The organism is Candidatus Accumulibacter contiguus (genome assembly GCF_036625285.1).
GTDB lineage: Bacteria > Pseudomonadota > Gammaproteobacteria > Burkholderiales > Rhodocyclaceae > Accumulibacter > Accumulibacter contiguus.
Genome location: NZ_JAZKUC010000003.1, coordinates 172,119 through 219,227, shown reverse-complemented (window position 1 = coordinate 219,227; position 47,109 = coordinate 172,119). Strand labels below are relative to the sequence as shown.

At 61.4% G+C, this 47,109-nt stretch carries 41 protein-coding genes and 5 pseudogenes (1 of these 46 cut by a window edge); 25 read left to right on the top strand and 21 right to left on the bottom strand.

From position 1 onward, the window contains the following. The 3 genes and pseudogenes from V5B59_RS26015 to V5B59_RS26005 all read right to left on the bottom strand — a co-directional run. Window positions 1-1,001, bottom strand: a pseudogene (locus V5B59_RS26015) (lyase family protein); the annotation flags it as partial. A 627-nt stretch (window positions 1,002-1,628) separates the two neighbouring features. Further along, on the bottom strand, window positions 1,629-2,567 hold the full coding sequence (locus V5B59_RS26010; RefSeq protein ID WP_332352536.1) for an AEC family transporter: 939 nt from the start codon (window positions 2,565-2,567) through the stop codon (window positions 1,629-1,631). Window positions 2,568-2,584: 17 nt separating this feature from the next. Then, complete coding sequence (locus tag V5B59_RS26005) at window positions 2,585-3,400, bottom strand: crotonase/enoyl-CoA hydratase family protein (RefSeq protein ID WP_372703541.1); 816 nt, start codon at window positions 3,398-3,400, stop codon at window positions 2,585-2,587. 295 nt (window positions 3,401-3,695) lie between these two features. Here V5B59_RS26005 and V5B59_RS26000 point away from each other — a divergent pair, with 295 nt between their 5' ends. The 6 genes from V5B59_RS26000 (at window position 3,696) to V5B59_RS25975 (ending at window position 10,259) form a co-directional block, all read left to right on the top strand. After that, window positions 3,696-3,893 (top strand): type II toxin-antitoxin system VapB family antitoxin, encoded by a 198-nt coding sequence (locus tag V5B59_RS26000; RefSeq protein ID WP_034911136.1) that lies wholly within the window; start codon window positions 3,696-3,698, stop codon window positions 3,891-3,893. After that, window positions 3,890-4,261, top strand: coding sequence for a type II toxin-antitoxin system VapC family toxin (locus V5B59_RS25995; RefSeq protein ID WP_169069751.1), 372 nt, complete (start codon window positions 3,890-3,892; stop codon window positions 4,259-4,261). Before V5B59_RS26000 ends, V5B59_RS25995 begins: the two co-directional genes overlap by 4 nt. 279 nt (window positions 4,262-4,540) lie before the next feature. After that, window positions 4,541-5,233 carry an RluA family pseudouridine synthase gene (locus V5B59_RS25990; RefSeq protein ID WP_169069750.1) on the top strand — a complete coding sequence of 231 codons (693 nt, stop codon included), beginning with the start codon at window positions 4,541-4,543 and terminating at the stop codon, window positions 5,231-5,233. Window positions 5,234-5,636: 403 nt separating this feature from the next. Continuing rightward, window positions 5,637-7,016: a toll/interleukin-1 receptor domain-containing protein gene (locus V5B59_RS25985; protein WP_169069749.1), complete on the top strand. Its 1,380-nt coding sequence runs from the start codon at window positions 5,637-5,639 to the stop codon at window positions 7,014-7,016. Window positions 7,017-7,060: 44 nt separating this feature from the next. Continuing rightward, window positions 7,061-9,238 (top strand): ATP-binding protein, encoded by a 2,178-nt coding sequence (locus V5B59_RS25980; RefSeq protein ID WP_332352535.1) that lies wholly within the window; start codon window positions 7,061-7,063, stop codon window positions 9,236-9,238. Window positions 9,239-9,605: 367 nt separating this feature from the next. After that, window positions 9,606-10,259, top strand: coding sequence for a TMEM165/GDT1 family protein (locus tag V5B59_RS25975; protein WP_034911471.1), 654 nt, complete (start codon window positions 9,606-9,608; stop codon window positions 10,257-10,259). 41 nt (window positions 10,260-10,300) lie between these two features. Here V5B59_RS25975 and V5B59_RS25970 read toward each other — a convergent pair whose 3' ends face one another. Further along, a complete protein-coding gene (locus tag V5B59_RS25970) occupies window positions 10,301-11,515 on the bottom strand; it encodes an ISAzo13 family transposase (RefSeq protein WP_332351424.1) in 1,215 nt (404 codons plus the stop codon). Between the two features lie 234 nt (window positions 11,516-11,749). On the opposite strand from V5B59_RS25970, the gene V5B59_RS25965 reads away from it, so the two are divergent. From V5B59_RS25965 to V5B59_RS25945, 5 genes are all read left to right on the top strand, one after another. Continuing rightward, window positions 11,750-12,310: a carboxymuconolactone decarboxylase family protein gene (locus tag V5B59_RS25965; RefSeq protein WP_034911473.1), complete on the top strand. Its 561-nt coding sequence runs from the start codon at window positions 11,750-11,752 to the stop codon at window positions 12,308-12,310. Window positions 12,311-12,341: 31 nt separating this feature from the next. Beyond that, window positions 12,342-13,412: a GGDEF domain-containing protein gene (locus V5B59_RS25960; protein ID WP_169071499.1), complete on the top strand. Its 1,071-nt coding sequence runs from the start codon at window positions 12,342-12,344 to the stop codon at window positions 13,410-13,412. Further along, complete coding sequence (locus tag V5B59_RS25955; protein WP_169071498.1) at window positions 13,409-15,829, top strand: VIT domain-containing protein; 2,421 nt, start codon at window positions 13,409-13,411, stop codon at window positions 15,827-15,829. Before V5B59_RS25960 ends, V5B59_RS25955 begins: the two co-directional genes overlap by 4 nt. After that, window positions 15,745-17,169 (top strand): archaeosortase/exosortase family protein, encoded by a 1,425-nt coding sequence (locus tag V5B59_RS25950; protein WP_169071497.1) that lies wholly within the window; start codon window positions 15,745-15,747, stop codon window positions 17,167-17,169. Before V5B59_RS25955 ends, V5B59_RS25950 begins: the two co-directional genes overlap by 85 nt. Window positions 17,170-17,591: 422 nt before the next feature. After that, window positions 17,592-18,086, top strand: a complete 495-nt coding sequence (locus tag V5B59_RS25945) for a Uma2 family endonuclease (protein WP_034917250.1) — start codon at window positions 17,592-17,594, stop codon at window positions 18,084-18,086. Here V5B59_RS25945 and V5B59_RS25940 read toward each other — a convergent pair. Next, complete coding sequence (locus V5B59_RS25940) at window positions 18,049-18,375, bottom strand: hypothetical protein (RefSeq protein ID WP_169071496.1); 327 nt, start codon at window positions 18,373-18,375, stop codon at window positions 18,049-18,051. The two genes, V5B59_RS25945 and V5B59_RS25940, sit on opposite strands and share 38 nt — an antisense overlap. Window positions 18,376-18,555: 180 nt before the next feature. Here V5B59_RS25940 and V5B59_RS25935 point away from each other — a divergent pair, with 180 nt between their 5' ends. The 7 genes from V5B59_RS25935 to V5B59_RS25905 all read left to right on the top strand — a co-directional run bounded on the left by V5B59_RS25935 (window position 18,556) and on the right by V5B59_RS25905 (window position 25,407). After that, window positions 18,556-19,713 carry a methyl-accepting chemotaxis protein gene (locus V5B59_RS25935; RefSeq protein WP_332352534.1) on the top strand — a complete coding sequence of 386 codons (1,158 nt, stop codon included), beginning with the start codon at window positions 18,556-18,558 and terminating at the stop codon, window positions 19,711-19,713. Between the two features lie 64 nt (window positions 19,714-19,777). Beyond that, entirely contained in the window at window positions 19,778-20,782 is a 1,005-nt protein-coding gene (locus V5B59_RS25930; RefSeq protein ID WP_034917255.1) for a hypothetical protein, read from the top strand. Beyond that, the gene (locus V5B59_RS25925; RefSeq protein ID WP_169071495.1) at window positions 20,779-22,266 is read left to right on the top strand and encodes a Ni/Fe hydrogenase subunit alpha; all 1,488 of its coding nucleotides are present in this window, start codon (window positions 20,779-20,781) and stop codon (window positions 22,264-22,266) included. Before V5B59_RS25930 ends, V5B59_RS25925 begins: the two co-directional genes overlap by 4 nt. A gap of 6 nt (window positions 22,267-22,272) precedes the next feature. Continuing rightward, window positions 22,273-22,767: a hydrogenase maturation protease gene (locus V5B59_RS25920; protein WP_034917261.1), complete on the top strand. Its 495-nt coding sequence runs from the start codon at window positions 22,273-22,275 to the stop codon at window positions 22,765-22,767. Then, window positions 22,764-24,704: an FAD-dependent oxidoreductase gene (locus tag V5B59_RS25915; protein ID WP_169071494.1), complete on the top strand. Its 1,941-nt coding sequence runs from the start codon at window positions 22,764-22,766 to the stop codon at window positions 24,702-24,704. Before V5B59_RS25920 ends, V5B59_RS25915 begins: the two co-directional genes overlap by 4 nt. Beyond that, window positions 24,701-25,171 (top strand): hydrogenase iron-sulfur subunit, encoded by a 471-nt coding sequence (locus V5B59_RS25910; RefSeq protein WP_169071493.1) that lies wholly within the window; start codon window positions 24,701-24,703, stop codon window positions 25,169-25,171. The genes V5B59_RS25915 and V5B59_RS25910 overlap by 4 nt, the downstream gene beginning before the upstream one ends. 11 nt (window positions 25,172-25,182) lie before the next feature. After that, window positions 25,183-25,407: a sulfurtransferase TusA family protein gene (locus V5B59_RS25905; protein WP_034917267.1), complete on the top strand. Its 225-nt coding sequence runs from the start codon at window positions 25,183-25,185 to the stop codon at window positions 25,405-25,407. 86 nt (window positions 25,408-25,493) lie between these two features. Here the strand turns inward: V5B59_RS25905 and V5B59_RS25900 are convergent, their stop codons facing one another. Continuing rightward, window positions 25,494-26,843, bottom strand: coding sequence for an ABC1 kinase family protein (locus V5B59_RS25900; protein WP_169071492.1), 1,350 nt, complete (start codon window positions 26,841-26,843; stop codon window positions 25,494-25,496). 406 nt (window positions 26,844-27,249) lie between these two features. Here V5B59_RS25900 and V5B59_RS25895 point away from each other — a divergent pair, with 406 nt between their 5' ends. Then, window positions 27,250-28,659 (top strand): 3'-5' exonuclease family protein, encoded by a 1,410-nt coding sequence (locus tag V5B59_RS25895; RefSeq protein ID WP_332352533.1) that lies wholly within the window; start codon window positions 27,250-27,252, stop codon window positions 28,657-28,659. Between the two features lie 137 nt (window positions 28,660-28,796). Here the strand turns inward: V5B59_RS25895 and V5B59_RS25890 are convergent, their stop codons facing one another. The 8 genes and pseudogenes from V5B59_RS25890 to V5B59_RS25855 form a co-directional block, all read right to left on the bottom strand. After that, window positions 28,797-29,276, bottom strand: coding sequence for a DUF4124 domain-containing protein (locus V5B59_RS25890; protein ID WP_034916443.1), 480 nt, complete (start codon window positions 29,274-29,276; stop codon window positions 28,797-28,799). Between the two features lie 269 nt (window positions 29,277-29,545). Continuing rightward, entirely contained in the window at window positions 29,546-29,953 is a 408-nt protein-coding gene (locus V5B59_RS25885) for a DUF4332 domain-containing protein (RefSeq protein ID WP_169071490.1), read from the bottom strand. A 137-nt stretch (window positions 29,954-30,090) separates the two neighbouring features. Further along, window positions 30,091-30,675 (bottom strand): annotated as a pseudogene (locus tag V5B59_RS25880) (efflux RND transporter permease subunit); the annotation flags it as partial. Between the two features lie 9 nt (window positions 30,676-30,684). After that, window positions 30,685-31,209, bottom strand: coding sequence for a phasin family protein (locus tag V5B59_RS25875; protein ID WP_332352532.1), 525 nt, complete (start codon window positions 31,207-31,209; stop codon window positions 30,685-30,687). A gap of 40 nt (window positions 31,210-31,249) precedes the next feature. Further along, entirely contained in the window at window positions 31,250-32,488 is a 1,239-nt protein-coding gene (locus tag V5B59_RS25870) for an extracellular catalytic domain type 1 short-chain-length polyhydroxyalkanoate depolymerase (RefSeq protein ID WP_169071488.1), read from the bottom strand. Between the two features lie 944 nt (window positions 32,489-33,432). Further along, window positions 33,433-33,693 (bottom strand): hypothetical protein, encoded by a 261-nt coding sequence (locus V5B59_RS25865; RefSeq protein ID WP_332352531.1) that lies wholly within the window; start codon window positions 33,691-33,693, stop codon window positions 33,433-33,435. 106 nt (window positions 33,694-33,799) lie between these two features. Further along, window positions 33,800-34,351 (bottom strand): transposase, encoded by a 552-nt coding sequence (locus V5B59_RS25860; RefSeq protein WP_169071486.1) that lies wholly within the window; start codon window positions 34,349-34,351, stop codon window positions 33,800-33,802. After that, window positions 34,352-34,591, bottom strand: coding sequence for a hypothetical protein (locus tag V5B59_RS25855; RefSeq protein WP_169071485.1), 240 nt, complete (start codon window positions 34,589-34,591; stop codon window positions 34,352-34,354). Between V5B59_RS25855 and V5B59_RS25850 the strand changes: the two genes are divergently transcribed. Next, on the top strand, window positions 34,590-34,793 hold the full coding sequence (locus V5B59_RS25850) for a hypothetical protein (protein ID WP_169071484.1): 204 nt from the start codon (window positions 34,590-34,592) through the stop codon (window positions 34,791-34,793). The genes V5B59_RS25855 and V5B59_RS25850 overlap by 2 nt on opposite strands. A gap of 96 nt (window positions 34,794-34,889) precedes the next feature. Here V5B59_RS25850 and V5B59_RS25845 read toward each other — a convergent pair whose 3' ends face one another. Then, complete coding sequence (locus V5B59_RS25845; protein ID WP_332352530.1) at window positions 34,890-35,768, bottom strand: transposase; 879 nt, start codon at window positions 35,766-35,768, stop codon at window positions 34,890-34,892. A 186-nt stretch (window positions 35,769-35,954) separates the two neighbouring features. Between V5B59_RS25845 and tnpC (V5B59_RS25840) the strand changes: the two genes are divergently transcribed. Further along, window positions 35,955-37,550 carry an IS66 family transposase gene (tnpC, locus tag V5B59_RS25840; protein ID WP_332351632.1) on the top strand — a complete coding sequence of 532 codons (1,596 nt, stop codon included), beginning with the start codon at window positions 35,955-35,957 and terminating at the stop codon, window positions 37,548-37,550. 33 nt (window positions 37,551-37,583) lie between these two features. Here the strand turns inward: tnpC (V5B59_RS25840) and V5B59_RS25835 are convergent, their stop codons facing one another. The 6 genes and pseudogenes from V5B59_RS25835 to V5B59_RS25810 all read right to left on the bottom strand — a co-directional run. Further along, window positions 37,584-37,985: a hypothetical protein gene (locus V5B59_RS25835; RefSeq protein WP_332352529.1), complete on the bottom strand. Its 402-nt coding sequence runs from the start codon at window positions 37,983-37,985 to the stop codon at window positions 37,584-37,586. 460 nt (window positions 37,986-38,445) lie between these two features. Then, the gene (locus V5B59_RS25830; protein WP_332352528.1) at window positions 38,446-38,877 is read right to left on the bottom strand and encodes a surface-adhesin E family protein; all 432 of its coding nucleotides are present in this window, start codon (window positions 38,875-38,877) and stop codon (window positions 38,446-38,448) included. Window positions 38,878-39,009: 132 nt separating this feature from the next. Then, window positions 39,010-40,605 (bottom strand): IS66 family transposase, encoded by a 1,596-nt coding sequence (tnpC, locus tag V5B59_RS25825; protein ID WP_332351632.1) that lies wholly within the window; start codon window positions 40,603-40,605, stop codon window positions 39,010-39,012. A 509-nt stretch (window positions 40,606-41,114) separates the two neighbouring features. Then, window positions 41,115-41,786, bottom strand: a complete 672-nt coding sequence (locus V5B59_RS25820) for a hypothetical protein (RefSeq protein WP_332352527.1) — start codon at window positions 41,784-41,786, stop codon at window positions 41,115-41,117. Window positions 41,787-42,411: 625 nt separating this feature from the next. After that, a pseudogene (locus V5B59_RS25815) lies at window positions 42,412-43,886 on the bottom strand (transposase). Between the two features lie 176 nt (window positions 43,887-44,062). Then, window positions 44,063-44,641, bottom strand: a pseudogene (locus V5B59_RS25810) (efflux RND transporter permease subunit); the annotation flags it as partial. A 53-nt stretch (window positions 44,642-44,694) separates the two neighbouring features. Here V5B59_RS25810 and V5B59_RS25805 point away from each other — a divergent pair. The 4 genes and pseudogenes from V5B59_RS25805 to V5B59_RS25790 all read left to right on the top strand — a co-directional run. Continuing rightward, entirely contained in the window at window positions 44,695-44,817 is a 123-nt protein-coding gene (locus tag V5B59_RS25805; RefSeq protein ID WP_332352542.1) for a hypothetical protein, read from the top strand. 239 nt (window positions 44,818-45,056) lie between these two features. Further along, window positions 45,057-46,349, top strand: a complete 1,293-nt coding sequence (locus V5B59_RS25800; RefSeq protein WP_332352526.1) for an AAA family ATPase — start codon at window positions 45,057-45,059, stop codon at window positions 46,347-46,349. After that, window positions 46,336-47,016 carry an RloB family protein gene (locus tag V5B59_RS25795; protein ID WP_332352525.1) on the top strand — a complete coding sequence of 227 codons (681 nt, stop codon included), beginning with the start codon at window positions 46,336-46,338 and terminating at the stop codon, window positions 47,014-47,016. Before V5B59_RS25800 ends, V5B59_RS25795 begins: the two co-directional genes overlap by 14 nt. Further along, window positions 47,013-47,109 (top strand): annotated as a pseudogene (locus V5B59_RS25790) (DUF1156 domain-containing protein); its annotated part runs 115 nt beyond the window's last position; the annotation flags it as partial. The gene V5B59_RS25795 and the pseudogene V5B59_RS25790, both read left to right, overlap by 4 nt.

The window sequence follows — 47,109 nt, the reverse complement described above, 5'->3', positions numbered from 1 at the left end:
CAGCGCCTCGCATTGCGTCGGGTTGACCTTGCCGGGCATGATCGAACTGCCCGGTTCATTCTCCGGCAGACGCAACTCGCCGATGCCGCAGCGCGGACCGCTGCCCAGCCAGCGCAGGTCGTTGGCGATCTTGCTCAGCGCCGTAGCCAGCGTCTTCAGGGCGCCGTGCGCCATGACCAGCGGCTCGTGACCGGCCAGAGCCGCGAAATAGTTGCCGGCGGCAACGAAAGGCAAGCCGCTGTGACGCGCAATTTCGGCGATCGCGCGCGTGGCAAAATCCGGATGCGCATTGAGACCCGTGCCCACCGCCGTGCCGCCGAGCGCCAGGGCATACAGGCCGGGCAGGGTCATCGCCATGGCCGCGCGCGCGATGCGCAATTGCTCGACGTAACCGGAAAACTCCTGCCCGAGGGTGAGCGGCGTGGCATCCTGCAGATGCGTGCGGCCGATCTTGACGATGCCACTGAACGCTTCCGCCTTCACCCGCAGCGTCGCCGCCAGCATGTCGAGCGCCGGCAGCACGCGCTGTTCGACGAGCAGCACGCCGGCGATGTGCATGGCCGTCGGAAAGACGTCGTTGGAGGACTGCCCGCAATTGACGTGGTCGTTGGGATGCACCAGCCGGCCGATGCCGCGCGGCCCGCCGAGCAACTCCGAGGCACGGTTGGCCAGCACCTCATTGACGTTCATGTGGGTCTGCGTACCGGAGCCGGTCTGCCAGACCGACAGCGGAAATTCATCGGGCCACTGGCCGGCGAGGATTTCGTCGGCGGCCTGCAACGATGGCCACGGCGATCGCCGCATCGATCTCGCCAAGCGCGCTATTGGCCTGCGCCGCGGCGCGCTTGATCAGCAACAGCGCGTGGATGATCTCCGTCGGCATGCGCTCGCGGCCAATCGCGAAAAAACTTGAGGGAGCGTTGCGTCTGCGCTCCCCAGAGGTGCAGAGGTCCATGCACGTCCTGGGCGAAAACGACTCGCCGACCGTCCGATTCGACCACGTAGGCGACCGAGCCGGGCGAGTGCCCCGGCAGATGGAGTGCCTGAAGCGATCGCTGGCCAAGAAAAAAACGCTCGCCGTCGGCGAGCCGGACATCGACCGGGCAGGGTGCGAGATGCTCGCCGAAGTGGACGAGGTAGACCGCCGCATCGTTGCCGTGCGTCAGGCCCGGCCCGCCGACCTGGCTGATTTCCGGGGTAATCGCCAAAACCCGAGGTCCCATCCTTGATTCCTCCTGTTGCCGATGCGCTTGACTTGCCGGCACGCACGCCGCGGGGCAGCGGCGCTCGCGTCCGAGCGCATGCCGTCGGCGCAGGCGAATGACGAGCCGGCCTGGGGGTCGATGCGGTGCAAGCACCGGCGTTCCGCCGGCCCGCCACGAGCGAGCCATGGTGCCGCATTATTCCGCGCTGGTCCATCGTGCGCGGGCGCCAGGCGGGGCATAATCGGGGTCACACCACCAACCACACCACTTCTCGGCTATCCGGTGCGCTTGCCGACCGAATGGACGTGGCAGCAGGCGGCGAGCGGCGGGGATCCGGCGAACGACTACCCATGGGAATTGAGGACACACTCTAATGGGTGACCCCAGGCTTTCTCTCGGTCGCCGGCCCGCCCCCCCGGCAACTCAAGCACCGGTCAGCGCCAACGCCAACGGTGTCGTCAGTGCCGCCAGCGCGGTGGACAGCACCAGGCTACTCGCCACAGGCGCTTCCAGGGTGTTGAACTGGCGCGACATCAGATAGACGTTGACGCCGACCGCCAGCGACGCCAGCAGGACGACGACCCGCGTTTCCATCGGCGGCAGTCCGATCAGACGCGCCAGCAGCCAGACAACCAGCGGCTGGACGATCAGCTTCATGAGCGCAATGGCGACGCTGATCCGCCAACCATCACGCACCCCGTACTCGGCGAGTCCCATGCCGAGAGCGACCAGCGCCATCGGCGCCGCCGCCTGGCCGACCATGGCCAGCGGCTGGGCGACGAGAGCGGGCAGCGGCACGCCGGTCAGTCCGAAGAGCGTGCCCGCGAGGATGGCGGCAACGATCGGATTGGTCAGCACGCCGCGCGCCGTCTGGGCGAAACCGTGCAGCGAGAAGCTGCCATGCTGCGCCCACTCGATCGACACCGTCAGCAGCGTCCACAGGATCAGCGCGTTGAAGACCAGCACCAGCGCCACCGACGGAACCGCCGCATCGCCGAGGGCGATCTTCGCCAGCGGCAGGCCGAGCAGCACGTTGTTCGAGAACACCCCGCCCAGGGCAAAAACCGATTGCCCGACGCCGTCCAGCGCAAAGAGCTTCCAGGCGAGCAGACGGCCAAGCACGAAGACGATCAGGCAGCCGCCGAAGAAGGCGATCAGCAGCCGCGCATCGACCGGCGGCAGCTGCGAAAAGTCGCTCATCAGGCGAAACAGCATCGCCGGCAGAGCGACCGAAAAAACGAAGCGCGACAGGTGGTCGGACATCGCCTGCGGCCAGGCGAAACCGCGCATCAGCACATAGCCGACGAGCACCAGGACGAAGAGCGGTGCGGCCAGTTCAACGTGATGGACAAACGTCTGCATGCCGCCGGCAGCGCCGGTCAGTCGAGGAAGCGTGGCGGACGCTGCTCGCGCATCGCCGCCAGCGTTTCGTCGAGGTCGGCGGAGATCAGCATCGCCGCGTTCCAGGTGGCGACGTAGTTCAGCCCATCGGCCACCGAATGGTCGCGGCCGTAGTTGAGCATCTCCTTGGTGCCGCGGATGGCCAGCGGCGATTTCGCGGCGATGCGGCGGGCAATCGCGCGAACCCCGTCGAGCAGCGTCTCGGGGGTCGCGTAGACCTGATTGACGAGCCCGATCGCCTTCGCCTCGGCGCCATCGACACTGCGGCCGGTGTAGGCCAGCTCGCGCGCGACGCCATCCGGGATGAGCCGCGGCAGACGCTGCAGGGTGCCGACATCGGCGGTCATGCCGACATCGATCTCGCGCACCGAAAACTGCACCTCGGCCGCCGCGTAACGCATGTCACAGCAGGTCACCAGATCGATCGCGCCCCCGATGCAGGCGCCCTGAATCGCCGCCAGTACCGGTTTGCGGCAACGCTCGACCGTCGACAGGCAATCCTGGAGATCGAGGATCAGTCGGCGCAGCGCCTCGCGGCTGCGTGCCGGGTCGCGATGCGCGACCGCCTGGCCGACCCCCGCCAGCATCGCCAGATCGATACCGGCACAGAAGTTCCGCCCGGCGCCGCTCAGGATCGCGACGCGCACCTCGGCTGTCGCGTCCGCCCAGTCGAAGGCCGTGCGCAGTTCCTGCCACATCGCCTCGTTCATCGCGTTCGAACGTTCGGGACGATTCAGCCGGATCTCGGCGATCCCTTCCGCGAACTCGATGGCAATCGTCGTCAAGGGGGGAATGGCGATACTCACGTGCTTCTCCTGTAGAGATTCGTTGCTGGCAAGCCCGGCGCGGCCGGGCTGGCGCCTGCGGCGCCGACAAAATGCGCAAGTGTAATGGAATTGCCGGGTGTTGCGCCGGCCGACCGGTGGCGGGACCAGTCGGTCACTTCTCCCGATTTCCGCCACCGAGCCTTTCCAGCGCATCCTTCCCGCACGCCGTCGCCTATGCCCACGCCCACGCCCGACCGACGAAGCATGCACATCGACATCAAACGATGCTAAACTGCGCACAAACCACCCAGGAAGAAATCGCATGCGCACAACCCTCGCCCTCGATGACGTGTTGATCGCCAAGGCCCAGGCGCTGACCGGCATTGGCGAAAAGTCCGCCTTGGTCAAGGAAGCACTGAAAGCCCTGGTCGAGCGTGAAAGCGCCCGTCGCCTGGCGCTGCTCGGCGGTAGCGAACCCGCACTGTCCGATGTACCGAGGCGGCAAACGGAGCCGGCGTGATCCTGGTCGACACCTCGGTCTGGATCGATCACCTGCGCAGCGACGACGCCGGGTTGAAGGAACATCTGCAGGCCGGTCGCGTCCTCAGCCACCCGTTCGTCATCGGCGAGCTGGCGCTCGGCAACTTGCTGGGGCGGCAAGTCATCCTGGTGGCCCTGCAGGATCTGCCGCAGGCCAACACAGCCACCGACGCCGAGGTAATGCGCTTCATCGCAAGCCACCAACTGTACGGACTCGGCATTGGCTACGTCGACGCCCACCTGCTTGCTGCTGTGCGTCTGACGCCGGGCGCATCGCTGTGGACACGTGACAAGAGGCTGCGGGAGGTGGCGAGTCGCCTGGGAGTTGCCGGTAGTCGACCGCACTGATGACGGCTTCGTGCACCGAAGCATGGTGGAAGCCGTGCACCTCCGCGGGATCATCAGGAGTGACGGATCGTTTCCGCCGACTACCTGCGCTGGATCAGCTTTGCCGCCGCTTGAGGGTTTGCCTGCTTCGCCCTCGTTGCCGGTCATGATTCGGGCGAGAATCCCGGCCAGGGCATCCCGTAGCCGGCAATTCACGCGCTGGTGCCGGGCTGGGTCCGTCACCGTCTTCCGGCGGAGACGCGACAATTCGCTTGCCAATTCTGACCACCACCCGCCGACATGCGCCTCACCCGTACCCCCGCCCTTGCCGCCCTAACCTGCCCCGCGCCACGCGACGACGGACTCGCCATCGTCTACTTCGACGCGTCACTGCTGGTGGCAAACAAGCCAGCGGGCCTGCTCTCGGTTCCCGGCCGTGGCGAGGAAAAACAGGACTGCCTCGCCCGGCGCGTGCAGGCAGCCTACCCGGAAGCGCTGATCGTCCATCGCCTGGACATGGCCACCTCGGGCCTGCTGGTCCTGGCACGCGGCAAGACGATGCAGCGACGGCTGAGTACCCAGTTCGCCAACCGTCAGGTCGACAAGCGATATGTGGCGGTTGTCCGTGGCCTGCCGGCGCTGGCCAGCGGCGAAATCGACCTGCCGCTCGCTGCCGACTGGCCCAACCGCCCCCGCCAGAAGGTCGACCCGCTGGCCGGCAAGCCCTCCCGGACGCGTTACCAGGTGCTGAGCCATGATCCGGTCGCCAACACCACGCGCCTGGCGCTGTGGCCGGATACGGGTCGCACCCACCAGTTGCGCGTACATCTGCTGGCGATCGGTCATCCAATCGTCGGTGACGGACTCTACGCCCAGGCTGGCGGCGTCGCCTGCGGCGCCGGTCAACGCCTGCTGCTGCACGCCGAGTCCCTGGCCTTCGCGCACCCCGAGACGGTCCGGCCGATGGCGTTCTCCTGCCCGCCGCCGTTCTAGCGAATGCCGCGTCGCGCGGGTGCCGGTACGCGCGGCTCGCTCACCACAGGGTGCGCGTATCGAGCCAGCTCACCCGTCCGGTGCGGCGCTTCACTGTACATGTGCGCGGTGCCGCCCGGCCCGTCGCCGCCACCACCATTCCACAGGCGGACAAGGAATGTCGGTCCGGATATCGCCGGCGCGGGTGTCCTCGTCAGCCCGGAAGACCTCGAGGCCCGCCGCCTCCAGCGCCGGCCGGATGTACTCGGGATAGACGCGATTGAAGTCAGGCTGCCGCGCGACCTGTCGGGACCGGAGCTGATGCGACCAGGTTCTGCATTGACCCCGACGGGAAAACCCGCAGATACTTCGGGGTGTAGACAGATCGCCCGATCCCTTGCCATTTCCCGACGCCAACCGCCCGATGACCGCCACAGCCGATCAACCCGTCCACTTCGACGTTTTCCTGAGCCACAACAGCCGCGACAAGCCGGCGGTTCGCGAACTGAAAGCGGCGCTCGAACGCCACGGCCTGGCTGTCTGGCTCGACGACGACGAATTGCGGCCGGGAGAACACTGGCAACCGCGACTTGAGGCGGCGATCCGGGGTTGCCGGAGCATTGCCGCCATCATTGGCAAGAATGGTCTGGGGCCTTGGGAAGATGAGGAGATTCAGGCAGCGCTGAGGCTTGCCGTGCGCGACAAACGCCCGGTCATCCCGGTCCTCCTCGCTGACGCGCCGGGTGAACCGGACCTGCCGCTGTTTCTTGCGATCCGCAAGTGCGTAGACCTGCGCCCAGCGTTGAACGACGACAATCTCGGGGAGCTCGTCTGGGGAATCACCGGAACAAAGCCCGGTCGACCGGTTGCCGCCGACCGGCAAGGCGTGACCGACCCGTCGCCCGCGGAGAATCCATTCGACCCCTGGACGCCAGCCACTCCGCCACGCTTCTTCGGCCGGGACCGCTTGCTGCGCAAGCTGCAAAACGCGCTGGATCGCGGCGGCAGCGTTTCGCTGGTCGGCGACGCACGCATCGGCAAGTCGTCGATTCTGCAAACCTGGGCGCAACGCGCACGGCAGGGCGGGCGCATCGTCAGCGTGCTCAGCGGCGAGGGGCCGGAGGCCGGGTCGTGCGGCGCTCTCGTCGAGGCGGTCAGCGGGATGGCCTGCGCCGACCTTGCCGCCGACGAAGCCGCCGCTGCCTTGTCCGACTGGGTCGACCGGGCGCCCGGCCGGCTGGCGCCGCTGCTGTTGATCGACGAGGCCGAACGCGTACTCTCGCACCTGCCGCACCGCTTCTTCGAGCGCCTGCGCGGCATGCTCGGGCGAATCTGCCTGGTGTTGGCGACGCGCCACGAAATCGGCGACATCCCGCGCGAGGACCATCTCACTTCGCCGCTGCTCAACCGGCTCGAGGTGCAGCGTGTCGGACTGCTCGAAGCGGCGGGAGTCGACGCCCTGATCGGCCTCGGCGACGGCGTGCTGTCGGCCGCCGACGGCCGAACGATGCGCGAGTGGGCCGGGCGCCATCCCTTCTACCTCTGCCTGCTCGGCCATTACCTGTGGGACGCGCGGCGCCATGGCGAGAGCACGCAGGAAGCGCTCGACCAGTTCCAGGAGAACGCCTTTCAGCGTCTGGGCGAGTGCTGGCGCGCCTTGCCCAGGCGCGAGCAGCGGCTCCTGGCCGACGCCGGCCGAGGAGCGATGCGGGAAACGGATGGCGCGCTGACGCGCCGCGGTCTGCTCGACGACGGCCAGGTCTTCGGCCGGGTGCTCGGCGAATGGCTGGCTCGGCAGGAATGACCGACCGGACACCTGCCCTGCCGGGCTACTGGCACTTTGCATGGATGCTCTTCATGCAGCCGGTGCACTTGCATCATTGCCTAAAGGCGGTAGGCATTGACCGGATCGGCATTTCTGGTTGGACTTGGTGGCGCCGATATCGCCAGCTCAGCCCAGCCTACAGGGATTATTTCAAGAGACTCCTAGCACTCTCGCTACTCCCTTTCGTCGACTTCGTGCCGCTGGTGATGATTGACCAAATCTGGGCGCTGCAACTGCCGATTGTGCCCATAGCGCTGCACAAACTGGCGGCCGTAGCCTGCGGCGTAGTGGCAGTGATTGCCGTGCCGTCAGTGGGCGCCGCAGCGTTCTGTGTAGCGTACGGTATGCTCTTCGGGGTAGTGAGCTTGATAACCGGATCGGAAGCCGCTATCGGCGCGGTCCGCTTGATGTTACTGTTCGGCATACCGTACGGCGTAGGCGTAGGCGTAGCGGGCGGCGTAGGGTTCGGCGTCGCGTTTGGCGCTCGGGGCAGCTTAGCGGTAGCTGTGGGCGGCGTAGTGGTTCTCGGCGGGCCTGGCGTATTGGTTGGCGCAATGGGCGTCGCCACCTTGTTGGGCCTGCCGCTGTATCCCGTGGAATGTCTGGTGCAGTGCGCGCTCTATCTTGCCGGCGGCAGGACACCAGCCCGTGCGCTACGCTACTCACCGGTCCTTTTCCACGATCTGAGCTACTTGCCGCTCCCCTTCCTCGCCCGACACATCGTCGGGGCGGCCGACGCCGACACCGACCTGGTAAGCCGGGTCCTCGAAGCCTGCGCCATCGCTCCGGGCCAACGGAAAGTCGGCGGAACCGCGCTTGCCGAATTGCAGGCACGCGAAATCGGCAAGCTGATCGAGACCTTCAATTTCACCGCCGCGCTCTCGCTCAAAGGCCGCTGGCTGCCCGGCCGGGATACCGACAGCAACTTACTCCGCGCCTTGGCCGAAGCGGCGCGCTTTCTCGCAGCTGCCGACAGTACCTACCTGCCGCACCTCGCGCAGCAGCACCTGAACGAGGCAGAGCAGCAACTCGCCGCGACCGACATCCAGCGCCTGCAGTCGCGCGAGCCGTTGGCCCGTTTCGTTCCCGACACGCTCGCCACCTACCGCCGCGCGCTGGCCCTCCTGCGTGAACGAACCGCGCAAGCCGCAGCCGAGACGCTGCCCAATCCCTTCGTCACCACCAACCCGATCTCCGGCAGCATGCACTGGGGCCGACAGATCTTCCGCGGCCGCGAGGCGGTCGTGCGCCAGATCGAGGGTTTGCTCGGGCATCAGCAGAACAGCACCTCGCTGGCACTGATCGGCCCGCGCCGCTGCGGCAAGTCCTCGCTCCTGAACATGTTTCGACTGATGCTGCCGGATACGCAGATCGTTCTCTTCGACCTGCAGGACAATCCGGCGACGACGCCGCTCGCCTTCTACCGCGCGCTCGCCGAGCAGGCGCGCGTTCAGGCGGATCAGGACCGCCGCCTCCAACTGCCGGCGTTTCCCGAGGGCCCGCCGATCGAGGCGCTACGCGTCTGGCTCGACGCGCTCGAAAACTTCACCGCCGTGCCGCGGGTACTGATCTGCATCGACGAGTTCGAACGTCTCGCGAGCCTCTTCCCCGGCCAGGGGCAGGACCTGCTGCAGTTCATGGGGCTGCTGCGCGCGACGATCCAGCACCGCCGCCGCGTCCGCCTGCTCGTCGCCGGCGCGGCGCCTTTCGACGAACTCGACGCGCTGTGGAACGATCACTTCATCAACCTGCGCGAAATCCGCATCGGTCACCTCGACCGCCCGACCGCAGTCGGCCTGCTGACCCGCCCGATCGACGAATTCCCGCCGGAAACGATTCCGCTCGTCGTCGCCGAAGCCGCTGTCGACCGCACCGGCGGCCAGCCCTACCTGACGCAGCTCTACGGATCGCTGCTCGTCGACCGCCTCAACGACGACAAGCGCAGGTCGGCGACGCAAGCCGACCTCGCCGCCGTCGAAGACGACGTGCTCGATCAGGCCGGCTATTACTTCCGCAACGTCTGGGGCGACCTCGGCACGACGGCGCAGGCCGTCGTGCTGGACGCCGCCCAGGGGCAGGCCCTGCCACCCGCAGGCGTTTCGCTGCCCGCCCTGCGCCGCCGCCAGATCACCGGCGACAACGGCGAACTGCTCGTCCCGGTCTTCGGGCGCTGGCTGCGCGAGCGGCAAATCGACGCCTGAGCAAGTCAGGAGCGACACCCCCGCGCAGGTTGGGGTGAGCAATGCAATCGGCCGACCAACAGATGACGGAGCGCATTTGCTTGCAGAATGAAGCAGCAACAGCAATTCTCATTTTGGCCAACGAGGCCTTCTGCTTCCCCAGCGAGCGCATGGAAATCGGCAAAATTTATGGGCCAAACCCCTCTCATGGACGGCAGAAAGGCGCTTTCCGACCAGATCGCCCCCATTGCTTCGGTCATAATGAGAATTGCTGAAGCAGCAATCGACCCGGCACGTCTCCCAAGACATGCAGGCTATAATCATGGACTTTTCGCCGCATTGCTCAGCCACGTCGGCTCCTCTCAGCGACACTTCTCCGGAGAACAGAATGGATGATCCACAGGGCCTGCTGCCGCACATCTCATCCCTATTGGGCACTGGCAACATCGTCGAACTGTCGGCGATGGCAGCCACCAGCTTTGTCTTGATCGCCGCCGCCGAAATCGGCGACAAGAGTCAACTGGTATGCATGACCCTGGCCTCGCGGCATCGGCCGATGCCGGTGATGCTCGGCGCGCTGGCGGCATTTTCGCTGCTGAATACCCTGGCCGTCGTTTTCGGCGTCGCCATTGCCAGTTGGTTGCCGGAGTACGTGGTCAGCGCGACGGTGGCCATCCTCTTCGCCATTTTTGGTATCCATGCCCTGCATGCCGACGATGACGATGAAGAGGAGGAAATCGAGGAGAAGAGTGGCCATGGCATCTTCTTCACTACCTTCGTGTTGCTGACGGTGGCTGAATTCGGTGACAAGACGCAACTCGCCGTCGTTGCCCTGAGCAGTGTGCACGCACCGGCCGCCGTCTGGCTGGGCGCCACCCTGGCACTGGCAACGACCTCGGCACTGGGAATCCTGGCGGGCCGCACCATCCTGCAAAGGATTCCACTGGCCCTGCTGCACCGGCTGAGCGGCGCATTCTTTCTGGTCCTGGCGGTGTTCGCCGCTTACCAGGCCTACATGTCCTATAGTGGCGACTATTCGTGATGTAGTTATTTAGTATCTGTCCAGAAATAAGTTGTACAAGTTCAAACCGATGGCCGGATGGTGTAGTTCCATTCACCATGAAACTCGGAGCGTTCTATGTGAACTTTATCGAGTTCATCATCAGTCACGTGTATGCCTTTCGCGTAGGTGTTGGTATCCATCTCCGCCTCAATTTTTAGGCCTGCTTGTGTGGTGGTGGCAGCAATCAAATTGACGATGACCTCATGGCTGACCAGAGGCTTTCCTCGCCAATTCATACTGATGTAGCTGAACATCCGATGTTCGATCTTATTCCATTTGCTAGTTCCCGGTGGAAAATGGCAGATCGAGATGCATAGGCCGGTTTGGTCGGCCAGACGCTGTAAAGCGACCTTCCATAACCGTACTCTCGCCCCATTGCTGCCACCACCATCCGCAGTCACCAACAGTTCGGTAGCCCCGGGATAACGAATTCGTCCCATCTTTTCCCACCACCGTCGTAACGTTTCCACCGCAAACTCGGCGGTGTCATGATCGACCCCAACGCTAACCCAACCGGTGTTTGCCGTTGGATCATAGACGCCATAGGGATTCACTTTGCCTAGGGTCTTGTCGATAAAGTCATGAACGCGAACCGGTTCGGGGTTTCCTTTGGGGCGCCACTCTCGGCCTCCATTTTTGAAGTCCCCGACGAGTTCCTTTTTCTTGGTATCGACTGAAACCACAGGCTGTCCCCGTCGTTGGAAATCCTCGACTCGACCGTGAATGTAACGGAATTGAGCATCCCGGTCCGGATGGACGGTGCCTTCCTTGGTCTTTTGATTTCCCTGAAGGCTATAGCCCAACTTATCCAGCAAAACCGCTACGGTCTGACGACCAATCCGGTGGCCTTGTTGTTCAAGGGCCGCCGCCAGTTGACGGGTACTCAGACAGGTCCACCGTAAAGGATTCTCAGGGTCTCCCCGGGTGGTCGGTTCCACCAATCTTTCCAGCGCCGAGAGCAATGTCGGCTCGTGCTCGATCAGCTTCTTGCGTCCACCCCCTGCTTTTCGGACGTGTCTACGAGAACCCGCCGGGTCGTCCTGGGCATGACCGCATTTTTCCGAATACAGCGTCATTCGCGATAGCCCCGTGGCTTTAGCGACGATGCTTTGTCCGCCGTAACCGAGCGCCTCGGCTTCCGCCAACGCCCACACACGACGCCCCCGCTCATCCAAAACCGTGGACACGCGCTCGAACTTCTTACGGATCGTTTCAACTAGCTCGTCATTACTCATGACGAGATCGTCGCCTACTCGTATAAGTTGTACAAGTTATTTCTGGACAGATACTTAGTGGTTCCGGGTCATCGCCTTAGCATGCCATGCGCAGCCGGTGATGCGACTTGCAGCAAGCGCCCACAGCAACCGCCGGTGCTTGGCTGCGGGCACGCCTGCGTGGTCACTCGATCCTCATCGTGAAATGGCACCGGATCCTGGCCACACCCATGACCACTACGGAGAGACACACGAATGCAGCGCTATACCCTCACCGACTACGAAGACGCTTCCCCGGCGACCCGTTCGGTATATGATGATTTCATGCGAACTACCGGGGCGACCGAAGTGCCGATATGGCTCCAGAGCCTCGGCCACAGCGAGGCGCTGGCGCGCGCCTACTGGGAACGAGCCAAGGGAACCCTGTTCAGCGGCAACCTGCCGCTGCCGCTGAAGGAAATGATCGTTTTCATCGTTTCCGCCAGACACGGCGCGCGCTATTGTTCCGCCTGTCATGCGCAGAACGTACTCAGCCTGGACAAGGCATTGGCCTTTGCAGATCTGCAGTCCTTCCTGGCATCCGACAGCGCCTGCATGCTGCCGCGCTGCTACCAGAATGTCGTCCGCTTCGCGAGCAAGGTGGTCGCCGATGCCAACGGCCTGGAAGACGAAGATTTCGAGGAACTGATGGAGGAAGGGTTCACCAGGGAGGAGATTTGCGAGATCATCGCGGTGATCGATATGGCCACCATGTTCAATGTCTACACGAGTTCGCTGCGGCTCGACCTGGATCCGCAGTACCGCGCCATCCTGTGACCCGGATCTGCCGTCTTGCCAGCAATCGACCATGACTGCCGGATCGCCGAAGACTGAACATGCTTCCGAACAACTCGTTCGCTATGAGGCGCTGTTCAGACTGCTCGACGACCTGCATGCGCTCGACGATATTGCCGAGATTGCAAAACACGTCGTCAGGCAATGGAAGTACTTCGCCAACGTCGCCAACTGGCGACTCGTGGTGGCAGACGAGCAGGGGGTGCAGCTCATCGACGGATGCAATGGCCAGGTGTACGTCAGCAAGGAATCACTGCTGTCGCCCTGGGACGAGTATCACTGGCAGCAGCAACGTCCGCGTCTCGTCCGCCTGGGCGATCCACTCGCAGGACCGGAGCCGCCCCGGCATCTCACCGGCCGATCGCCAAGCGAGATCCTGATTCTGCCGTTCCTGCGTATGGGCCTTTGCATCGGCCTGCTGAGCGTATCCGCAGGCCGCGAGCCGTTCAATGAACTCGACCACAAGTTCATCCGCATCTTTGGCGCGTACTTCGCGGAACGTATCTGGGACATCCGGCTGCGAACGCAGGCGACCGAGGTCCTGATCAACAAGGCCACCCGCGACGCGCTGACCGGGCTCCTCAACCGCGGGACGATCATCGAGCGGCTCGGCAGCGCGCTGGCGCTCTCGAAGCGCACCGGGGAACCGCTGAGCGTGATTATTTGTGACATCGATTTCTTCAAGATCATCAACGACAGCCATGGACACATGGCAGGCGACGAGGTATTGCGCCAGGTTTCGCACCGCCTGCAGGCCGAGACACGCCTGGGTGACAGCCTCGGTCGTTATGGCGGGGAAGAATTTCTGATCGTGCTCTACCCCTGCAACGCCAGGGATGCGGTGCAATCGGCCGAGCGCTTCCGGCACGCCATTGCCGACACGCCGGTCAGCATCGAGGGTGATGGCGCGTGCGACCTCAAGGTGACGATCAGCCTGGGCACATCCAGCACCAGCGGAGACGAGAAGGTGCGCATCGAGGCGCTGCTCAAGCGCGCCGACGACGCGCTCTACCGCTCCAAGGCCGGCGGCCGCAACCGCGTCACGGCTGCAAAAGAACAAGCCATCGACGGGAGCGCAACATGAGCATACCGGATCAGGAACGGCACGGGGTGCCGGAAGCCATGCTTCCACCACCCGGGCGCGAACAGGACAAATCGTCCAGGTGGTTCATCCTGCTGGCGGGCGTCATCCTGCCGGCTTTCACCCTCGCTTACGAGGCCTATACCCAGGCCAGCGCACAGTCTTTTTTTGACCCCATTCCGAGTCTTTTGCATGGCTTGCTGATTGCTCTGGTGCCGCTGGCCAATGCCTGGGTACTGGTCGAGTTGGCACAGCCGTGCGTGCGCGCCAGCGCATCGCTGGCCTGGCTGCACTCGGTTGCGATGGGCATCGCCGCTTTCTACGCACTGCTCTATCTGCCGCTGACGCCCGCCGCACCCTTCATGGTGTTGTTCTACGGTATCGGCCTGCTGCCGCTCGCGCCGCTGTTGTCGCTGCTGGCGGCCTGGCGGGGACGCGTGCTGCTCAACCGTCGCCTGACCGATCAGGGCAGCGCCCGGCTTCCGGCGGCGTGGCGGGGATGGGTCCTGGCCATGCTGGCCCTGATCGTCATCGACCTGCCGTTCACCCTGACGCGCATCGGTGTGCAGATGGCGACCAGCGCACAAGTGGAATCTCGACAGGCTGGCATCCGCTGGCTGCGCGCGCTCGGGAACGAAGAAATGCTGCGGCATCTGTGCTATTCGCGCACTGGCTTGTCTGCCGACCTGATCGGCCTGTTGCTCATCCTCGGCGATCCGGTCAGCCCGATCGAGGCGAGAAAAGTTTATTACCAGGTCACCGGCCAGGCCTTCAACGACCTGCCGGAACCGGCCATCCGGGGTTTGCGCGATTGGCAGCGGGGTTTCGACCGAGACATCGGCGGCCGCGTGGTGGGTAGCCGCCTGACCGGCGTCCGCCTGGCGGCTTCGCGCATCGACGGATCGGTCGATGCCAAGGCCAGCCTGGCCTATCTGGAATGGACGATGGTCCTGCAGAACGACACGACGAGGCAGCAGGAAGGCCGGGCGCAGATCGCCCTGCCAGCGGGAGCCGTGGTATCGCGCCTGACGCTGTGGATCGATGGCGAGGAGCGAGAGGCGGCCTTCGGTACCCGTGCCCAGACCCGGCAGGCCTACGAGAAAGTGGTCCGCCGCCGCCAGGACCCGGTGCTGGTCACCACCGCCGGCCAGGACCGGGTGATGGTCCAGATGTTCCCCATCCCGCCCAACGCTGGCGAGATGAAGATCCGCCTGGGCATCACCGTGCCGCTGCGGATCAGCGACGGCAAGCTGGCCAGACTGCAATTGCCGGCTTTTCGCGAGCGCAATTTCGACATCGGGCCAAAGCTTTTCCATTCCGTCTGGCTCGAAGCGGACTCGCCGCTGAGCGGCGCCGAGCCCTTGCGCCCGGAAAGGGTAAGCGATGCCGGCTACGCCCTGCGCGGCGAGATCGACAACGAAAAACTGGGCGGCCGGACGACCTGGATCGACGTTCCCCGGAATCCGCTGCTGCGCACCGTCTGGAGCGACGATACCGGCGCTGGCCCCGGCCGGGTGATCGTCCAGCGCTACCAGGAACAGCTCGTGCAGCCGCCGCAGCGGCTGGCGCTGGTGGTCGATGCGTCCAGCTCGCTGGCGCCCGCCGCCAGGGAAATCGTCGCCGCGCTGGCGCGTCTGCCTGGCGCGCTGGAGCTGGGCTTCTTTCCGGCCACCGACATCGCCAGTACGGCAAGCGGCGCGATGACTGCGGAGCAGGCGGCCAAGGCCCTGCAGGGGCTCGAATTTGCCGGTGGCCAGAATAACCCGGAGGCCCTGGCCAGAGCCTGGGACTGGGCGGCTGCCGGATCTCCCGCGGCCATCCTCTGGCTGCATGGCCCGCAGCCGATGCTGCTGGGAAGCGTCGAACCGCTGCTGCAGTACGCCGAGCGACGTCCTGGCCGGGTGCGCCTGTACTCCCTCGAAGTCATCCCGGGTCCCAACAAGGTCCTCGAAGCCCTGGATCTGCTGCCGGCGGTGTTGCCGACAAACCGCAGCGACGGCCTGCAGGCCGACCTCGAGCGGCTCTTCACCACCTGGGCGCCGGGCACCACCGAAACGCTCGTCCACCGCGAGCAACTGGCTTCTGCGGCCATCGTCCACGATCCGGCCACGAAAACCTCCGGGCACCTGGCGCGCCTGTGGGCCGCCGATCAGATCAGGCGGCTTCTCGAACAAGGAGAGCCCGGGCGGCAGGCCGCCACCGACCTCGCCTTGCGCTACCATCTGGTGACCCCGGTGAGCGGCGCCGTCGTTCTCGAGACCAGCCAGCAATACGATGAGGCTGGCCTGCGGCCGGTCGAGAAGGGCAGCGTCCCGACCATTCCCGAGCCCGAGGAATGGATGCTGATCGCCACGGTGCTGGTACTCCTCGCCTGTTTGCTGCTGCGCCGCCGGCAGGCCTGGCCGACCCGCCCGGCGTGATGGTACGAAAGCACGCCGGCGGCGTGCTCTTCGCCTCGCTGGCGATCGCCTGCTGGCCGATCCTCGTCTGGTATGTCCGGGGCAGCTTCGACGGTTCCAACGATCCCTGGGGCTTGCTGGCGCTGGCGACGGCGATCGGCGTCCTGTGGCGAGCCGCCCCCGCATCGCCACCCGAGCGTCCCCTGCTCCTGCCAACGGCATTGCTGCTGCTGTATACCGCAGCCACCCTGGCCGCTCTGCCGCTGTCCCTGCGCGCGCTCCTGGCCGCCCTCGCCCTGGCCGCGCTGGGCAGTGCCTGGCGGCTCGGCCGGCGCCTCGATTTTCCGGTCGCGGCGCTGGCCCTGCTGGCGCTGCCGCTGACGGCTTCGCTGCAGTTCTATTGCGGCTACCCGCTGCGGGTGCTGACCGGATCGCTGGCCGTCGCGCTCTTGCGACTCAACGGCCTGGCCGTCGAGCTGGAGGGCGCGGTGTTGCTCTGGGATGGCCGGCAGATCGCCATCGACGCCCCGTGCAGCGGCATCCGCATGCTGTGGGCGGGCGCGTATCTGATGGCGGCGGCGGCCGCCCTGTTCCGCTTCTCGTCCCGGCAGACGCTCGCCGCCGCCGCGCTGACGGGGTGCATCGTCATCGCCGCCAATGCCGTCCGCGCCGCCGCCCTGTTCTACCTGGAGACCGGCCTGCTGGTGCTGCCTGCCTGGGTACACACGGCCGCCGGCATGTCCGTGTTCCTCGCGGCCGGGCTGCTGATCATCCACGGGCTGTACCGCATCGACCGGACGCAATCCGCAGAACCGGCATGCCTTCCCGTCAGGATGTCGGGTTACGCTGCGCCAACCCGACCTACGCAACTGATCTGCCTGCTCGCCGCTCTGGCACCTTTGGCGCATGGAGTCGGCCGTGCCGCGCCGGCGGCCGTGCCCTTTCCCGGCTGGCCGATCCGCTTCGAGGGTCGTCCGCTGACCGCCTTGCCGCTGACCCCTCTCGAAGACCGCCTGCAGCAGGATTTTCCCGGCCGCGTCGGACGCTTCACCGACGGCCAGCGGGAGATCATTCTGCGCTGGGTGACCCGCGAGAGCCGCCAGCTCCACCCCAGCAGCGACTGCTTCAAGGCCAGCGGCTACCGCGTCGAAGCCCTGCCCATCCAGAGCGTTGGCGACCAACGCTGGTCGAGATACCTCGCCAGCCGTGGCGCCACCCGGCTCGAAGTGGCGGAGCGAATCCATTCTCCGGACGGCGGACAATGGAGCGACGTTTCCGCCTGGTACTGGGCCGCACAGTTGGGCCGCACGCATGGCCCCTGGTGGGCAGTGACGGTGGCTGCACCCAGTCCCCTGCAGTGAATCGACGCCACCTCACATCATTTCACTGGCGCATCACTTTCTTCGAATCACACCCGCTCACACGCTCACACCAATCTCGTTGACAGATTATGTAACATCAAACTACTATCTTTTTGAGACCAAAGCGAAAAGTCGCCCGTTCGCCGTTAATCTTGTATAACAAGCAAGTCTGCAATTAGGGGACCCGCCTCAGGCACGGCGAGTTTGCCCTGGGCGGAATGCTTCGCGAACGGCTTCACCCAGAGCCAGCCCGCGTGGGGGCTTCTCTCAAGCCCGCATGCTGGCAACCTGCGCCCCAGTGCGCATCGCGCCTTTCGATGCAATCGAGTTCAGCCTGGGCGATCTGTGAGGATGAAGCGTTGCGGACAGGATGAATATCCCGTCCGGCCTGGGCAAAGTTAACTTGAAGGCATCCGGCAATCATGAGTCTATCACCCATCCTTCTTCAAGCCAGCGAGCTTGGGATTCGCCTTGAAATCGTCAACGGCCTTCCAATCTGGGAGGCTCAGCCCGTTTATCGTCACCAGAAACAGGTAGAACGCATTGTCCAGGGCATCACCAGAAATGATCAGGTTAAATCAGGATGTGCATGCATCCATGCCGTGGATGTCTATATCCAGTTCCCTAATGGACTAAAACGGCCTGACATCTCGATTTTTTGTCGAGAGCCCAGCGAGGAAGAGCAGGATTCGGCACTGACCATGATTCCCGAGGCGGTCATTGAAGTGGTCAGCAAAGGCTTTGAAGCCAAGGATCTGGAAATTGGCCCCCCCTTTTATTTGTCGCAAGGTGTCAAGGATGTGATCGTCTTCGATCCGCTTACGCTGTTGGTCCTACATGTACGCAAATACCGCACGACGCGGCAAGTCTCTCCTGTGCTTACGGAATTGGAGTGTGGCTGCCAGGTCCTGGTGTGATTGCCGCTATGGCGTGAATGTCGACGCGGTTTCGTGCTCCGCCCAGGTGCACGAAACCATAGCGGTATTCACTTCCTCCCTTGAGTCCGGCGAGGTCCACTGCATCGCCCGTACGCTGCCCCGTCGAAGCGGTCAGGGTTTCGATGAACCAGTTCGGAATCCTGCTGCGCCGGCTGCTGTTTCGTGCCTCGATCAGCAGTTGCCCCAAACCATCCGCCGATCTGGATTTTTTCTTTAAATCAACCTCAAGTTCTCTCGGTTCTTTGTCGTTTAGTTTGACAGAGGCCACCACCCGCTACTCCGGGAAGCGGTGCGAGGGAACCGGCACGAGTGCAGTCGGGAGTTGCAAGCGCGTGTCGAAGGCCGGGTCCACATGGGGCGAAACATACCCCGCATTGTGTGCTGGCTAGTATTACTGTCTAATGCCAGAAGATACTAACAGGGTGAGGTATCTCTTAGGGGGTGGCTAATGGCAAACTTCAGAACAAGGGTCTGGATGACGGTGATCGGTGTGGCTGTGCTGGCATCCATTCCCGTTTTCGTTGTCGCAGGAGTCGGCGGCGGGATGGCGGTAGCGCTTGGCGGGACGGTGCTGGCAGTCATCATTGCAGCCCTGGCTGCTTCTTTTCTGGTATCGAGTATCGCTCGCCCACTGGATCAGTTGTCCGGGCATATCGGGCAGGTGGCCAAAGGCAATCTGAACGTGACCCTGCCACCATCGGATGGCGACGATGTGGACAATGTTTTTTCCGCCTTTGCCAGCATGGTCGCGAACCTGCGCAAGTCCATCGCCGAGGTGAGCCAGTCTGCACTGCAGATTGCTTCAACAGTCAATCAACTGGGCACCTCGGCGGCAGCGATCGCCGACAATTCCCTTGTCGCATCGGAACGTTGCTCCAGTGCCGCCGCCGCTAGCGAGCAGATGGCAGCGACTGCCGGGCATATCGCCGAAAACTGCGTTGAGGCATCCCAGACGGCGTCGGCGGCGAACGAGGCGGCTACTGTTTCAGCCTATGTTTCCATGGAATCGATCAATTCCATCCACGCCATTGCCGAGCTGATCAAGGATTCATCGGAACGTATCGGCAGGCTGGGCGAGAGTTCCGAACAGATCGGTGCCATCGTCTCAACGATCAAGGATATTGCCGCTCAGACCAATCTGCTGGCACTCAATGCCGCGATCGAGGCGGCGCGGGCCGGCGAGATGGGGCGCGGTTTTGCCGTCGTGGCGGATGAGGTGAGAAAGCTGGCAGAACGCACGACGCAGGCAACCAAGCAGATTTCCGAGATGATCAAGCTCATCCAGAGCGAAACCCAGGGCGCAGTTGATACCATGAAACAGGCGGTGCATGAGGTGGAGAAGGGCGTTGAGGATGGCGCGCGCGCAAGCGAATCGATCTGCGAAATACTTGGCAAGATCACGGAGTTATCTGACGAGATCAGCCAGATAGCCACTTCCGCCCAGGAGCAGAGGGCGGTGACTGATGACATCAGTTCAAGTAGCCAGCAGATGAGCACGATGGTCCACGGGTCGGCACAGGAGGCAAGTACCGTGGCGGCGGCGGCAATGACCTTGTCTCGGCAAACGGATCATCTGTCCCGGTTGGTCAAGGGTTTCACGTATTGACTGTTTCCGGCTTGTTTGCCGGGGTTGCAGATCGCGTAGGCGGTTCCTGTTCATGGAGGGAAAGATGTCAGCCAGCAAACCAAAACTTGCCATGTATTGGGCAGCTTCCTGCGGCGGATGTGAAATCGCCCTGGCCAATATTGATGAGGTCTTGCTGGAAGTTGATCAGCACTTCGACTTCATGTTTTGTCCTTGTCTGCTTGATACCAAGACAAAGGACATCGAGGCTCTGCCGGATGGCGATATATTCCTGACCCTGTTCAACGGTGCGTTGCGTACCGAAGAAAACAGGGAAATGGCCGAGTTGTTGCGCAGGAAGTCGAAGGTGTTCGTCGCTTTTGGCGCCTGCGCCGCTACGGGCGGCATTCCCGCTCTGGCCAATCAGCACGGTTTGCAGCACCTGCTCGACACGGTCTTCCTGAATGCGCCCAGCGTCGAAAATCCGGCGCGGCTGATCCCGCAACCGATCTGCCATGTAGCCGACGGTGAACTGGAACTGCCGGCCTTCATGCCGCGCGTACTGGCCGTGCATGAAGCGGTCAGCGTTGATTACACCATGCCCGGTTGTCCTCCGGAGCCGGAACAGATCATCGCCGTAATTCGCCATGTGGCCTCCGGTGCGGCCTTGCCGCCGCTTGGCACCTGGCTGGGTTGCAGCAGCCGCGCCGTTTGCAGCGAGTGTCCACGGGAAAAACGCGGGGTTCTGGCAGCGCGGCTGCTACGGCCTTATGAGGCCATACCGGAAGCCGGCTGGTGTTTGGTCGAACAGGGGTTCGCCTGCCTCGGGCCGGCCACGCGCGGCGGTTGCCATGCCCTTTGTCCGACCGCCAATATGCCCTGCACCGGCTGCTATGGCGCTCTCGATGCGACCGCGGACCCCGGCGCCAGCGCGCTGACGGCGCTGGCGGCAGCGGTCGATCCCGGCAAGCTGGCCGGCAAGGACGAAGAGGCCCTGCATCGGCGGCTCAAGGATGCACTATCCGGCGTGGCTGACCCGCTGGGAACTTTCTATCGCTATTCACTGGCAGCGACCGTGCTCGCCGATCGCACGCCGGAGGTGGAGCAATGACTCAACGAATCACCATCGATCCGATCACACGCCTGGAAGGCCACGGCAAGATCGAGATTTTTCTGGACGACGCCGGCGAGGTTTCCTCAGCGTATTTCCAGATTCCGGAACTGCGCGGTTTTGAGTCCTTCTGCGTCGGACGCCATGCCGAGGAAATGGCCAACATCACCAATCGCATCTGCGGCGTTTGTCCGGAAGCTCACCACATGGCGGCAGCCAAGGCCGTCGATGCGGCCTTCGGCGTTGCCTGCCTGCCGGCGGCAAAGCGCATTCGCGAATTGATCTACATGGCGTTTTTTGTCACCGATCACACCACGCATTTCTACTGCCTGGGTGGGCCGGATTTCATCGTTGGCCCGGATGCTCCGGCCTGCGAGCGCAATATCCTGGGGGTCATTCGCAAGGTGGGCGTCGATATCGGCTTGCAGGTCATCAACTGCCGCAAGCGCAACCACGAACTGATCAAGCGTCTGGGCGGCCGCGGCGTGCATTTGTGTGGGGCGTTGCCGGGCGGTTGGTCGGTGGCCCTGAGCGAGGAAATGCGCCGGGATTTTCTTGGCTGTGCCAAGGAAAACATCGATTTCGCCCGCTTCTCGCTGCAGGCTTTCGAGGATATCGTTCTCAAGGATCAGGCTTATCTTGATCTGGTACTGTCCGATTTGTATCGCCACGAAACGCACAGCATGGGTACGGTCGACGTCGGGATGGCACCCAATTTCTACGAGGGCAGAATTCGTGTCGTCGATACGCTGGGGAACGAAGTCGCCCTCTACGATGCCAAGGATTACCTGAGCCACATCGCCGAACACGTCGAGCCATGGAGCTATTTGAAATTCCCCTATCTGAAGAAATTCGGCTGGCATGGCTTTGTCGATGGGCAGGATAGCGGCATTTATCATGCCACGCCGCTAGCGCGCCTCAATGTCGCCGACCGCATGGCCACACCGCTTGCGCAGGCTGAATTCGAGCGTTTTTACGACACCTTCGGGGTGCGCGGAAAGGCCGCCAATGGCCGCAACCTGCCGGTCCATCACCGCCTTGCGACGCACTGGGCACGCTTGATCGAGTTGCTCTATGCCGCAGAGCGCATGCAGGAGTTGCTCGAACACCCTGATATCTGTGATCCGGAGGTCCGCCAGGTCGTCGAGGCGCGGGCTGGCATTGGCATCGGCTCGGTCGAGGCGCCGCGCGGCACGCTCACCCACCATTACGAAACCGACGAACGCGGTGTGCTCACCAAGGTCAATCTGATCGTCGGCACGACCAACAACAATGCCCCGATTTCGCTTTCCGTGATGAAGGCTGCGAAGGGGCTGATCAAGGGTGGGGTGTTCAGCGATGGCATCCTGAACCAGGTGGAAATGGCTTTCCGCCTCTACGATCCCTGCTGCTCGTGCGCCACGCACGCACTGGGCAAGGCACCGCTCGAGCTTAACCTGCGCGCCGCCGACGGATCGCTGCTCGATCAACAGGTGAGGGGATAAGCGGCCATGCGCAGTGCACATGGCGACTGCGTCGTGATCGGCCTGGGTTGCCCTTTTCTGAGTGACGATGCCATCGGACCGCGGGTGGTTCGCGAATTGGCGGCCGCAGTGGAAGGGCCATGGCGGCTGGTGGAATCGCACGCCGGCGGCTTGTTGCTGCTCGAGGAACTGGCGGGCGCAACGCGGGCCATCATCGTCGACGCGCTGCTCGACAGCCGCCGCACGCCCGGCGAGGTGATGGTGGCCGGCATCGACGGCCGCAGCCAGAATGCGGCTTGCGGCCACGACTGCACCCTGCTGCAAGCGCTGACCATTGGCCGCGCCATGGGTCTGGATCTGCCCACCGACGAGAATATTCACCTGGTGGCGGTGGTGGCTGACGACGTCACCACTTTTGCCGAAAACCTGACACCCCGCGTCGCCAGCGCCCTGCCGGAAGCCTGCCGGACAGTACGTCTGCTGGCCCGTGGGCATCTCTTTGCCAACAAGGAGGCTGCATGAGTACCCGAGCAAGAACAGCCGTCATTCTATGCACCTGCAGCGGCATCATCGCGGAGCGGATCGACTGGGAAAGGGTGCAGAAACTGCTTGCCAGCCACCCGACCAAACCGGTTTTCCGGGTCGATCAACTCGCCTGTGGTGCCGACAACCTCGAACAGCTGGAGGCCTGGCTGAAGGAAGAACAGCCTGAACGCGTGGTCGTCGCCGCCTGTTCGCCGCGCGATCATGAAACGACATTTCGGCGGCTATTGACCGGGGCCGGCATCAACCCGTATTTCCTGCAAATGGTCAATGTCCGTGAGCAGGTTGCCTGGGTGACCACCGATCCCGTGCTGGCGACGGCGAAGTCGGCACGTCTGTTGTCGGCGGCGCTGGATCGCGTGCAGCGGCATGAGCCGCTCGTCGCGCGCAAGGTGCCGCTGCGCACCGAAGTAGCGATCATCGGTGCCGGACCGGCCGGCATGCAGGCGGCGCTGACGCTGGCACGCGCGGGACGCAAGGTGACCCTGATCGAGAAGGAACCCTTCATCGGCGGGCTGCCCGTTCGCTATGAGGAACTTTTTCCGAATCTCGAATGTGGTCCGTGCCTGCTGGAGCCGGTGATGGGCGAATTGCTGCATGGCCACGAAAGCGAATACGTTGATTTGCTGACGCTGGCCGAGGTGACCTCGGTCAAGGGCGCCTTCGGCAACTGGACCTTGACCGTCAAACAGCAACCGCGCTTCATCAATCCGGATTTATGCATCGGCTGCATGGCCTGTGCTGCCGTCTGCCCCGAGCACCGGCCGCACCCGTGGAATGCTGCTGGCGAACTGGCGGCGGTCGATGCGCCTTTTGCCGGTGCCCTGCCCAATTTCCCGCACATTGATCCGGCGGTCTGCCTGAAGCTGAAGGGCGAGGAGTGCAATGCCTGCGTCGTCGAATGCCCGGTCGAAGGTTCTCTGGCTTTCGACGATACGGCTCGTCAGAACGGCATCGAAGCGGGCGCCATTATCGTCGCCACGGGGGCTCTTGAGAAACAGGACGTTCCCGCCGCTTTCACCGGGCAGTCGGACGTGCATACCGGCTACAGCTTCGAGCGTCTGCTGGCGATGAACGGCCCGACCTGCGGCGAGATCCTGAAAGCTGACGGCACGCCGCCGCAGTCGGTGGCCATTGTCCATTGCGCCGGTTCGCTCGATAGCAGCGAGATTTCCTACTGTTCCGGCACCTGTTGCCGCACTGCGCTGAAGTACGCCCATATTGCCGCTGCCAAAGTGGAGGGGGTCGAACTGACACGTCTGGTACGCGAACAGGTCGTACCCGGCCTGGATGCCGACAACCAACTGCACCACGACCACAGCGCCGTCAGCCGCTATTCCGGGCTGGGCGCCCTGAGCGTCGAAGGCGTGGGGGCAGAACGCCGGATCGTCTGCAAGGACAATGGGCAGGCGATTGCCGCCGACATGATCGTGCTGATGCGTCCGGTCGTTCCCGGTGAAGGAACCAGCAGGGTTGCCGAGGTGCTTGAACTCGAAACCAACGCAGGCGGCTTCCTTGCCCAGTTGCATTCGCTTTCCGCTTCCTGCGCCAGCAACATCAAAGGTATCTATCTGGCCGGGACCAGTCGTGGGCCGGGCGATATCCGTGAGGCCTTTTCCAGCGGCACGGCGGCGGCCGGCCTGGCGCTTTCCGATCTGGTCGATGGCCGCGATCTGGTGGTCGACCCGCAGGTGGCGGTGGTCGATGCGAAGCGCTGTTCCGGCTGCGGAACGTGCCTGCAGGTCTGCCCCTACAAGGCCATTTCGTGGAATGCGCGCGACAGGATTGCCGATGTGGCCGATATCCTGTGTCGTGGTTGCGGCACCTGCGTCGCCGCCTGCCCGTCTGGCGCGATTACCGGACAGGGATTTTCCCGTGCGATGCTACGAGCCGAACTTGCGGGAGTGTTGTCATGAGTTGCCAGAGCTATTCGACTGCCCAGCCGACCAGCCCGACGAACTGCGCCGGCGTCATCGCCAGCGGTGGGGTCAAAATCGTTGCCTTCCTGTGCAACTGGTGTTCCTACGCCGGCGCCGACAAGGCGGGTGCCAGCCAGTTGCCAGTGCCGGCAGAACTGACTGCGATCCGCGTCATGTGTTCCGGCCGGGTTGAGCCGACCCTGATCCTCGAATCCTTCCAGAAAGGGGCGGACGGCGTCATGGTACTGGCCTGCCATCCCGGCGACTGCCATTACAAGGAGGGCAATCTGCGCGCCTACTGCCGGGCTGAACTGCTGGAGCGCCTGGTGCCGCAATTGGGCGTCGATCCGCGGCGCTTTCGCTTCGATTATGTTTCGGCGGCGGAAGCAGACAGGTTTTCGCAGATCACCAATGAATTCGTTGATCAGGTTCGTGCTCTTGCGGCAATACCATTTAATGACTGAGGAGAAGAAGAATGGCAACCCAAATCCTTGATTGCGTTGGACTCAAGTGTCCGCAACCGACGCTGAAAGTAACCGTTCAGTCGACCAGGATGAAACCGGGAGACATTCTCGAAGTCGTCGCCGATTGCTCGACCTTTGAAAAGGATGTGCGTGAATGGGCGACTCGCGCCCGGAAGACCGTCCTTTGGTGCAAGGATGAAGGCGGCGGCAAGAAGCGCATCCAGATCAAGCTTTGAGCGGTTTCCTGGCAGCCTGGCCGGGGCGCGGGCAGAGGAGGTACGTCTGTTGGGTCTTGCGCTGCATCAGGTATCTCGCTGCCGGCTCATGACGGCGCCTGCCCCGACGCGTAAGGCAGGAACAAGGCGCGAATATCCACCCGCGCCTTGAGCCTTGCCGCCAGCAGATAAAGACCGCCGGCCTTGCGGTGCAGGAACAGGGCATCCGCCGGCGGCGTATGCCAGGAATCCCGTTCGGTGCTCAAGGCCAGACCGGCGTCGCGGATGCGCGCTGGCAGATCCGAATTCCCGAAATCGTAGGCACCGGCGTGGCGCAATGGTTCGCAGGCGTGCAGAAAGACATCCAGTACGAGTTGGCGCTGCCGCTCCCCGATGTCAGCCCCAAAATAGCCGATGGCGCTGGCGGCCACGCTCATTTCCTGCCGGTCTCCTGCGACGGCACTCGCCATCAGCCGGCGATAGGCGTCGACAACGACTGCCGGATAGCCGCGCGTCGCTCCGAAGTCGAGCAGAATCAACCGGCGAGAGGCAACGTCGTAACGATAGTTGGCGAAATTTGGATCGGTCTGGATCAAGTGGAATTCGAAGATCTCCCGGAAGAGTAGCCTGAACAGCAGTCCGAGCACGCGATCGCGCTCCGCTTGCGGGGCATGCAGCAGGGATTCGACCGGCACGCCGCCCATGCAGGACATCGACAGGACGCTTTCCGTCGTCAGATCGCCGTGCACCTCGGGCAGCATGAACTCGGGCGTGTCGGCAAGCAGACCGGCGTAGCGGCTGAGCAGGGCGCCCTCGCCCAGATAATCCGCTTCGGCATGCAACTGACGTTTCGCCTCCCGCAGCAACGGTCCGACATCAAGACTGCTCGGCAACAGGCCGGAAATGCGCAGCAAGGTGGCGACATTGTCGACGTCGCTGTCGATACTCTGTCGGACACCGGGGTACTGGACCTTTATGGCCAGGCGCCGCCCATCCTTCGTCTGCGCCAGATGGACCTGGCCGATCGACGCTGCCGCCACCGGCGTGAAAGAGAACTGCCGGAAATGACGGTCCCAGCCATGCCCCCAGTTGGCATCGAGCACGCTGGCCAACTGACGCATCGGCATGGCTCTGGCGTCGGCGCGCAAGCGCGCCAGGATGGCGCCAAACTCCGGCGGCAACAGATCGCCTGCATCCATGGACAACAACTGCCCGAACTTCATCGCCGCTCCACGCAGCTGGGCCAGCTGATCGGCAACTCGGCGGGCGTTCGCCGGCGTCAGCAGCAAGTCGCTGATTCGCGGACGCTTGCCCTGGGCGAACTGACGCGTGCCTTCGGCCAGCATGCTGCCGGCAACACCGCCGGCGAGAGCGCCCAGCCGGACCAGCCTGGACCAGCGTCCGCCGGGAACGGCCGAGGTGTTCGCATCGTGTTCGCTTCGCTCATCGTCGCGCATGTATCAGATTGGCGTTGAGCTCTGCCAGCCTGGCCACCACCGATTGACCCAGTCCGCCTGCCGCTCCAGTGACCAAGGCTACTTTCTCCACGCCATCTCTCCTCCAGTTTCACCTGCTGTCCAGGAATGGACTCCTTGCCGGCCATAGAAACCAGCAGATTGATCGATCAGAAAGCACTTTTTGGCTGGACAAAAAATGCAGATAACGATCAATAAAGTATCATTTCGCACTATGATAGGTGATTAACCATGATTTGTCTAGAACAAATATGAACAAAACAGAAAAAACCTCCATCGCCGTGATGCGCGAGTTGGCCCGTCAATTGCGTGCAGCCAGACACTCCGCGGACGGCGGACGGCTGGCCACCAAACCCGGTTCGATCTGCCGGGCTCCGGGCTTGGCCTCGTGATTCCCGCTCGGCTTGCCTTCATCGGCCTGGAGACCACCGGGGCCAATCCGGTACGGGACCGCATCACAAGGGTCGCCGTGCTGGACGCAGAGGGTGACCGGGTCTCGACCTGGAGTACCCTGGTCAACCCACAGCGGCCGATCCCTGAATTCATCCAGCGACTCAACGGTATCCGCAACGAGACGATAGTTGACGCCCCTACTTTCGCCCAGGTCGCGGCAGAACTGGCCGATCGCCTGCATGGGCGTCTGTTCGTTGCCCACCATGCCCGCTTCAACTATGGTTTCGTCAAGAGCGAATTCCAGCGTCTGGGGAAGTCCTTCCGGACCGACGTGTTGTGTACTGTGCGCCTGTCTCGCAAGCTCTTCCCGGACCACCAGAAACACAACCTGGACAGTCTCATGGTCCGTCATGATTTGACGACCGGCGACCGCCACGGCGCCTTGGCCAATGCCCACCTGCTTTGGCAGTTCTGGTGCCTGTTGAAACGGGATTGCGGCGAAGAGGCTCTAGCCGAGGCCATCCGTCAGCAGCTCAAGCGCCCCAGCCTGCCGCCCCACCTGGATTCTGCCCTGCTCGACGATCTGCCCGAATCCCCCGGGGTGTACCTGTTCTACGGCGACAACGACGCGCTTCTGTACGTGGGGAAAAGCGTCAACCTGCGTCAGCGCGTACGCTCTCACTTCGCGTCCGACCTGCGTGAGTACAAGGAGATGCGCCTCAGTCAGGAAGTGCGTCGAATTCACTGGCATGAGACGGTCGGTGAACTCGGCGCCCTGCTGCTGGAATCGCGACTGGTCAAGGAATGCCAGCCGATTCACAATCGTCGCTTGCGCCGCTCTTCGGACCTGTGCACCTGGCAGTTGGTGCAAGTGGCCCCAGGCGATTACCGGCCGAGACTGGTCAGCGGCCAGGCTGCCGATTTCGTGTGCTCGGAAGACCTTTTCGGCCTCTTCGCCAACCGGCGGGAAGCCACCGACACCCTGCGCAAGATCGCTGCCGCGCATGAACTGTGCCCGATCATTCTCGGGCTGGAGAAACCCGCGCAGCCCGGACGCCCCTGCTTCGCCCACCAGGTCAAGCAATGCCGGGGCGCCTGCGTGGGCAAGGAAGCCGTCGGCGTGCACAGCGTGCGCATGATGTCGGCGCTGATGAAGCTGAAGCTCACCGCATGGCCCTACCCCGGAGCGATCGGCGTCGTCGAGCGGGACGAGTTGCGGGAAGTGGAGGAAGTCCACGTCGTGAACGGCTGGCGGCACCTGGGCAGCGCGCGCAGCGAGGCCGAGATCCAGCAAATCCTGCGGGGTCAGTCGGGTCAGGGGCGGTTCGACCGGGATACCTACAGACTGCTCACCGCGCATCTGGGAAAGGGGCGAGTGCGGGTGCGCCTGTTGTCCGAGCGGTAACGAATTGCGATCGACGAAAGATTCCTGTCATACTCATCGCCGCGCACTTCGATTTCACCGACGACGATCGTGCGCGCTCGTTCGCCGGTCTACTGCTCACCGCCATCGAGGGCGCCTACGTGCGCTGCCGTGAGCGGTCACATGCCGGCACACCTCGCCTCGATCTCCTGTCTGCGCCGCTGGATCAGGGCTGTCCGTTCCTTGTCGTTGAGATAGACGCGCTCGCCCTGGTCGTCGTATCGCGAGACGGCATTCGCGTCCTGCAGGTTTTCGAGCCTCTTCCTGGCGAGCATGCAGTCTCGCTGCTGGCGCTTCACCGCGGCTTCCTGTTCCTCCTGCTTGCGCGCGGCGGCCTCACGATCGATCTGGCGCTGGCGAAACTCGGCCTCTTTCTGCTGCCAGGTCTTGCCAGCCGGCTGGCCGCCATCGCCGGCGGCCGCCGCGGCGGGCTGGTCCTGAGCACCTGGCGCCTTCTGCGGTTTCTGGGCCGGTTGTCCCGGCGGCGGCAGCTCGGAGAAGTGGGTTACCCCCTTCTCGTCGACCCACTTGTAGACCCCGCTGCCCGACGCCGCCGTGGCGACGACAAACAGCACGAGGAACAGGGCTTGTGGATGCATGCTTTTCCCCCGGTGTGACCGCCGGAAACAGCATAGAGCCGCTACCGGGCGGCGTCAACCATCAGCCGCAGCCGCTCCAGTCCGAGCGGCGGCCGATTCAATCAGCGGTTCCTGTCTGCCAGAAGCCATGACCGTTAATGTGAAAGTCGCGTATGCGACTCACGAATCTCCCCTCCCCCCTCGCGGGGGAGGGGTCGGGGGAGAGGGAAACGGTCATGACTTTCATGATCGAGGGTGCCTGGAAAAGTCATGACCGTTGGCGAAGCCTCTCAGTAGCTCAGCGTCTTGGGCAAATCCTTGGCCTGCTGCACCCAGGACTCGACCATCGCCAAGGAAGGCGGCTGTTTGGTGATCTGAACGCCGGCGTTGGTGTCGACGATCTTCGCATGCAGGTTGTCTGGACGACGAGTTGCCAGTTCCTTGACGGTATCGACCCCGGCCTTCTCGAGCAGGTCCGAGTACACGCCGGAGACGCCCTTGATGCGCGCCAGATCGGCTCGGTTGGCAAGATCCAGGATGGTGCGCGCATCGCAGCCGCAGCTGCTTGCCAGCGCTTTCCTCTGGGCCGGCTCGGCGGCCGCAGCGAGGAACTGCTCATTGTTGGTAATCCCCGCTTCCTTGAGCTTTTCGACGATGGCCGGGGTGCTTCCGTGCAAGTCCTTGACTGAGACGGTCATTGCGGTCTTCTCCTATGGTGTCGTTATCGGTAGTGAAACGTTCCTGTCGCGGATCGCGAAACGACCCGGGTAGTCGACAGACACGATTCTAATTGAAGCAGTTAATGGCAGGTCAAGGCCGGCGAACAGCTTGTCGCTCATGCGTGCGGCTTCGGCAGGTGCTGGCGAATCCAGACGATGGCGTCGTCTACGAAGGTGAAGACGACCGGGATGACCAGCAGGCTGAGGAAGGTCGAGGTGATCAGGCCGCCGATGACGACGATGGCCATCGGCGCGCGGAAGCTCGGGTCGGTGCCGATCCCGATGGCGATCGGCAGCATGCCGGCACCCATCGCAATGGTGGTCATGACGATTGGCCGCGCCCGCTTGCGGCAGGCGTCGAGCAGGGCGTTCCAGCGGTCGAGGCCGTGCTCGCGGCGGGCGAGGATGACGTAGTCGACGAGCAGGATCGAGTTCTTGGTGGCGATGCCCATCAGCATGATCAGGCCGATCATCGACGACATCGAGATCGCCTGGCCGGTCACGAACAGCGCGAGGAAGGCGCCGGGCACCGAGAGGACGAGCGCGGCGAGGATGGTCACCGGCTGCACGAAATCCTTGAACAGCAGGACCAGGACGATGTAGATGCAGAGCACGCCGGTTGCCATGGCGAGGCCGAAGCTCTCGAACAGTTCGGCCATCGACTCGGCATCGCCGACCGTGGTCTGCAGCACGCCCGGCGGACTTTCACATCAATGCGTTAGCTTGGTCTCGGCGATAAGGTCATTGATCTCGTCCAGGAAGTCGTTGGCTCGATTAAAAAGAATTTGCGAGACATTCGTCTGCGTCGCGCCGACTTCTTCGCCGATCGCACGGGATTCCTCGATGGCTTTCGTCCATGACTGCTTGAGGTACTCGGCGTAGCGTGCGGCAATGTCCATCGGCGTTCCGGGACGCAGCATCTCTGCCGACGCCCGCTGCGCATCGGCGATGCTGTTGGCCATGAACTCGCGCTGGCGAGCACACGCCATCTCGGCCAGCTGTCCTTCGCGTTTGGCTGCCACCTGGAGGCTGCCGAGGTTCCTTTCCTGGAATTCGCAGACCAGCTTCGCGCGATCGAAGCCCAGCTGCGGAGCCGCTTCGTGGCATAAGTCAAGAAACTCCTTGATGCGTGTCGATGGGTCATACTGCATCAACTCAAGAATTTTTTTTGCAAACGGCAACATATCGGTCGGCCCGGTTTGCTCGGTTTGGACTGGTGACATTTCAACCTCCATTATCGGTGTACATCGTGTCGGTGGAATCGCTCGCTGGCGCTCATTTCAGATTGCTGCAGCGGTCGCTCGCAGTGCTCGTTGCGGCTGTGCTGTCGAGACCCCAGAAACGCGCAATCTCCAGGGTCGAACAGATGTTTCCGTCATAGACAAAGTCTTGCGTGCGGCCGCAGGCGAAACTCGCTTCCTCCGGATCGATCACGACGCCGTGGTCCGTCGCAGGACCTTCCTTCCCGATCAGCCGTGTTTCCACCAGGACCCTGCCTGTCTTGTCGGCGTATTGGGTATGCTCCACCTCATAGGGCGGCACCTTGACAGTGACAGTACGCTTGCCGGGGTTCTGCTTGTTAAAGCCGTGGACGTTCGTCCATTGCAGCGCCAGGTCGCGCAGGTTCCCCGGCCCGACCATGCGGTCCTGCTCACCCTGCCAGATGGTGATCGGCGGCCATCCCCTTTCGCTGCTCGGGCAATCCTTGTTAGCCTCGCAAATCCGGCGAACCCAGTATCCCCATTTCTTCGCATTAGCCCCATTATCCTTAGACAAGACTCTGCCACCCTCTTCGCGCGACTGCCGGGGCTTCGGGCCGGGCTTGTCCGTCGGCTGCATGCAGGAATTAATCGCTTGGGTGTACAAGAGCTCCGCGCAGTTGAACGCTACGCCGGCGATGGGAGCTCCGCCGGCAAAGCAGGTCGGGTGCAAGGCGAGCAGGTCGACGGTCATTCCGCCTCCCGCTGACACCCCTGTCGCGTAGATTCGCGATGGATCCAGCCTCGACCCGTAGTCGTCAAGCATCCTCTTGATCATGTGCATGATCGACCGGACTTCGGCATTGCCGCGATCGGCCTCCCACCAGTTAAAGCAGAGGGCTGGATTGTTCTTGCCTGTAAAAAAGTCCAATAACTTCCTCGCTTTTTGCTGTTGCGGCAACAACACAGCAAAACCCCATTTCTCGGCCAATTGTGCCCAGCCAGTCCCCTGCAGGTAGTCCTCCGCGGTCATCGCGCAGCCATGGAGGGCGACAACCAGCGGTCTTGGCTGCGCGCTCGAACGGACACTCTCGGGAACATAGACGAACATCTTTAGAGCGCCGGGGTTGCGGGACTCCAGCATCTCTATTTCAGTGATTTTGGCGGTTGTGCTGCCCAAGGGTGCCGGCGCGTCTTGAGCCGTCGCCGCCTGGATAGGTGCCTGCGCGAGAACCGCCAGCACGACCAGTCGGCCGACAATGGTCGATACTCTTTTCGCGGTCTCTTTTCGATTGCCAACGCTTGCAAAGTTCATGGTTCTTCCCCCTCGCACTGGTGCATGGAATGATGCCAAAGCCGTCGCAGGAATCCACCTCTCAAGCCTCTTCCGGCGGCCTAAGGTGATTTCCGGGAATCAGGATCCCGAACAACTACCGCAGCTGCCTGTTTTTCTGGCCCTGAGCCAGGCCTGACGCCATGACTCTTGGTACGGCGTTTTGCGGAAATCACCTAAGTCTGTTGCCATTGATGCGCCGCAACATGACTGATTTATAGGTCTTATGGCGGCAGAAGTCAACTCGTGCTTGAGTCCCCAATCCTGCGATCAAGACCGCATGCTGTCGGCTGCGGCGGCTCGCGCTTGGTCGTGATCAACCTTTTCTTTCAGCCAGGCTGCAAGACCCACCCAGGCATGCATACGGCGCTGCAACATGGGGGCGGTGTGGATCCTGGGGGATCCTCTTGCGAGGAAGGAAAGCGGCGAGACCCTGTCGCTCAGCGACTCAGTCCGGCGGGTGCCTCGGCTCGGGCCGGCGCCTCGGTAGTCGTGTCTGTGGTCATCCGCCCGGCCGGGCGAATGACCACAGACACTGGGCGAAGCGGGATTCGGATGACTTTTCATGGGTTCCCGAAACACAATCCCGGATCGACGCCGCTTCACGCGATCTCCTATACTCTCGACGCTGCCGTTGGATTTTTTATCCTTTGCGCGGCAATGGCGCGGCCCTGCGCCTGGGAATGACGAAGGATAGGATATCCAACGCCACTTCCGCCAGTGTTCCAGGCTCTGATAGGCCCTGACAGCAGTCGTGATTCGGGGAAAGTGTGCCGACGGAGCCTGAAAACCTCGCCAGAATCGCAGCACCAGGATGGCCATGATGGCCATGGGTCGCCGCGGTGACCGACAAGGCCGCCGCGGCGACCCATGGTGCAAGCGGTCCCTGACGAGCCCGATCGGATCGGATCGTCTTCGTGCGGCCTTTACCAGGCGATGCGCTGATCGAATTCGTAGTCCGGTGCCGGTTGAGCTTGCGGGTCGAACTCGCCCTGCTCGGCATCGGCCATCTCCCACAGCGGCGGGCCCCGGGCCGGCGCGATAGGCGGCGGTGACGTCGGCTCGCCCAAGTGCGAGAGGATCTCGCGCACGGCGCAGGCGTCGGTGATGAAGGCGATGATTCGCATCTCGCCGCCACAGCGTGGGCAGACGAGCGGAAAGACCTCATCGATGCGCGCGAGCAGCAACGCCCAGGCGTAGCGGGCCGCGCGACACAGGAGCGCCTCCTCTGCCTGCTCCTCGCTGTCGGACGACGCGCCTGGGGCGGTGGTTTGCGCCGCGATTGGCTCAGTCTCAGTCGCTGTGACAAGCGGCGCGGTCGGACGCTCTGGCACGCTGGCAAGCGCGGTGACCTGTGCGCGGAGCGGTGCGTTGGGTGCCAGTACGCCGTACCGATGCCGATGACGGCGCGGGGGGTGGAATCAGCGCCGCCAGACGCTCGAACCGTTCGAGCGGCGTCAGCATCAAGCTGACGCTACCGCCGGGATCCGGCTTGACGCTCTCATAGACCAGGTGTTCGGCGTCGATTTCACGCAAACGTTCCAGCGCAAAGGCCGATCGAGCGCAATACCGTAGCAGCCGTTCCAGGCCCTGGCGGTCGGCCGCTTCAATGCGCACGCCGGCGTCAAGCGAGAAGCCGCCCCTGTGCTCCCAGTTCGCCATCGCTTCGGCGTCTTCCGGCTCGAGCACACCGCGGCGGGTCAGCGCGCGCAGCAGACGGCGGCGGACCTTGGCCTGGACCTCATCAAGCAACTTCTGGTCGGGGGCACGGCTTTCGTGAAACGTCGCCACTCCCGAGGCGTCCGCCTCGAAGACACCCTCGATGACGATGCAGTGGAAGTGCACCTACGGATTAAGCAGCGCGCCAAAGCGGTGAATGAAGGCAAGCGCCCCGATCCGGGAATCGGAACCCGCCGCCGGGCAGGCCCGGCACCAGGCTGGTTCCACGACGCTCAGGAAAATGCGCAGCGCCAGCGTCTCGATCGCCGGATCATGTTCGAGGTGATCACGCAGCCGCTTCGGAACCGACAGCACCCACTGGCGGACCGGCAGCCGCGGCAAAACGTGGTCGGCCAGATGGGACATGGCGCGCTTCATCGACCGCAACATGGAACAGCTGGCGCTGAATTCGCTGGCCTTCTCCGTGACCGAACACGCCCAGCGCGAGCACTACAACCTGTTCTTCGGTGTGTTCAATACCAGCAGTTCCCGGCATAATAAATCAATTCGGATAACTCCTAAAATAAAATCCAATTTGCATTTGCAGATTACGTTTTTGCAGAAGTAATGCTTCCGACTTTTTTCACGGAAATAAAATTTATATTAACAATCACACTGAGCAATAAACTGGGTACAAAAAAACACCATACGAACGAGCAAAGATCTACGACGAGTCTATCTCTAGCGTACCGGCCGAGTAACCGTTTGCAATTGCCTTCCACAACACCTCCCAAGAAGGGATGAGATAAGTTGTAAACAGCTCGATCATCCGATGCCACAAAGAGATTAGAGTACGCCGTGACTGGCGTGCACTTTTAAATAGCTCACATCCCCACGCTTGAAGCTGATCAATTAAAAAAGCCATGAACGTCAAACAACCAAAAACCGAACTCAAATTTTTTTCGCCATGTCCGTAATTGTGCTCTAAATTGTAACCTTGATTCTTCAGTGTGTTAAACGTTTCGTTTTCTATTTTCCAGCGCGCTCGACCTCCTTGCATGACTTTGCAAACCGTCTCTTTCGTTAGTTCGATATCAGTGATCCACGAAAAAATAACCTCCTTGCCTTTGTTAATTTGCCAATATTCCAAAAAGTTAACCAGCAAATCCGGATGGCTTTTATTCAGGGGAACTCCGTTAATAAACCGAAATCCATGAATAATTCCTGCGTCGTCAATCTTCTCAAATTCAATGGCTTCCCCTTGACACATTTTTTTCTGGATCAAATCAAACAAATGGGAATGATCTCCTTGTTTGACGCCAATAATGTACCTCATTTCTAATGATTTCAACCACTTAAGGTGTGGTCCGTTCGCCGACAAACTGTCCTCTATGATAATCGGCTTCAGGTGCTTGTATTGCTCGCTCAGGTGCTTCAGCAACCTTTTCGATGCATTACGCTCACAGTCATTTTTGTTATCGCCGTCCTCTTTCATGATTGGCTCCGGCATCAGGGGAATCACCACTGGGTAGTCCGGGTGAACCACCGTTGCACACAACAGCTGATGATAATATTCTTCTCTCCCATCCCGGTGCTTCTTCACACAACACTGCGGACAACTGGTAGCACCGGAACTAAAATGCCCGGTACCATCAATGGATACTAATACGTGGTAACCGTTTAGCCCCCTACGACATATACCAACTATGCTGCAGTGGTTGCAAGCGAGGGATGGTTTGGCTATGGTATCTCACCAGTGAGCGGGTAATCGTGTTCGTGAGGCAAGTGAGTGTACCTGAGCGACTTTGATCTTCAGCAGTGGGATGAGCAGAAGCTGATGGCGTTACCGGCGAAGCAGAAAGATGGCTTGCTGGTGAAGTTGCTGTGGGATTTGAAAGAGGCGCGGGAGCGGCTCAAGGCGAACTCCCAGACCAGTTCTCGGCCACCCCGCAGTGACCCTCCGTGGCACAGCACAAACTCTGGGGATGAGGATTCGGAAGCGGCCGGGGAGGCAGATGGTGCGGTTGATCCCGAAGCGCAGGGCAGCGGCAGCGCCGCGAACGCGGCGGCGAATGCAGAGCCGAACGGCGTCGGGGCACCGGCTGAGGGGAAGAAGCCTTTGAGTGCGACGGCCGGGAAGCCCAAGAAAGCCGGTCGGCGTCCGGGGGCAGCGGGCCATAGCCGGCAGGTGAGTTTGCCGGTGAGCGACACCGTGATCCACGCGCCGGAATTCTGCGCGGGCTGCGATGAGGCGCTGGATCCGGCCGGGTTCATCGCGTGCAACGGCTTGTATGTCCTGGATATCGAGGCCGAGCCGAGTGCGGGGCTACGTGGCTTACGGGTACGCCACGACAAGCATGTCTACGGTGAGATAAGCTGTGGCCACTGTGGGCATGTCAACCGCAGCGAACCCGGCCGCTGTCCCGCCGAACCCGGGTGGACCGTAGGACTGAGCGAATGGCATCTCGTCGGACCGCTGTTAGTGAGCCTGCTGGTGTGCCTATCGCACCGTATGCACCTGTCGCGGCGGCGGACGCAAGAATTTTTGCGGGACTGGCTGGGCATCGCGCTCTCCACCAGCACGATCAACCAGTGTATTCATGAAGCCGGTCGGGCGGTCGAGCCGATCGAAGCGCAGTGGGTGGAAGAACTGCAGCAGGAAGTGCTGGCCTATGCCGATGAAACGCCGTGGAAGGAATGGGGCCAGTTACTATGGCTGTGGGTGATCATCACGCCGACGATCTGCCTGTACTTCATTGGCTACCGCAGCAAGGAGATTCTGGCGAACGTCCTAGGCGAGGGGTTTGTCGGCTGGCTGATGAGCGATGGCTACTGCGTCTATCGCCGATTCCAGAAGCGGCTGCGCTGTTGGGCGCACCTGTTGCGCAAGGCCGAGGGACTCAAAGAAAGCCTGAGCACCGAGGCGCGGGCCTTTGGAGAGGCCACCCACGGCCTGCTCAGCGACCTGATCACTGCGATTTACCAAGCACGTGAAGGCCCTCCGGTCGATCTCACGCCTCGCTTCCGCGACCGCTTGGACGCCTTCCGTCGGCTATGCGAAGAGCACCGGGATTCGGCTCATGAGAAAACCCGTGCGCTGGCGCGCGAATTTCTCTACGACTGGGAGGCGGTCTGGATCGTCGTCGCCCATCCCTATCTGCCGTTCACCAACAACGAGGCCGAACGGGCCTTGCGGCACTGGGTCATCGCCCGGCTCATCAGCCAAGGCACCCGTACCGAGCAGGGTACCCGTGCCTTTGCCCTGTTGGCCAGTGTCATCGACACCTGCCGGCGTCGCCACATCTTGCCCTGGCCCTACCTGGCCAAGGTGGTCGCCGAGCGGCGTAAAGGCAACGCAGCGCCCCTGCTACCGGCTGCTGCCTGATTTTTGGTAGTGGTCGTCGGGGAGGCTAAACGGTTACAATACGTGACCATCCATAAAATGGTATTGCTCCATCACTCCGGCCTGCACTGCATTTTGATGGAGCGCACAAAAGCTCGAACTCAGCTGTCGAAAGTCAATTTCGTCCAAGATGCTTCGCATCTGCGTATCCGATGGGGTCGTCTGAATACCATACATCGTCATCAGATTGTGCCGTATGACCTCGTTTTTTCTTTTTTCATCGAACTGAAGTAGCGACGGGCACTTCATTGAAAACATAGCAAGCCCAGACATCAAGGCATCTGATAAAGGAATTGATTTGCGATTCGTGCGCTGATCCACTATTCCATCAAATGACGAACGAGCCTGCTTGAGTAAATTCGAAGCCGATAGATCTTCCGAATTTGATGTGATTTTCCAAGAAATGGTTTTTTTCATCTTTCAGCCAAACTTAATCAGATAGATGTCAAAGTATACTACTAAAATGCAAAGTTAGCCCCTTCACCGAGGCTGAAAGCGCCTCGTAACTTGTTGTTTTTAGTGGGGGAAATTTATGCCGGGAACTGCTGGTTCAATACGATAACCCAAGCGCGCGCCGCCATCGCAGCACTGCCGGCTGAATTGCGTGCCAACCAACCGTGGGTGCGTCAGTTCAAGTCGGTACAGGATTCCTTGCGCTAGCAGCGCGCCGCGAAAAGGTTGGCCACCGTTTCACGGTGGCCAATTTTATTCTGTCGAATGAACGTTCAATGTCTAAATTAACCAACGCCCCAATGATGTCGCAAGAAAATCATGACGCTGCGCTGGCGTTCGAATGAATAACAGGTTCGCCCAAGAAGCCGTTGTCTACCCCAATTATTACTTGGCGATTCTTGCCAAATTCTCATTCAAATAAAAACTACCTGTACTTCCCGCAGGCTATGTTAAGCAAAGTAGAAACAATGCTTCCTGGCGATGCAGGCATCCATTTTTCTTCTGAAGTGATATCACCAAAACTTTCCCCGTCACCCATACTTCCAGATTTGAACTGCAGAAATAAAACCCGAGATGTTTCTTCCTTGCAGTCAAACTCTCTTTGGAATTTCATTGACTTAAAAGGACCAGAGCCACTAACGGGACGATTATTATTATCGAAAATGTATTGTGGTAGATTGGTGCTCCACAAGCTCCATATTTTTGCCTTGTCGCCATTCCTCCGTATTGTAGAAAAATCAGCATAAACGGTAACCACATCTCCTTTTCCTGTCTGACTGCTACCAATATTAGACCACTCTGCATTTACAGCAGTACTGCCAACAACCGCCAATAGTGTCAAGATGATGTTTTTCATTTTACATTTCCTTGAGTACCGTACTGGGAAGGAGATCTTAAGACAAGGAGATCTGTTTACGTAAGCGCGGGTAACCTGGTCAAAGTTGTTTGATCGTAACCGTTTAGCCTCCCCGACGACCACTACCAAAAATCAGGCAGCAGCCGGTAGCAGGGGCGCTGCGTTGCCTTTACGCCGCTCGGCGACCACCTTGGCCAGGTAGGGCCAGGGCAAGATGTGGCGACGCCGGCAGGTGTCGATGACACTGGCCAACAGGGCAAAGGCACGGGTACCCTGCTCGGTACGGGTGCCTTGGCTGATGAGCCGGGCGATGACCCAGTGCCGCAAGGCCCGTTCGGCCTCGTTGTTGGTGAACGGCAGATAGGGATGGGCGACGACGATCCAGACCGCCTCCCAGTCGTAGAGAAATTCGCGCGCCAGCGCACGGGTTTTCTCATGAGCCGAATCCCGGTGCTCTTCGCATAGCCGACGGAAGGCGTCCAAGCGGTCGCGGAAGCGAGGCGTGAGATCGACCGGAGGGCCTTCACGTGCTTGGTAAATCGCAGTGATCAGGTCGCTGAGCAGGCCGTGGGTGGCCTCTCCAAAGGCCCGCGCCTCGGTGCTCAGGCTTTCTTTGAGTCCCTCGGCCTTGCGCAACAGGTGCGCCCAACAGCGCAGCCGCTTCTGGAATCGGCGATAGACGCAGTAGCCATCGCTCATCAGCCAGCCGACAAACCCCTCGCCTAGGACGTTCGCCAGAATCTCCTTGCTGCGGTAGCCAATGAAGTACAGGCAGATCGTCGGCGTGATGATCACCCACAGCCATAGTAACTGGCCCCATTCCTTCCACGGCGTTTCATCGGCATAGGCCAGCACTTCCTGCTGCAGTTCTTCCACCCACTGCGCTTCGATCGGCTCGACCGCCCGACCGGCTTCATGAATACACTGGTTGATCGTGCTGGTGGAGAGCGCGATGCCCAGCCAGTCCCGCAAAAATTCTTGCGTCCGCCGCCGCGACAGGTGCATACGGTGCGATAGGCACACCAGCAGGCTCACTAACAGCGGTCCGACGAGATGCCATTCGCTCAGTCCTACGGTCCACCCGGGTTCGGCGGGACAGCGGCCGGGTTCGCTGCGGTTGACATGCCCACAGTGGCCACAGCTTATCTCACCGTAGACATGCTTGTCGTGGCGTACCCGTAAGCCACGTAGCCCCGCACTCGGCTCGGCCTCGATATCCAGGACATACAAGCCGTTGCACGCGATGAACCCGGCCGGATCCAGCGCCTCATCGCAGCCCGCGCAGAATTCCGGCGCGTGGATCACGGTGTCGCTCACCGGCAAACTCACCTGCCGGCTATGGCCCGCTGCCCCCGGACGCCGACCGGCTTTCTTGGGCTTCCCGGCCGTCGCACTCAAAGGCTTCTTCCCCTCAGCCGGTGCCCCGACGCCGTTCGGCTCTGCATTCGCCGCCGCGTTCGCGGCGCTGCCGCTGCCCTGCGCTTCGGGATCAACCGCACCATCTGCCTCCCCGGCCGCTTCCGAATCCTCATCCCCAGAGTTTGTGCTGTGCCACGGAGGGTCACTGCGGGGTGGCCGAGAACTGGTCTGGGAGTTCGCCTTGAGCCGCTCCCGCGCCTCTTTCAAATCCCACAGCAACTTCACCAGCAAGCCATCTTTCTGCTTCGCCGGTAACGCCATCAGCTTCTGCTCATCCCACTGCTGAAGATCAAAGTCGCTCAGGTACACTCACTTGCCTCACGAACACGATTACCCGCTCACTGGTGAGATACCATAGCCAAACCATCCCTCGCTTGCAACCACTGCAGCATAGTTGGTATATGTCGTAGGGGGCTAAACGGTTACGTTTGATCCGTTGCAGACGCAAGCCATGACGTTTGTTGCTGCCGAGGTAAGCGTTAATTTAGTCGGGAACCGAGATTGCAGTATCTTATGAATCGTTTAAAATATGTTGCTATACAAAGTTAAAATCGTCACTAGAATGCGAATCGGGCCTCGATCATCATTCCGGCCGCGTCGCGCTCCCGGCACTGCTCCGGCGATGTGGCGAGAGCACGCGCAGCCCTCGACGCGGCAGCGCCGCACCCCAGTGCGGCGCTGCCGCGCTGGTGACCTCGGCATTGCGTGCTGCGGATAAACCACGCCGGATTGGGGCGCGGCGCTTGCAAGTGGGTGGCCGGAACGATGATCGAGGCCGCGAATCGACGCCATTCGACGAGGTCAAATTAATTCGCTGCCTATGTGGCATACAAAATATTCCCCCGATCAAATGCTTCGCTGAGCAGTGAGATGCTTTCTTCACATTTATTGTATACATACTGTGCTACAGTCAGGGCACCCATAAAAGCAGAGATGTTTGCAGTTGTAGCTGATGGGTGGGCAAATGTGGAAAAAGACACTGTGATGGTTTCTCTGTTTAATTCACTGAACGAGCCGAGTACTCCACACCAATTTGGATGAGCATACTCGCAAAGATCGTCGTAGCCGGATCGAAACCCATTGAATTGCTTATCAACTTTATCAATTAATGTAAGAACATTTATTGCTTTAGGCAGTTTAGGATCACTACGAGACGAAACCATAGTGTCCCTTAGAAACTGTGTTAAAGCGTCGTCTTTGAGGGCCTTAAGAGCATTTGATACTTGCAACTCAAGAGAATAAAGCACTGCGGTACTCTCAACGATGGCCCGAACCAATATTGAAGCTGACACCCAACGTCCCGCATCAAATTCTGATACTACACCATCAGCTAAGGAGGATAATCGGTGGATTAGGGCCTCTCTAAGAACCATTGCCTTGAAAGGATTTTTTGATTTTAGTGTAAAAGACTTGGCATGCACAAACCTTGGCAGGCGAGTACGAAATACTCCAGCAGCTTGTCGGGCGTGGTCAATTGTCGGTTCGATCATTGATGATTGCTCCATTGCTTCCGTGTGACGTAACTTTGCTATGGTGAGGCGATTTATGCTATAACTCAGGTGCCTGCTCCGTGTCACTCGGCGTAGCGCTGCGCCTCCGCACTCGGTTAGCATATTAGAAATGTACAGCAAGTGTAGGATTTGTCGTGATTATTATCATGCTGGCGTACCGATCAGTTGGTCTACCAGCTTGCCCGTAGCTCGACGCAGATGGTCTCCCACGGCAGACTGGAAGTGCGTTCATAGTAGGCTTTTCTCTGGAGGATTGCGCCTGCTAGATGCCATTATTAAGGAGGCCCTTTAATTCGCTGGCCCCCGTAACACCCTGAAAGGCCGAAGACGCCATGCGTATGGAAGGAATTTAAGGGCCAAGGATAGGAAATCCAACGGCACCATCGAGAGTATATGGAGTATATGAGCCTTCATCAAGGGGCGTCAATCTCGGATTGGGTCCCAGGAACCCATGAAAAGTCATCCGAATCCCGCCTCGCCCAGTGCCTGCGTTCATCCGCCCGGCCGGGCGGATGAACGCAGGCACGAGTCGTCCCACGACGGGCGATGGCAGCTCGTCTGGCTTCAGTCTGGACCTTTGCGCATGGATACTTCCAACCCGCACCTACCAGGCGATACGCTGGTCGAATTCGTACTCAGGTGCCGGTTGAGCCTGTGGGTCGTCCTCGCCCATGGTGGCGCCCTGCCTCTCCCAGAGCGGCGGCGCACGGGCTCTCATCAGGCGTGGCGGCGATGTTGGCTCGCCCAGATGGGTCAGGATGTCGCGCACCGCGCCGGCGTCGGTGATGAAGGCGATGATTCGCATCTCGCCGCCGCAGCGTGGGCAGACGAGCGGAAAGACCTCATCGATCCGGGCGAGCAGCAGCGCCCAGGCGTAGCGGGCCGCACGACGCAGGAGCGCCCCCTCTGCCTCCTCCTCGCTGTCGGACGACGCGCCTGGGGCGGTGATTTGCGCCGCGATTGGCTCAGTCTCAGTCTCAGTCGCTGTGACCAGCGGCGCGGTCGGACTCTCTGGCACGCCGGCAAGCGAAGTGACCTGTGCGCGTAGCGGTGCGTGGGGTGCCAGTACGCCGTAGTACCGATGCCGATGACGGCGCGGGGGTGGAATCAGCGCCGCCAGACGCTCGAACCGTTCGAGCGGCGTGAGCATCAAGCGGACGCTGCCGCCGGGACCCGGCTTGACGCTCTCATAGACCCGGTGTTCGGCGTCGATTTCACGCAAGCGCTCCAGCGCGAAGGGCGGGCGAGCGCAGGTGCGCAGCAGCCGTTCCAGGCCCTGGCGGTCGGCCCCTTCGACGCGCACGCTAGCGTCGACCGAGAAGCCACCCCCGTGCTCCCAGCTTGCCATCGTCTCGGCATCTTCCGGCGCCAGCACACCGCGCCGGGTCAGCGCGCGCAGTAGACGGCGGCGGACCTTGGCCTGCACTTCGTCGAGCAATTTCCGGTCGGGGGGACTGCTTTCCTGAAACGTCGCCGCTCCTGAAGCGTCCGCCTCGAAGACGCCCTCGATGACGATGCAGTGGAAGTGCACCTGCGGATTGAGCAGCGCGCCAAAGCGGTGAATGAAGGCAAGCGCCCCGATCCGGGAATCGGAACCCGCCGCCGGGCAGGCCCGGCACAAGGCTGGTTCCACGACGCTCAGGAAAATGCGCAGCGCCAGCGTCTCGATCGCCGGATCATGTTCGAGGTGATCACGCAGCCGCTTCGGAACCGACAGCACCCACTGGCGGACCGGCAGCCGCGGAAAAATGGGGTCGGCCAGAGGGGCGGCGGTTTCGACCATTCGCCGGGGGTTACAAGCGGGACAGACGCCCCGACCTTTGCACGACCAGGCGATGAGAAAATCGTGACCGCACTCGGCGCATCGAGCGCGGGCAAAACCATTGGCGAGAATCCCGCAGTCGAGATAGCGGCGGAACTCCCGCTCGACATACGCCGGACCGGCAGCGCCCTGCCGACGGTCACAGGGGATTCGAGCCAAGTGGCGAGGTGCGTCTGCACGGTGCGATAGCGCACGGTACGTTCGGGCCGGCGACGGCGATAGACGGCAGTGCGAGCGGGCGCGCAGGCGGTAGCCATGGGGATCCGGGTTGAGCACTCAAGATGTCGATAACGGTATGCGCCTACAGTGATCAGCGCAATGCCCTCTGGCGGCGGCCGCGCCGTAACGAGAACCAACCATGAACCGCGAGGGGTGCATCTGCTCCTGACAACCAACGCACCGCTTGCAAATAGGCCGGCGAACGGGTGGTCGCTCATGCGCGCGGCTTCGGCAGGTGCTGGTGGATCCAGACGATGGCGTCGTCCACGAAGGTGAAGACGACCGGGATGACCAGCAGGCTGAGGAAGGTCGAGGTGATCAGGCCGCCGATGACGACGATGGCCATCGGCGCGCGGAAGCTCGGGTCGGTGCCGATCCCGATGGCGATCGGCAGCATGCCGGCACCCATCGCAATGGTGGTCATGACGATTGGCCGCGCCCGCTTGCGGCACGCGTCGAGCAGGGCGTTCCAGCGGTCGAGGCCGTGCTCGCGGCGGGCGAGGATGACGTAGTCGACGAGCAGGATCGAGTTCTTGGTGGCGATGCCCATCAGCATGATCAGGCCGATCATCGACGACATCGAGATCGCCTGGCCGGTCACGAACAGCGCGAGGAAGGCGCCGGGCACCGAGAGGACGAGGGCGGCGAGGATGGTCACTGGCTGCACGAAATCCTTGAACAGCAGGACCAGCACGAGGTAGATGCAGAGCACGCCGGTCGCCATGGCGAGGCCGAAGCTCTCGAACAGTTCGGCCATCGACTCGGCATCGCCGATCGTGGTCTGCAGCACGCCCGGCCGGCTGCGGCGACCGTCTCGGCGAGTGTCGCGCCGGGCGGCAGGGTCACGTGCGCCTGCGTCTGCGAGAGGTCGTCGGCCGGCAGGAAGCCGGTCGGCAGCAGCGGCACCAGCGCGAAGGAACCAAAGAAGAAGACGGCCGTGGCGGACAGCGTCGCCAGCCCGGTGCCTGAGGCACCAGGCCGCCCAGCCCTCGTAGATGTGAGCAATCCTTTCACGCAGGAGCCGGCCTGGGGCGTGAGCAGCGTCAATATGGAGTTGAGTCATTTGCTCTCTCAGGCGACCCCGTTCCGGTAAGAAAAAGCGTGGCGCTTGGCGCCTCTAGTGTGTCAAAATTCATGTCAGAGTGCATTCATGAACGTTTTTTGGCAAAATTTGCTAAAAATATATAGATAAATTGAAGGGCGAGATCATGTTGATTCAGTTCAGCGTAAGCAATTGGCGATCGGTAAAAGAGAATCAAACGCTCAGCCTGGTCTTGGCCAAAGGGACTGAACTGATCGCTTCCAACAGCTTCACACCGACCGCACCAGCAACTCCAAGTCTGCTTCGTTCCGCCGCAATTTACGGCGCCAATGCCGCAGGGAAATCTAATCTGCTACGCGCCATGCAGACCATGAAAAAGATGGTGATGGACTCCAGCAAAGGTCAGAGAGGCGATTTGGTCCCTGTTACATCCTTTCTCCTGGACAGCGCTACCGAAGAATCACCTTCCGAATTTGAAGTTTTTTTGGTTGCCGATGGTGTTCGCTACCAGTATGGATTCTCGGCTACGCCCGAGCGTATTCACGAGGAATGGCTTTTTGCTTATCCTAACGGGCGCTCGCAAAAATGGTTAGGGCGGGCCTGGGATGCTGAAAAAAAAGTCTATCAGTGGGAAAAATGCAATGCCTTGACCGGTCAAAAGCAGCTTTGGCAGGACTCCACGCGGGAGAACGCGCTCTTTCTATCCACGGCGGTACAACTCAATAGCAAGCAACTACAGCCGGTTTATGACTGGTTCAAGAAGACACTCCGCTTGGCCAATGTATCCGGTTGGTCGCCATCTTTTACGGCCTCGCTATGCAAAGATTCAGAACAGAGCAAGAAGGTATTGGCTTTCCTGCAAGCCGCGGACCTCGACATTCAGGATGTCATTATCGAATCCGAGAAGATGTCAGCAAAGCATTTCCCCGATGACATGCCTGATGAACTCAAAACGACGCTGCTGGCAAAAATGCAGGATAGCGAAGTACTGGATATCAAGACCGTGCATCGCTCGTTGGACGGCCGCGCCGTTTCATTCGATTTTCGAGACGAATCAGACGGCACACAAAAATTCTTCGCTTTTGCCGGCCCATGGCTCGACGCCTTGAAGAATGGATTTGTGCTGGTTATCGATGAATTGCACGATAATCTGCATCCGAAGATGGTTCAGTTTCTGGTCCAGCTTTTCCACAACAGCGAAACTAATCCGAAGAATGCTCAATTGGTATTCACGACTCACGAAACATCGATCCTGAACCAGGACGTCTTTCGGCGCGATCAAATCTGGTTCTGCGAGAAGGATGACAAGCAATCCACTCGACTCTATCCTCTCACCGATTTTAAACCGAGAAAGGAACGGGAAAACCTGGAGGCAAGTTACCTAGCGGGTCGTTACGGTGCCTTGCCATACTTGAGAAGCGTGAGCATCGGCAGGGGAGTGCCAAATGGGGAGCGATGACATTTTTCACAAACGCAGAGCCAGGGCGGCCGCTGAACTGAATCGCCGGAGATCAGTTCGCGCATCTTATGACAAAGTTTTGATCGTCTGTGAGGGAGAAAAAACGGAACCGCTTTATTTCCGTGAGCTTATCGATTACTATAAAATACATAGTGCCAATGTCAGAGTGAGCTGTGACTGTGGCTCTGACCCTGTCAGCGTCGTCAATCACGGTATAGAGTTGTATGAGCATGAGAAACGGACTGGAAGCGGTCCTTTTGACTCTGTATATTTCGTCTTCGACCGCGATGCGCACCCAAACTATCAGCAGGCCACTGAACGACTCAATAATCTAAAGCACCAAAAGCCTTTCTTTTCGGCTAATTCTGTTCCATGCTTTGAGTACTGGCTGCTACTTCATTTCACCTATACCACGGCACCGTATTCAGCCGTCGGTGGCACGAGCGCGGGTGCCGCTGTGCTCAAGGATCTGAAAACCTATTGGCCAGAATATGCCAAAGCGGGACATGGAACTTTTTCGGCCACACTCAGCAAGCTTGGCTTCGCTAAAGCAAATGCTAAGCGAGCCTGCACAGAAGCCGACAATAACCACACAGATAATCCTTCAACTTATGTGCATAAGTTGGTCGAGTATCTGCAAGAACTCAAGAACCCCAAGTCGGAATGAATCCCCCTGTCAAGACACCCAAGAAACTGATCGAAGTCGCCCTGCCGCTGGACGACATCAACATCGCCTGTGCGCGGGAAAAATCCATCCGTC

What these genes read in the sequence shown, in the direction of transcription:
- V5B59_RS25920 (WP_034917261.1), top strand. Translation starts at nt 22,273, where the DNA reads ATGCGCAGTGCACATGGCGACTGCGTCGTGATCGGCCTGGGTTGCCCT.
- V5B59_RS25960 (WP_169071499.1), top strand. Translation starts at nt 12,342, where the DNA reads ATGACTGCCGGATCGCCGAAGACTGAACATGCTTCCGAACAACTCGTT.
- V5B59_RS25950 (WP_169071497.1), top strand. Translation starts at nt 15,745, where the DNA reads ATGGATGCTGATCGCCACGGTGCTGGTACTCCTCGCCTGTTTGCTGCT.
- V5B59_RS25910 (WP_169071493.1), top strand. Translation starts at nt 24,701, where the DNA reads ATGAGTTGCCAGAGCTATTCGACTGCCCAGCCGACCAGCCCGACGAAC.
- V5B59_RS25990 (WP_169069750.1), top strand. Translation starts at nt 4,541, where the DNA reads ATGCGCCTCACCCGTACCCCCGCCCTTGCCGCCCTAACCTGCCCCGCG.
- V5B59_RS25915 (WP_169071494.1), top strand. Translation starts at nt 22,764, where the DNA reads ATGAGTACCCGAGCAAGAACAGCCGTCATTCTATGCACCTGCAGCGGC.
- V5B59_RS26000 (WP_034911136.1), top strand. Translation starts at nt 3,696, where the DNA reads ATGCGCACAACCCTCGCCCTCGATGACGTGTTGATCGCCAAGGCCCAG.
- V5B59_RS25925 (WP_169071495.1), top strand. Translation starts at nt 20,779, where the DNA reads ATGACTCAACGAATCACCATCGATCCGATCACACGCCTGGAAGGCCAC.
- V5B59_RS25970 (WP_332351424.1), bottom strand. Translation starts at nt 11,515, where the DNA reads ATGAGTAATGACGAGCTAGTTGAAACGATCCGTAAGAAGTTCGAGCGC.
- V5B59_RS25930 (WP_034917255.1), top strand. Translation starts at nt 19,778, where the DNA reads ATGTCAGCCAGCAAACCAAAACTTGCCATGTATTGGGCAGCTTCCTGC.
- V5B59_RS25835 (WP_332352529.1), bottom strand. Translation starts at nt 37,985, where the DNA reads ATGAAAAAAACCATTTCTTGGAAAATCACATCAAATTCGGAAGATCTA.
- V5B59_RS25820 (WP_332352527.1), bottom strand. Translation starts at nt 41,786, where the DNA reads ATGATCGAACCGACAATTGACCACGCCCGACAAGCTGCTGGAGTATTT.
- V5B59_RS25900 (WP_169071492.1), bottom strand. Translation starts at nt 26,843, where the DNA reads ATGCGCGACGATGAGCGAAGCGAACACGATGCGAACACCTCGGCCGTT.
- V5B59_RS25965 (WP_034911473.1), top strand. Translation starts at nt 11,750, where the DNA reads ATGCAGCGCTATACCCTCACCGACTACGAAGACGCTTCCCCGGCGACC.
- V5B59_RS25985 (WP_169069749.1), top strand. Translation starts at nt 5,637, where the DNA reads ATGACCGCCACAGCCGATCAACCCGTCCACTTCGACGTTTTCCTGAGC.
- V5B59_RS25800 (WP_332352526.1), top strand. Translation starts at nt 45,057, where the DNA reads ATGTTGATTCAGTTCAGCGTAAGCAATTGGCGATCGGTAAAAGAGAAT.
- V5B59_RS25875 (WP_332352532.1), bottom strand. Translation starts at nt 31,209, where the DNA reads ATGGAGGTTGAAATGTCACCAGTCCAAACCGAGCAAACCGGGCCGACC.
- V5B59_RS25850 (WP_169071484.1), top strand. Translation starts at nt 34,590, where the DNA reads ATGGCGCGCTTCATCGACCGCAACATGGAACAGCTGGCGCTGAATTCG.
- V5B59_RS25890 (WP_034916443.1), bottom strand. Translation starts at nt 29,276, where the DNA reads ATGCATCCACAAGCCCTGTTCCTCGTGCTGTTTGTCGTCGCCACGGCG.
- V5B59_RS25945 (WP_034917250.1), top strand. Translation starts at nt 17,592, where the DNA reads ATGAGTCTATCACCCATCCTTCTTCAAGCCAGCGAGCTTGGGATTCGC.
- V5B59_RS25905 (WP_034917267.1), top strand. Translation starts at nt 25,183, where the DNA reads ATGGCAACCCAAATCCTTGATTGCGTTGGACTCAAGTGTCCGCAACCG.
- V5B59_RS25855 (WP_169071485.1), bottom strand. Translation starts at nt 34,591, where the DNA reads ATGTCCCATCTGGCCGACCACGTTTTGCCGCGGCTGCCGGTCCGCCAG.
- V5B59_RS25830 (WP_332352528.1), bottom strand. Translation starts at nt 38,877, where the DNA reads ATGAAAAACATCATCTTGACACTATTGGCGGTTGTTGGCAGTACTGCT.
- V5B59_RS25975 (WP_034911471.1), top strand. Translation starts at nt 9,606, where the DNA reads ATGGATGATCCACAGGGCCTGCTGCCGCACATCTCATCCCTATTGGGC.
- V5B59_RS25870 (WP_169071488.1), bottom strand. Translation starts at nt 32,488, where the DNA reads ATGAACTTTGCAAGCGTTGGCAATCGAAAAGAGACCGCGAAAAGAGTA.
- V5B59_RS25955 (WP_169071498.1), top strand. Translation starts at nt 13,409, where the DNA reads ATGAGCATACCGGATCAGGAACGGCACGGGGTGCCGGAAGCCATGCTT.
- V5B59_RS25885 (WP_169071490.1), bottom strand. Translation starts at nt 29,953, where the DNA reads ATGACCGTCTCAGTCAAGGACTTGCACGGAAGCACCCCGGCCATCGTC.
- V5B59_RS25980 (WP_332352535.1), top strand. Translation starts at nt 7,061, where the DNA reads ATGCTCTTCATGCAGCCGGTGCACTTGCATCATTGCCTAAAGGCGGTA.
- V5B59_RS25935 (WP_332352534.1), top strand. Translation starts at nt 18,556, where the DNA reads ATGGCAAACTTCAGAACAAGGGTCTGGATGACGGTGATCGGTGTGGCT.
- V5B59_RS26010 (WP_332352536.1), bottom strand. Translation starts at nt 2,567, where the DNA reads ATGCAGACGTTTGTCCATCACGTTGAACTGGCCGCACCGCTCTTCGTC.
- V5B59_RS25795 (WP_332352525.1), top strand. Translation starts at nt 46,336, where the DNA reads ATGGGGAGCGATGACATTTTTCACAAACGCAGAGCCAGGGCGGCCGCT.